At 37.4% G+C, this 56,303-nt stretch carries 49 protein-coding genes and 5 pseudogenes; 36 read left to right on the top strand and 18 right to left on the bottom strand.

Annotation, left to right across the window (positions count from 1 at the left end; all coding sequences use genetic code 11):
• The 5 genes from BZK16_RS12045 to BZK16_RS12025 all read right to left on the bottom strand — a co-directional run.
• Positions 1–805: hypothetical protein (locus BZK16_RS12045; protein ID WP_143691178.1), on the bottom strand; the 805-nt coding region annotated here is incomplete at its 3' end.
• A 126-nt stretch (positions 806–931) separates the two neighbouring features.
• Positions 932–1,354 (bottom strand): hypothetical protein, encoded by a 423-nt coding sequence (locus BZK16_RS12040; protein ID WP_077929143.1) that lies wholly within the window; start codon positions 1,352–1,354, stop codon positions 932–934.
• Positions 1,336–2,652: a phosphatase PAP2/dual specificity phosphatase family protein gene (locus BZK16_RS12035; protein WP_158076858.1), complete on the bottom strand. Its 1,317-nt coding sequence runs from the start codon at positions 2,650–2,652 to the stop codon at positions 1,336–1,338. The genes BZK16_RS12040 and BZK16_RS12035 overlap by 19 nt, the downstream gene beginning before the upstream one ends.
• Positions 2,636–4,393, bottom strand: coding sequence for a bifunctional alpha/beta hydrolase/class I SAM-dependent methyltransferase (locus BZK16_RS12030; RefSeq protein ID WP_077929141.1), 1,758 nt, complete (start codon positions 4,391–4,393; stop codon positions 2,636–2,638). Before BZK16_RS12030 ends, BZK16_RS12035 begins: the two co-directional genes overlap by 17 nt.
• Positions 4,394–4,459: 66 nt before the next feature.
• Positions 4,460–5,077 carry a CDP-alcohol phosphatidyltransferase family protein gene (locus tag BZK16_RS12025; protein WP_077929140.1) on the bottom strand — a complete coding sequence of 206 codons (618 nt, stop codon included), beginning with the start codon at positions 5,075–5,077 and terminating at the stop codon, positions 4,460–4,462.
• Between the two features lie 490 nt (positions 5,078–5,567).
• On the opposite strand from BZK16_RS12025, the gene BZK16_RS12020 reads away from it, so the two are divergent.
• From BZK16_RS12020 to BZK16_RS14320, 8 genes and pseudogenes are all read left to right on the top strand, one after another.
• Positions 5,568–6,668: an RNA ligase RtcB family protein gene (locus BZK16_RS12020; protein WP_077929139.1), complete on the top strand. Its 1,101-nt coding sequence runs from the start codon at positions 5,568–5,570 to the stop codon at positions 6,666–6,668.
• Positions 6,668–7,282: a peptide chain release factor H gene (prfH, locus tag BZK16_RS12015; RefSeq protein ID WP_077929138.1), complete on the top strand. Its 615-nt coding sequence runs from the start codon at positions 6,668–6,670 to the stop codon at positions 7,280–7,282. The genes BZK16_RS12020 and prfH overlap by 1 nt, the downstream gene beginning before the upstream one ends.
• Positions 7,283–7,507: 225 nt before the next feature.
• Positions 7,508–8,449 carry a phosphatidate cytidylyltransferase gene (locus BZK16_RS12010; RefSeq protein ID WP_077929137.1) on the top strand — a complete coding sequence of 314 codons (942 nt, stop codon included), beginning with the start codon at positions 7,508–7,510 and terminating at the stop codon, positions 8,447–8,449.
• Positions 8,449–9,084: a lysophospholipid acyltransferase family protein gene (locus tag BZK16_RS12005; RefSeq protein ID WP_077929136.1), complete on the top strand. Its 636-nt coding sequence runs from the start codon at positions 8,449–8,451 to the stop codon at positions 9,082–9,084. Before BZK16_RS12010 ends, BZK16_RS12005 begins: the two co-directional genes overlap by 1 nt.
• 455 nt (positions 9,085–9,539) lie before the next feature.
• Complete coding sequence (locus BZK16_RS12000; protein ID WP_077929148.1) at positions 9,540–10,757, top strand: hypothetical protein; 1,218 nt, start codon at positions 9,540–9,542, stop codon at positions 10,755–10,757.
• A 7-nt stretch (positions 10,758–10,764) separates the two neighbouring features.
• Entirely contained in the window at positions 10,765–12,018 is a 1,254-nt protein-coding gene (locus BZK16_RS11995; protein ID WP_077929135.1) for a Zn-dependent hydrolase, read from the top strand.
• Positions 12,011–12,760, top strand: a pseudogene (locus BZK16_RS11990) (amidohydrolase); the annotation flags it as partial. The gene BZK16_RS11995 and the pseudogene BZK16_RS11990, both read left to right, overlap by 8 nt.
• A gap of 8 nt (positions 12,761–12,768) precedes the next feature.
• Positions 12,769–13,380, top strand: a pseudogene (locus tag BZK16_RS14320) (M20/M25/M40 family metallo-hydrolase); the annotation flags it as partial.
• A 63-nt stretch (positions 13,381–13,443) separates the two neighbouring features.
• On the opposite strand, the gene BZK16_RS11985 reads toward BZK16_RS14320, so the two are convergent.
• Complete coding sequence (locus BZK16_RS11985; RefSeq protein WP_077929133.1) at positions 13,444–13,932, bottom strand: CopY/TcrY family copper transport repressor; 489 nt, start codon at positions 13,930–13,932, stop codon at positions 13,444–13,446.
• 95 nt (positions 13,933–14,027) lie between these two features.
• Here BZK16_RS11985 and BZK16_RS11980 point away from each other — a divergent pair, with 95 nt between their 5' ends.
• From BZK16_RS11980 to BZK16_RS11955, 6 genes are all read left to right on the top strand, one after another.
• Positions 14,028–14,765 carry a GntR family transcriptional regulator gene (locus BZK16_RS11980; protein WP_077929132.1) on the top strand — a complete coding sequence of 246 codons (738 nt, stop codon included), beginning with the start codon at positions 14,028–14,030 and terminating at the stop codon, positions 14,763–14,765.
• Between the two features lie 175 nt (positions 14,766–14,940).
• Positions 14,941–15,891, top strand: a complete 951-nt coding sequence (locus tag BZK16_RS14720) for a sulfite exporter TauE/SafE family protein (RefSeq protein WP_096777520.1) — start codon at positions 14,941–14,943, stop codon at positions 15,889–15,891.
• 77 nt (positions 15,892–15,968) lie between these two features.
• On the top strand, positions 15,969–17,981 hold the full coding sequence (locus BZK16_RS11970; RefSeq protein WP_077929131.1) for a TonB-dependent copper receptor: 2,013 nt from the start codon (positions 15,969–15,971) through the stop codon (positions 17,979–17,981).
• Between the two features lie 4 nt (positions 17,982–17,985).
• Positions 17,986–18,690, top strand: a complete 705-nt coding sequence (locus BZK16_RS11965; RefSeq protein ID WP_077929130.1) for an energy transducer TonB — start codon at positions 17,986–17,988, stop codon at positions 18,688–18,690.
• A gap of 194 nt (positions 18,691–18,884) precedes the next feature.
• Positions 18,885–19,304, top strand: a complete 420-nt coding sequence (locus BZK16_RS11960; protein ID WP_077929129.1) for a YeeE/YedE family protein — start codon at positions 18,885–18,887, stop codon at positions 19,302–19,304.
• Between the two features lie 10 nt (positions 19,305–19,314).
• Positions 19,315–19,731, top strand: coding sequence for a DUF6691 family protein (locus tag BZK16_RS11955; RefSeq protein ID WP_077929128.1), 417 nt, complete (start codon positions 19,315–19,317; stop codon positions 19,729–19,731).
• On the opposite strand, the gene BZK16_RS11950 is transcribed toward BZK16_RS11955, so the two are convergent.
• Positions 19,723–20,604, bottom strand: coding sequence for a LysR family transcriptional regulator (locus BZK16_RS11950; RefSeq protein ID WP_077929127.1), 882 nt, complete (start codon positions 20,602–20,604; stop codon positions 19,723–19,725). The two genes, BZK16_RS11955 and BZK16_RS11950, sit on opposite strands and share 9 nt — an antisense overlap.
• Before the next feature lie 184 nt (positions 20,605–20,788).
• Here BZK16_RS11950 and BZK16_RS11945 point away from each other — a divergent pair, with 184 nt between their 5' ends.
• Positions 20,789–21,754 (top strand): TDT family transporter, encoded by a 966-nt coding sequence (locus tag BZK16_RS11945; RefSeq protein ID WP_077929126.1) that lies wholly within the window; start codon positions 20,789–20,791, stop codon positions 21,752–21,754.
• Between the two features lie 140 nt (positions 21,755–21,894).
• Here BZK16_RS11945 and BZK16_RS11940 read toward each other — a convergent pair whose 3' ends face one another.
• The 4 genes from BZK16_RS11940 to BZK16_RS11930 all read right to left on the bottom strand — a co-directional run bounded on the left by BZK16_RS11940 (position 21,895) and on the right by BZK16_RS11930 (position 25,542).
• Complete coding sequence (locus BZK16_RS11940; RefSeq protein ID WP_077929125.1) at positions 21,895–22,749, bottom strand: DMT family transporter; 855 nt, start codon at positions 22,747–22,749, stop codon at positions 21,895–21,897.
• A 66-nt stretch (positions 22,750–22,815) separates the two neighbouring features.
• Positions 22,816–22,965, bottom strand: a complete 150-nt coding sequence (locus tag BZK16_RS14315; RefSeq protein WP_158076856.1) for a hypothetical protein — start codon at positions 22,963–22,965, stop codon at positions 22,816–22,818.
• A 117-nt stretch (positions 22,966–23,082) separates the two neighbouring features.
• Positions 23,083–24,456: an MFS transporter gene (locus BZK16_RS11935; protein ID WP_077929124.1), complete on the bottom strand. Its 1,374-nt coding sequence runs from the start codon at positions 24,454–24,456 to the stop codon at positions 23,083–23,085.
• A 177-nt stretch (positions 24,457–24,633) separates the two neighbouring features.
• A complete protein-coding gene (locus BZK16_RS11930) occupies positions 24,634–25,542 on the bottom strand; it encodes a LysR family transcriptional regulator (RefSeq protein WP_077929123.1) in 909 nt (302 codons plus the stop codon).
• 179 nt (positions 25,543–25,721) lie between these two features.
• Here BZK16_RS11930 and BZK16_RS11925 point away from each other — a divergent pair, with 179 nt between their 5' ends.
• The 8 genes from BZK16_RS11925 to BZK16_RS11890 all read left to right on the top strand — a co-directional run bounded on the left by BZK16_RS11925 (position 25,722) and on the right by BZK16_RS11890 (position 33,284).
• Positions 25,722–26,822 carry a 4-oxalomesaconate tautomerase gene (locus BZK16_RS11925; RefSeq protein ID WP_077929122.1) on the top strand — a complete coding sequence of 367 codons (1,101 nt, stop codon included), beginning with the start codon at positions 25,722–25,724 and terminating at the stop codon, positions 26,820–26,822.
• A gap of 30 nt (positions 26,823–26,852) precedes the next feature.
• A complete protein-coding gene (locus tag BZK16_RS11920; RefSeq protein WP_077929121.1) occupies positions 26,853–27,884 on the top strand; it encodes an amidohydrolase family protein in 1,032 nt (343 codons plus the stop codon).
• Positions 27,885–27,894: 10 nt separating this feature from the next.
• Complete coding sequence (gene ligK, locus BZK16_RS11915) at positions 27,895–28,590, top strand: 4-carboxy-4-hydroxy-2-oxoadipate aldolase/oxaloacetate decarboxylase (RefSeq protein WP_077929120.1); 696 nt, start codon at positions 27,895–27,897, stop codon at positions 28,588–28,590.
• Between the two features lie 22 nt (positions 28,591–28,612).
• Positions 28,613–29,524: an amidohydrolase family protein gene (locus BZK16_RS11910; protein WP_077929119.1), complete on the top strand. Its 912-nt coding sequence runs from the start codon at positions 28,613–28,615 to the stop codon at positions 29,522–29,524.
• A 19-nt stretch (positions 29,525–29,543) separates the two neighbouring features.
• Positions 29,544–29,933 (top strand): protocatechuate 4,5-dioxygenase subunit alpha, encoded by a 390-nt coding sequence (ligA, locus tag BZK16_RS11905; protein ID WP_077929118.1) that lies wholly within the window; start codon positions 29,544–29,546, stop codon positions 29,931–29,933.
• Positions 29,926–30,777: a class III extradiol dioxygenase subunit beta gene (locus tag BZK16_RS11900; RefSeq protein WP_077929117.1), complete on the top strand. Its 852-nt coding sequence runs from the start codon at positions 29,926–29,928 to the stop codon at positions 30,775–30,777. Before ligA ends, BZK16_RS11900 begins: the two co-directional genes overlap by 8 nt.
• Before the next feature lie 19 nt (positions 30,778–30,796).
• Positions 30,797–31,738 (top strand): Gfo/Idh/MocA family oxidoreductase, encoded by a 942-nt coding sequence (locus BZK16_RS11895; protein WP_096777521.1) that lies wholly within the window; start codon positions 30,797–30,799, stop codon positions 31,736–31,738.
• Positions 31,739–31,826: 88 nt separating this feature from the next.
• Entirely contained in the window at positions 31,827–33,284 is a 1,458-nt protein-coding gene (locus BZK16_RS11890; RefSeq protein WP_077929115.1) for an aldehyde dehydrogenase family protein, read from the top strand.
• A 71-nt stretch (positions 33,285–33,355) separates the two neighbouring features.
• Here the strand turns inward: BZK16_RS11890 and BZK16_RS11885 are convergent, their stop codons facing one another.
• From BZK16_RS11885 to BZK16_RS11865, 5 genes are all read right to left on the bottom strand, one after another.
• On the bottom strand, positions 33,356–34,627 hold the full coding sequence (locus BZK16_RS11885) for a RidA family protein (RefSeq protein ID WP_077929114.1): 1,272 nt from the start codon (positions 34,625–34,627) through the stop codon (positions 33,356–33,358).
• 283 nt (positions 34,628–34,910) lie between these two features.
• Positions 34,911–36,476 carry an FAD-binding oxidoreductase gene (locus BZK16_RS11880; protein WP_077929146.1) on the bottom strand — a complete coding sequence of 522 codons (1,566 nt, stop codon included), beginning with the start codon at positions 36,474–36,476 and terminating at the stop codon, positions 34,911–34,913.
• Positions 36,477–36,487: 11 nt separating this feature from the next.
• Entirely contained in the window at positions 36,488–36,970 is a 483-nt protein-coding gene (locus BZK16_RS11875; RefSeq protein WP_077929113.1) for a hypothetical protein, read from the bottom strand.
• A gap of 4 nt (positions 36,971–36,974) precedes the next feature.
• Positions 36,975–37,304, bottom strand: a complete 330-nt coding sequence (locus BZK16_RS11870) for a c-type cytochrome (RefSeq protein WP_077929112.1) — start codon at positions 37,302–37,304, stop codon at positions 36,975–36,977.
• Between the two features lie 318 nt (positions 37,305–37,622).
• Positions 37,623–38,363, bottom strand: coding sequence for a UTRA domain-containing protein (locus BZK16_RS11865; RefSeq protein WP_077929111.1), 741 nt, complete (start codon positions 38,361–38,363; stop codon positions 37,623–37,625).
• Between the two features lie 310 nt (positions 38,364–38,673).
• On the opposite strand from BZK16_RS11865, the gene BZK16_RS11860 reads away from it, so the two are divergent.
• The 7 genes from BZK16_RS11860 (at position 38,674) to BZK16_RS11830 (ending at position 46,656) form a co-directional block, all read left to right on the top strand.
• Complete coding sequence (locus BZK16_RS11860; protein ID WP_077929110.1) at positions 38,674–39,801, top strand: CaiB/BaiF CoA transferase family protein; 1,128 nt, start codon at positions 38,674–38,676, stop codon at positions 39,799–39,801.
• 14 nt (positions 39,802–39,815) lie between these two features.
• The gene (locus tag BZK16_RS11855) at positions 39,816–40,961 is read left to right on the top strand and encodes an acyl-CoA dehydrogenase family protein (RefSeq protein ID WP_332881416.1); all 1,146 of its coding nucleotides are present in this window, start codon (positions 39,816–39,818) and stop codon (positions 40,959–40,961) included.
• A 49-nt stretch (positions 40,962–41,010) separates the two neighbouring features.
• On the top strand, positions 41,011–42,429 hold the full coding sequence (locus BZK16_RS11850; RefSeq protein ID WP_077929109.1) for a purine-cytosine permease family protein: 1,419 nt from the start codon (positions 41,011–41,013) through the stop codon (positions 42,427–42,429).
• 25 nt (positions 42,430–42,454) lie between these two features.
• A complete protein-coding gene (locus BZK16_RS11845) occupies positions 42,455–43,204 on the top strand; it encodes an electron transfer flavoprotein subunit beta/FixA family protein (protein WP_077929108.1) in 750 nt (249 codons plus the stop codon).
• Between the two features lie 13 nt (positions 43,205–43,217).
• Positions 43,218–44,147: an electron transfer flavoprotein subunit alpha/FixB family protein gene (locus tag BZK16_RS11840; protein WP_077929107.1), complete on the top strand. Its 930-nt coding sequence runs from the start codon at positions 43,218–43,220 to the stop codon at positions 44,145–44,147.
• Positions 44,148–44,223: 76 nt separating this feature from the next.
• On the top strand, positions 44,224–45,882 hold the full coding sequence (locus BZK16_RS11835) for an electron transfer flavoprotein-ubiquinone oxidoreductase (protein WP_077929106.1): 1,659 nt from the start codon (positions 44,224–44,226) through the stop codon (positions 45,880–45,882).
• A 156-nt stretch (positions 45,883–46,038) separates the two neighbouring features.
• Positions 46,039–46,656 carry a LysE/ArgO family amino acid transporter gene (locus BZK16_RS11830; protein ID WP_077929144.1) on the top strand — a complete coding sequence of 206 codons (618 nt, stop codon included), beginning with the start codon at positions 46,039–46,041 and terminating at the stop codon, positions 46,654–46,656.
• Between the two features lie 4 nt (positions 46,657–46,660).
• Here the strand turns inward: BZK16_RS11830 and BZK16_RS11825 are convergent, their stop codons facing one another.
• Positions 46,661–47,044 (bottom strand): VOC family protein, encoded by a 384-nt coding sequence (locus BZK16_RS11825; RefSeq protein ID WP_077929105.1) that lies wholly within the window; start codon positions 47,042–47,044, stop codon positions 46,661–46,663.
• 65 nt (positions 47,045–47,109) lie between these two features.
• Entirely contained in the window at positions 47,110–47,550 is a 441-nt protein-coding gene (locus BZK16_RS11820; RefSeq protein WP_077929104.1) for a hypothetical protein, read from the bottom strand.
• 222 nt (positions 47,551–47,772) lie between these two features.
• Here BZK16_RS11820 and BZK16_RS11815 point away from each other — a divergent pair, with 222 nt between their 5' ends.
• From BZK16_RS11815 to BZK16_RS11795, 6 genes and pseudogenes are all read left to right on the top strand, one after another.
• Positions 47,773–48,048, top strand: a complete 276-nt coding sequence (locus tag BZK16_RS11815) for a hypothetical protein (RefSeq protein WP_143691177.1) — start codon at positions 47,773–47,775, stop codon at positions 48,046–48,048.
• A 542-nt stretch (positions 48,049–48,590) separates the two neighbouring features.
• Positions 48,591–48,983: pseudogene (locus BZK16_RS14915) on the top strand (cysteine peptidase family C39 domain-containing protein); the annotation flags it as partial.
• 204 nt (positions 48,984–49,187) lie between these two features.
• Positions 49,188–50,948: pseudogene (locus BZK16_RS11810) on the top strand (type I secretion system permease/ATPase); the annotation flags it as partial.
• A 12-nt stretch (positions 50,949–50,960) separates the two neighbouring features.
• Positions 50,961–52,394: an HlyD family type I secretion periplasmic adaptor subunit gene (locus tag BZK16_RS11805; RefSeq protein ID WP_077929101.1), complete on the top strand. Its 1,434-nt coding sequence runs from the start codon at positions 50,961–50,963 to the stop codon at positions 52,392–52,394.
• A gap of 13 nt (positions 52,395–52,407) precedes the next feature.
• Positions 52,408–53,046, top strand: coding sequence for a hypothetical protein (locus tag BZK16_RS11800; protein WP_077929100.1), 639 nt, complete (start codon positions 52,408–52,410; stop codon positions 53,044–53,046).
• A gap of 17 nt (positions 53,047–53,063) precedes the next feature.
• Positions 53,064–56,303 (top strand): annotated as a pseudogene (locus BZK16_RS11795) (hypothetical protein); the annotation flags it as partial.

Raw genomic sequence — 56,303 nt, 5'->3', positions numbered from 1 at the left:
CATCTTTATCTACAGCTAGAGAATGAGTTTGTTCTAGAGTCTCTTTAATTTGAGAGGATAAGCTGTCTAACTGTGCTTGGCTAACAGTAGTAATGCTTTTTAAATTATGGATAGATTCTCTGGGATCTTTTTGAATGTCGGGTAATCGTTCATCTAAGAATTTTAAAAAACTATCTGTTTTCACATCAGAAATATTTAGGGTATGGATAATTTCTTCTTTTGAAAGAGGTCTTTCTTCAAGTGTGGGGTGGCTATTTGGCAACTGACCAGTAATTCTGTTCCATATTCCTGAAATTCCTTTACTAGCTTGATCTCGTTGAACTTCTTGTATCATTATTTCTTTATTACGATAATCTAATGCTTGTTCAATCATTTGTTCTAAAAAGCCACAATCTTTAACCGTTTGATGATGATTTTTTTCTACATCTTTCAACGATTCTAAAGCTTCACGTATTGCTAATGGCTTTTCAAACCCAGCTTTGTCCAACTCTATGCTTAGCGTATAACCATAACCACGAGCCTGTACTAAATTATGTTCAATATTATAATCAAGCTTACTAATATTTATAGGATTTCCTGACTTAATGTAAGCGGTTTCGCTAATTTTTTGTTTTAAGAATGTTAATTCATCATTGGATAAACTATTAATAAGAATATTATTTTGAGTTAATTCATTAAACTTTTCATAGCCTGCTTCTAAACTAACATTTCCTTTTTGTAGTTCTAATTCTCTTTCTTGAGTGAGTTTTAAAGATCTTTCATCACGATCTAAAGAAGGAGCATTGCGATCTAATTCTAGTTCCATTAACTTATTCCGTATTGTTCTTAAGGGAGTAATAATTATTCGGCTAATAATATCATTATTTCTATATATATTAGGTATATAAATTGCTTATAGGTTTATGTACAGAATGCCTATAAAAATAAAATTTTAGAAACACAGCACCATAATCAATAACAATGGATATAAAGTCACTTGTAAAACCAAATAAGTGATTTGTAATTTCACTAAGCAAATAATCCCTGCGATTCTGCTATCTAAGCTTCTTGTTGTATCAGGTTCAAGGTTTTTAATGAGTTTGTGTTTCAGTAAGATTTGGTCAAAGGCTTCCAAGTTTTCAATGCTTGGGGATTCATTTTGTAATAATTGGAAAAACTCATAATCCATCGCAATGTGAAGTGCATAATAGGTTTGTGCGATCAGCAATACAAACGCAAGTAAAATGACAATAATTGCAAATCTAAAAGGTGCAAAATAAGCAATACTCAACGCTGTGATGATGAATATTGCCCAAGATGATCGATTGATTAATTTGCCTTGTTTTAATAGCGCAATTAATACGGATATTTCCACGTTAATCTCCTTATAATTTTGATCTGTTCTTTATTTAATACGATATCTTTGCGTGCTTTTTTCAGCTGTTTAATCGCTTGGTTGACTGAATAATTGCGATAAACCACTAAATAAGCCACCAAACTTGCAGCGCTTCTTGAATAGCCCAAAGCACAGAAAACTAAAGTATCGCCATTACGAATGGCTTTATTGATGGTATTGGCAGCATGCTCACATTCATCCAAAGATAATGGCGTCATATCCAATAAATAATTGGGATAATAATTCATGGCTTTGTGCCCATTGAATGGAATCTCTGCACAGCAATCCACTAAGCTTTTAAACTGGCGAGCATTTTTGGCATTGGGAATCGAGCCTAAAAATAGATTCGGCAAAACTTTGTCATAAGGGTTATTTTTGCGCGTCCAAAGTTTGGCATTAATCTTTGCAATAAGGATATAAGGCAAAAATAGAATCCATTGGCTCAATGCATAATTGCCATTTTTCTGTTTAGGAAAGCCTTTTTTACCAAAGAATCCGTAATTACAAGCCACAATCAAGAGCGAAGAAGCAGGATACAATAACCACAACCAAGCATGTTTATTCACAATTGCGATCATGGCGAGAATAACCGATAAAGTGAAATATACACCAAACCATTTCCAGTTTTTAGAGAGTTTTGGCACATACAAAGGTGATTGAATGTGATTTGGGAAAATCCAAATGGCTAAAGCCCCCGCTAACATGCCCGCAGGAATATCAATAAAATGATGTTGCCATGTTGTTAATACAGAAGCACCAATCAATATCGACCAAATACTGATGAGCCAATGCCATTTTTTAGAGAATCGCTCTGTATAAAAAGTCCATAACACAACTAAAAGGGCAATGTGCAAAGAGGGCGCTTGATTATAAGGATGATCAAATTTCATTAAAGAATCAAACCACCAACCAAAGAAGCCTTGAACTTCAGGGCGACTGATAACATTGATTTGTTGCAATGGAAAGAGCAAAAAACCCAAAACACAGATGATTTGTGTGGCGAATAAACGTTTGCCCAATGTTTTAAGTTGTTTGCTATTAACCGTTAATAAAATGGCTAAGCCATAGAAGAGATTTTCTGTCCAATAAGGAATAATTGTCCATGGAATCAATGGGATTTTGTTTTCCCATTGAAACATAATGTGTGGAATGATCTCAGTTTTTGCGCGCCAAATAGTAAAATAGTTGGCGGTATTGTAAGTGAGATAAAAGAATACGGCTAAAGATAATAGCCATATTCCTTTTTGTTTCCAGAGCTTTTTATTCAGTTTTTCCATTACGCACCGCGATTGATACAGTGAAAATTCCCCATTCATCAATGAGCATATTTTGTTTCGTAAAGCCTGCTTCTTTTACTAATTGGTCCATTTCTAATTGAGTACGACGGCGCATTACCCATTGTTGGCCTTCGCGATGACTCGTTAAAGCGCGCGCGATGTATTCTAATTGTGGATGCCATGGTTGATTAGTGTAAATCAAATAGTTACCTTCTTCCATACTATTGGCTAAACCTTTCAATGAACTTTGTAATAGATGATTTTCCCCAAAGAGTTCATATAAGCCAGAAACAATTGCGATCGTTGGTTTGGTTGCTAAGTTGGATAACTCTTCTTCACTGAATGCATTGCCACGCTCAAATGTTGCAATTTTGGTTAACCCTTTTTGTGCAATTAAATCAGTGCCTTTTTCAACATTCAATTCACTGTAATCACGCAGTAAAATAGATTTTGGTTTTTTAGGTAACTGATTCACAGTTTCTAAAATATAGCGTCCGTGACCAGCTGCAACATCCACAATGTGTACATTTTTTTTATCAGCTTGTTGTGTTTCAATGGCTGTTTTTAAGATTTTTTCTAAGTTAACTTTGCGTTGACGAATCCCGCGCCAGCCAATCGCATCCAAATATTTAAAATCTAAGAAGCGACCAAAAGCAGTTAAGCCTGTGGGTTGATTGCGATAAACATAATCCAATGTACTGCCCGAATCAAAACCAGTTTCAATGCCTAACTTCACACCGTCAGATGTGCGAGAAGCAAAACATAAGCCTTTCTTTGTGAATGCCCAATACATCTTTTTAAATAGGCACTTTTCAGGTTTAGCGAGTTTTATAGATTCTTCAGCAGTGTAGCCAGTTTTATCTGCATCAATTAAATTCGGCGTTTCAATTGGCTGGCTGAATGCTTTTTCTATGAAAGTACGTGCTTTATGAATCGGAATGCCACGATATTTTTCACCCAATGTATCGTGATAAAAGCCTTTCAATACATGCATTTCTTTTGTTTTAGAGCTTAAGTTTTTAAAGAAAGTTGTTTGTGGTTTTCTTTTAACCACCCAATCTGAGCCTGAAATTAAGAGCTGTGTTGGTACATGAATGGATGCCGCATCCGCAACGATTCGTTTCGATGTATCAAATAGATCCAATAAAATTTTAGTAGAAATTGGACGCTCAACCAATGGATCAGCATTGAAGGATTCTTGGCGCTCTTCATCATGCGTTAAGTAGTGAGATTTAACATAGCTATTCACAAAGAAATTACCACGAATGTTATACATTAAACGTAAACCTGGAATCGCAAAAGGCACATAGAGCTTCACTTTAAATGCGGGTGAAGCTAAAACTAAAGCGCGGATTTTAGGCACATAATCATGAATCCAAGTGGAAGCAATCACAGCGCCCACACTTTGAGCAATTACTGCGATATTTTCAGCTTGAATATTGTATTCGGATTGAATGTGTTGGAAGAAACTTTCTGCATCATGCACCATCCAACCAAAATTGGGTGCATCACCACGTGCACCAGGTGATTGACCACAACCACGTGCATCCCAAGCAAAGAAATCATAATCAGGTAAATCTAATTCATCCACCAAATGGGCGATTCTGCCTGAATGTTCGTGTCCACGATGGAATAGCATGATCGCTTTTTTCTCTGTACTTGGCGCTGTTGCTGCCCAATGGCGATAGAAAATGGATTCACCATCATGGCTGATAAAATGTGCTGTTGTTTCTGTTCTCATGATTATTTCCTTATTATTCTTGATCTCTGATTTATCTAGATTTATCTGTGAATGGATTGCCTAAAATTATTCTTGTGATGATTGAGTTTCACGAATGCCTTGTCGGATTCGATTGAAAATTGTGTAGATCAATAATGCAATGACGATATAGAGCACAATGTTGATCCAATAGATATCGATTAAATTGAGTGCAATGACAACGCTTAGTGTGCCAAAGACAAATGCACGATCACTTTTGCCCATTGGACCATCGTAACGGCGGCTTGCACCGATTAATGGCGCCATTACGCCAGCATATTCTGATAAAAATGCTAAAAAGATAATGAGTAAAACAGCATAACCATTGATGCCAGCAATGAAGATGAATACAGCGAGCAAGGCGCTGTCCGCAATCACATCGCACAGCTCATTTAAATAAGCACCGAGTTTAGATTGTTGATTAAATTCACGAGCCAACATGCCATCAATAGCATTTAAAGCCATGCGAACGAACATCCAGATCGGCATTAGCCATAACACTAATGTATTTGGGAGAAAAAATGCCATGATTGCAGCAATGATTAATGAGCCAACGCAAGCTGCAACTGTCACTTGATTCGCAGTGATTTTTGCATCATAGAGCTTTTTAACCATTGGTCGAAGCAATGATTGGAAAGCAGGTTTCAGTTTATAAATGGAAATCATATTGTTACCTCTGGTTATTCTTTTTTAAGTAATCTTTTTAATATTGATAGGTAATAAAGATGACTTAAAAATGATCAAAAGTGAATTTTAATTAATATTAAACGATGTTTTATTAAAAGTAAACAGTGTTTAATATTAAAATTGCAAATGATGAGAAATTTATGAATAGAAATTATCTAATATTTTGATTTTATTTGTAAATACTTTTTATTCAGTTCATTAAGTCACAAGGATTTTATCCATAATATTGAATGAAATGCGTGCATAGTATTGTGATCTCTGTTTGATTCATATCATTTTTAGATTGTGCTTTATTTTTAACCTGTTAGAATTGCGATCTTTATTTCATCCATTAACGAGCAAGGAGGACATTATGACAACATTACAATCAAATCTCTTTGCAGGCGTTTATCTCTAAGTTTTAATTTTAAAACTCGCTTCGCCTGCCAATCAAAATATATTTTAAAGTTACACAATAAAAGGATTGGAAATGGGCAATACCATTCAAATTTTATCGCCTTGGACAGAAGGTAACGCGATCGATCAACTTAAAAAAACTGCTGAATTAAAAGGCATGCATTCTGTGGCAGGTATGCCAGATTTGCATGCTGGGCGCGGTTATCCTGTAGGTGCTTCATTTTTCTCAGTCAATCATTTATATCCTGCATTAATCGGCAATGATATTGGTTGTGGTATGAGCATGTGGCAAACGGATTTATCAGCTCATAAGTTTAAACTGGATAAAGCAGAAAAAGTATTAAAGAAATATTCAGACTTTGCAGATGATGCTTGGTTAACTGACAATGTACCTGCCGAATTACAAAATCATGTTTATAAAAGCTCTTTAGGTTCAATTGGTGGGGGCAATCATTTTGCTGAATTTCAGAAAGTGAATAAAGTCATCAATCAGGATTTATGGGATCAGTTAAATTTAAATTATAAAAATCTATTTTTATTAGTGCACAGCGGTTCTCGTGGTTTAGGACAAGCTATTTTGCGTGATCATATTGATCACTATAATCATGATGGCATTAGTGATGAAGAGGATATTAAAGCATATTTACAAAAACATGATGATGCTGTGAAATTTGCCAGTGTGAACCGAGCATTGATTGCAGAGCGAATGTTGGATGCACTCAAAATGGCAGGCAATCGCATTTTAGATTTGCCACACAATTATGTGGAGTCAGCAATCATTGATAATGTGCAAGGTTGGTTACATCGTAAAGGTGCAACAGCTAGCCATCAAGGTTTAGCAATTGTTCCAGGATCACGCGGTACACACAGTTATTTAGTAATGCCAAAAGCACAAGAAAACTCACTATTTTCCATTGCGCATGGTGCAGGTAGAAAATGGATGCGCAGCGAATGTGCAGGGCGATTATCGCAGAAATACAGTGTGGATCAATTAACGAGAACGGAATTGGGTAGCCGAGTAATTTGCCAAAATCGTGATCTATTATATGAAGAAGCACCTGAAGCTTACAAGGATATTGATGGTGTAATTCAAGCATTGAAAGATGCGGATTTAATTGATGTGATTGCGGAATTATCACCTGTATTGACTTACAAAACATCAGGAGAGAGATAATGCAAATTGTACAATTATCCTCCGCTCAAGGTCCTGTTGAATGCTCGATCGCTATTGAAAAAGCACTGAACATATTCATAAAAGCATTGTCAGCACACAATATTGATTTTGAATTAATAGAATCAGTGAAGGATCGACAAGGTTTAAAATCAGCAATATTGCATGTGGATATTAATGATGATCATGCTTTAATTCAAGAATGGCAGGGAACACATCAATGGATTTGGAAAAGTTCAGTGCGCCCTAATCATCAGCGTAAAAACTGGTTTTTTGGTATTGAATTTTTTTCATCGCTTAAGGAATTGCCTGAAAGTGAAATTATGTATAAAGCTATTTCAGCGCAAGGGCCAGGTGGGCAACATGTCAATAAAACGGCATCTGCAATTCAAGCGACACATTTGGCAACGGGTATTTCTGTTAAAGTACAAACGGAACGTAGCCAACATGCGAATAAACGCTTAGCCAATTTATTGATCCAGCAAAAGTTGCATCAGATGATGAATGAAACATTGGATCAGGCTGAGAAAGAGCGGCGTTTAGTGCATCACCAATTGGAGCGTGGCAACCCTAAGAAAATATTTTTGGGCGATCGATTTATAGTCAAATCTGTCTAGAAATAACTATAAGATTAATATCTCGCCCGCAGGGCGAGATATTAGAAAAATAATTTTAAATCGATTTTTATATAAATTAAAGAATTGATTAGCATTATATTTATCGCATGAAATTAGAGAAGCCTTCTTGATGAAAGAAGGCTTTTTTATGATTTAATTTGTTTTTAAACAGTGTTTAGTTTAAGGTGCGTGGTATTATTTAGGGAATATAATAAGGAAGAAATTATGGCGAACTTTCCGCAACATAGTTTAATCATGGTGGGCATATTATTTGCCATTTTAGTTGTTTCTAGCATCATTGTTTGGCGCAAGAAAAAATTTGATTTAAGCAAAGATCACACAGAGTTAGTTCAACGTACACAATCATGGTGGTGGATGATTGGGCTGATTTTAGGTGCTTTTTTCTTAGGTCAAAAAGCGACAACGATCTTCTTTGCATTCATCAGTTTTTTGGCTTTAAAAGAATTTTATTCCATTACGCCGATTAGGGCAGTGGATCGCCGTTTAATCTTTTGGGCATATTTGTCGATTCCATTCCAATACTATTTTGCTTACATTCAATGGTATGGCATGTTCATCATTTTGATTCCTGTTTATATGTTCTTATTATTGCCATTTAGAGCAGTTTTGATTGGCGAAACCAATGGATTCATTAAAGCCAACTCAACGATTCAATGGAGCTTAATGTTATGTGTATTTGGTTTTAGCCATATCGCATATTTAGCAAATTTGGATCGTGTGCATCCTGAAGCGGGCTTTACAGGATTGTTGTTATATCTAATTTTCATCACACAATTCAATGATGTGAGCCAATATGTTTCAGGTAAATTATTTGGTAAACGCAAAATCATCCCTAAAGTCAGCCCAAATAAAACTTGGGGCGGGTTCTTGGGCGGTTTAGTGATCACAACCATTTTGGCTGCATTATTAGCACCATATTTGACGATTTTAACGTGGCAGAAAGGCTTGTTTGCAGGGATTTTAATTGCAACTTCAGGTTTTATTGGAGATGTTGTTTTATCTTCTGTAAAGCGCGATTTAGGCATTAAAGACAGTGGTTCTTTGATTCCTGGGCACGGGGGATTATTGGATCGTGTGGATAGCTTAATGTATTCAATCCCGCTCTTTTTCCACTACTTTTATTACATTACGAAAGAATTTGCTTGATGAAGAAACTGATAAAAATCCTATTTTTTGCCTTGATCGTCAAACCATTAGTGTTAATTGGTTTGGGCTTAAATATTGTGAATCGTAAAGCTTTACCAGTGAATGGCCCTGCGATATTGGCTGCAAATCATACAAGTCATTTGGATACATTAGTGTTGATGAGTTTATATCCATTGAAGCAATTGCATCGAGTTCGCCCTGTGGCAGCGGCTGATTATTTTCATAAAAATCGTTGGATCAAATGGTTTGCCACATATTGCATCGATATCATTCCGATTGCACGCAATGAAATTAAAGCACCTGATGAACTATTTTCAGGCTGCTATTCTGCGCTAGATAATGGTGATATTGTCATTTTATTTCCAGAAGGCACGCGCTCAAGCACTGAAGATCGCATTTTTAAGCTAAAACGTGGGATTCATTATTTAGCTGTTCATTATGAAAATGTGCCTGTTTATCCTGTTATTTTGCGTGGATTAGGCAAAGCCTTACCAAAAGGTGAAGCTTTATTTGTGCCATTCAATTGCGATGTAGTTGTGGGCGAAACTTTAACATTGGATGAAAATGCAAAAAATTATCTAGACAATTTAGAGTCACATTATCAAAATTTATTAAAATCCTGCATTACCAAATAATAACCACATTTTTAGTAACAATTCTATGAAATCTAAAGTNCCATTCAATTGCGATGTAGTTGTGGGCGAAACTTTAACATTGGATGAAAATGCAAAAAATTATCTAGACAATTTAGAGTCACATTATCAAAATTTATTAAAATCCTGCATTACCAAATAATAACCACATTTTTAGTAACAATTCTATGAAATCTAAAGTAATTTAATTCGATTATGAATTGATGTAATGCATTATTTTGAGGTGAATTTTTGATATAATGTAAAGTCATGCCTTGTCAAAGCGATGAATATCATCTATACAATTTAGTGATGCTTAAAAAAATATACTAATAACTGAATAACAGTAAAGCAGATCATAGGCAAAAAATTGTGTAGGAATATAGGAAATGGAACAGGCGAGCTCCGGGGGATTTTGGCTCCAATTAAAGACGTTGTTATTCACATCATCACCAGAAATGCCACAAATGTTGGCAATTGTATTGATATTGGGGATTTTATATCTGGGTGATTATATTTCACTCAAAACTAAAGCATTCATTCCATCTGTCTTCGTCTGTGCTGTACTGTTTCTACTCGGTTATTGGAGCTTCTTCCCGACAGATTTAGTGGCACGCGCAGGGATCCCGACTGTGACAGCTGTGCTATTAATTTTCTTATTGATTGTGAACATGGGCACATTGTTGTCTTGGAAAGAGATGATCATTCAATGGAAAACAGTTGTGGTTGCGCTGGTGAGCTTGGTTGGCGTGATCATCATTAGCTATTCTATTGGCTCAATTTTCTTTGATAAAAACTTAATCACAGCAGCGATTCCACCATTAATTGGCGGTGTTGTTTCTTCCATCATTATGCATGATGCAGCTTTGGCTTTGGGCTTAGAAGATGTTGCGGTATTTGCATTATTGATTTACGTAATGCAGGGCTTTGCAGGCTATTCATTAACATCTGTAGCTTTGAAAAAAGAAGGCAGAAGAGTATTAGATTTGCATCGTAAGGGGCAATGGAAAGATGATGTAAATTCTATGGCAGGCATTGAAAAACTGGCGAAAGAAAATGCATTAGAGCGCCCAAGAATGTTCGGCCACATGGATGCTAAATTTGATACAGATTATTTCAAATTATTCAGAATCGCTGTAGTTGGTTTGATCGCTTATGGCACATCATTGATGTTTAAAACACAATTTGGCATTGTTGTGGATCAGTTTGTTTTGTGTCTATTATTTGGTGTGATCGCAGTTGCTGTTGGTTTCTTAGAGCGCCAACCATTACAGAAAGCCAATTCAATGGGTTTTGCAATGATGGGTATCATGGTTTTTGTATTCAATGGTTTAAGTAAAGCAAGCCCAGATATGTTAGCACGTTTATTCTTGCCATTGGTTGTATTAATTGCTTTAGCTGTTGTGGGAATGTTCAGTGCATCGTTTGTAATTGCATTTATTTTGCGCATCAATCCATTCATGGCATTTTCTGTTGCATTGACTGCTTTATATGGCTTCCCAGCAGATTATATCATCACAAAAGAAGTGGTGGATAACTTAACGGATGATGAAGCAGAACGAAAAGTTTTATTAGATCACATGTTGCCACCGATGTTGATTGGTGGATTTGTTTCCGTAACGATTGTATCCGTGATTTTGGCCGGTTACATGAAAGGCTGGTTAGTGGCAGCATAAGGAGTTTATGATGGTTCAAGCAGTACGTATTCAAAAAGATTTAGAAGCATTGAATGAGTTCACAGCAACGCCTGGGCAAGGCACAACACGTTTATCTTATAGCGCTGAGGCCGCTAAAGCGCGCCCATTCATTAAAGAGATTATGGTAAAAGCAGGCTTAACAGTGCGTGAAGATGCTTTGGGTAATATCTTTGGTCGATTATCTACACCAGAGATTGATCACAAGCCAATCGTTTTAGTGGGCTCACATTATGATTCAGTGCCAAATGGTGGGATGTTTGATGGTCCAGCGGGCATTATGGCAGGATTGGAAGTGGCTCGATTATTCCAAGATCAAGGTTTAGTGCCGCAATATCCTTTAGAAATTGTGGCGATGGTGGAAGAAGAAGGCACAAGCTTTAATTCAGGCTTATTGGCTTCTCGTGCATTATGTGGATTTTTAACATATGAAGATCTTCAAAAGCTACAGGATCAAAATGGCTTAAGTGCAGCAGAGCACATTACAAATGCAGGCTATCATCCTGAAGAAGTGGAAAAATTAGCTTATCCACCCAAAGCTTTGAAAGCATTTTTAGAATTACACATTGAGCAAGGCCCGATTTTAGAGAATTTGAAAAAAGATGTCGGTATTGTGGATGTGATTGTGGGAATTTCTCAGTTGCAAGTAGTCATTCAAGGGAAAGCAGGGCATGCAGGCACAACGCCAATGGGCATGCGAAGTGATGCTCTATTGTCTGCAAGTCGCGTTATTGCCACAGCTGAAAAAATTGCTATCGAAGCAGGTGAATATTGTGTGGCAACCGTTGGGCGATTGAATGTCTATCCAAATGGTTCTAATGTTATCCCTGATAAAGTCACATTTACTGTGGATATTCGCTCTAAATTCAAAGATAAATTGGATGCAATGATTGCCGCAGTGAAGGCTTCTGTGCATGCAGAAGCCAATAGTGGCATTACAGTGAGTGAACATTTAACGTTGTATGTAGAACCCACAGAGTTATCCACAGTAATTGTGAATAATTTTAGAGAACAAAGTAATCGTTTAGGGATTTTAGAAGAACCAATGGTGAGCGGTGCAGGGCACGATGCCATGATTTTTGCAAAAGTGACGGATGTTGGGCTGATCTTTGTGCCAAGCAAGGATGGGATTAGCCATCATCCTGCAGAATGGACAGATTATGATGAAATCGCTAAAGGCGTAGAAGTATTGTTTGAAACAGTGAAAGTGTTGACAGAAGCAAAAGGAAAATCCAATGATTAACGAACAAATCCAAAAAATTATTAAAGCATCAGAAGCAGATTTAATCGCAATGCGCCGTGAGTTACATGAAAATCCTGAATTACCTTGGGAAGAGTTTGAAACCACAAAACGCATTGCACGCGAGTTAGATAAAATGGGGATTGAATATCGCCTCACAGAGCCAACAGGTATTATCGCTGAAATCAAAGGTGGTAAAGCAGGTAAGACAGTTGCATTGCGCGCAGATATTGATGCATTGCCAGTATTAGAATTGAGTGATATTCCTTATAAATCTAAAGTCGAAGGCAAAATGCATGCATGTGGGCACGATACGCACACAGCAATGTTATTAACGGCAGCTAAAGCTCTGAATGAAATTAAATCTGAATTGAAAGGCACTGTGCGTTTGATCTTCCAACCTGCTGAAGAATTGGCAGAAGGTGCAATTGCAATGGTTCAGCAAGGCGCGATGGATAATGTGGATAATGTATTTGGTATGCACATTTGGTCTGTCATGCCATCAGGTAAAATTTCCTGTGAAGCTGGCCCACGAATGGCTGCAGCGGATATTGTGAAAATCCATTTTAAGGGCAAAGGTGGACATGGTTCATTGCCTAATCAATGTGTAGATGCTGCTGTTGTTGCATCATCATTTGTGATGAATGTGCAAGCAGCTGTTGCGCGTGAAACTCATCCATTGGATGCAGCTGTTGTGAGCATCGGTAAAATGGATGTGGGCACACGTTTTAACGTGATTGCAGAAAANTGAAAATCCATTTTAAGGGCAAAGGTGGACATGGTTCATTGCCTAATCAATGTGTAGATGCTGCTGTTGTTGCATCATCATTTGTGATGAATGTGCAAGCAGCTGTTGCGCGTGAAACTCATCCATTGGATGCAGCTGTTGTGAGCATCGGTAAAATGGATGTGGGCACACGTTTTAACGTGATTGCAGAAAATGCAATTTTGGAAGGTACAGTTCGCACATTCACATTGGAAAATCGTGATCGCATTCGCGCAGCTGTGACACGCTTTGCAGAACATACAGCTGCAATGTATGGCGCAACTGTTGAAATTGAATATCGTCATGTGACGCCACCAGTATCCAATGAAGCAGAAAGCTCAGCATTAGCGACATCTATTGTGAAATCAGCATTTGGTGAAGATGCAATTGTATTTGACCGCCCAACAACAGGCGCAGAAGATTTCAGTTATTACATGGAAAAAGCACCAGGTTGCTTTGCATTTGTGGGTTCAGCGAATCCTGAAACAGATAGCGAATGGGCACATCATCATGGTCGATTCAATGTGGATGAAGCAGTGTTAAAACAAGGTGCTGAATTATATGCACAATATGCTTATCATTATTTGAATCAGAATTAATCTTTTTATTTTCTGTGAATGATTAAAAAGAAACCGCCAACTAGGGCGGTTTTTTTAATCTGATTATGAGCCACCACAACAATTCGTTGGTGTTGCTGCAAATTTTCGTTGTTCTTTTTTACAGTTGCAGTTTTTACATGTGCATGTGCCTGGTGGGCAATCACAAATCACTTCTTCCACTGCAAAGTCTTTTTTAGCTAGCAAAGCTTGTTGGATCATTTCGATGTCTTCAAAGGAAAGCACACGATTTTCAATCATCTCGACAATGCGTTTGCCCACTTTACGAGAGCATAAATGACCTGATGCTTCCACTTGCTTGCGTGTTCTATCTTCTTCAGCAATTGTGGGGAAATAAACGTTAAAACGCCCACGTTTACGAATGCCAACCGCACCTTTACGAACTAAACGAGAGAGCATCACTTGAATGGTATTTGGTTGCCAATCGGTTGAATCACCTAAAATTGTGATCACTTCTTGACTCGTTGCTTGATTTTGCGACCATAATACTTGCATGATGGTATATTCTGCTTGTGAAATTTTATTGGATGCCATGTTTGCCCTTTGAAATGAATTGAGTTTATGAATCCATTGGTTGATTATAGACTAAATTCCGTTTGAAAGGACTTTCTATTGATTGAGTATTGCTTATGATTTTAAAATCTTTTACCAAAATTCTGCTGTCAGATGATCATGCTTCACCCATGTATCAGAAGATTAAAGAGCATATTTTAGAAAATATTGCGACAGGCCATTGGGAACCTAATCTAAAGTTGCCTTCAGAAAATGAAATCTCAGCGACATTGAATATCAGTAGGATGACAGTCAATCGTGCATTTAAAGAGCTGACAGAAGAAGGCTATTTATTTAGAGAAAAAGGTGCGGGCACTTTTGTTGCTTCTCCTGTTCAGTTAACGCCATTCTTTGAATTATTCCCAATTTCGCAAGAGATCGCAATAGAAGGGCGACAGTTTTCATCAGAAATTATTGAGATGAAAGTGATAGAAGATAAAGCTGAAATAGCACGATATTTTGATGATATAAGTCAAAAAAGAGTTTTTTATAGTGAAATTCTTTATTTGAATGGCAACAACCCAATTCAGTATGAAAAGCGCTATGTTTTGGAAGCTTTTGCACCAAAGTACCGTCAAGAGAATTTTTATAGGGATTGCTCAACAACATATCTGCAAAAATTATCAGCAACTTTGTCACAAAAACATACATTGGAAGCGATTATTCCAGATAAAAATCTATGCGATATTTTAGATATTGAAGAGAATATTGCATGTTTCAAAGTGATAGAAAAGCTACAAATTCAGAATAAAATAATTAGCTATGCAGAGCAGTATTACCCTGCATCTCGCTATAAATTCCATAGCAAAATTTAAGGCGATATTTTTCAATTAATTAATGAGCTGACATTGATTGGTTATAAAGTCAAGCAAGTCAGCTTTATTAAAAAATCTCTTATAAAGCCCCTTTATTATTATTTTTATTAGCGTTAGACTATATACATAATTTCAAACTTGTATATACAGGTTGTAAGTCAATAAAGGGAGTCGTATGATTGATATAGCATTGCTCACAGCGGTATTTGTTGTGGGGTTTAATGGTTCATTGCATTGTGTGGGAATGTGCGGGCCAGTTGTTGGTATTTTAGGTATGAATACTCAAGCCAATACCACTCGTAAAAAATTATTGTCTGCACTGTGTTACAACTTTGGTCGCATCACAACTTATATGTTTTTAGGTGTGATCGCAATGATCTTAAGTGTTGCAATGAAAGACTTAAAACCAGTACAAGTTGTGGTGCGTTATTTAGCAGGGCTTGTGATGTTTTTTGTAGCACTGCAATTGATCGGCTTCCCACAGTTTTTAGCTTTCATCGAGAAACCGATGAGCAAGCTATCTCGCCCAATTTCTAAATTGACTCGCAAATTCTTTCCAATCAAAACATTATTTGGCTCATATTTGGCAGGTTTAGCATGGGGATTATTGCCATGTGGCATGGTTTATATGGCTTTTGCGATGAGTTTAGGTGTTGAAAATCCATTAGGTGCACCTTTAGTGATGTTATTTTTTGGTTTAGGTACATTGCCAATGATGATCACATTGAGTATTTCAGGCAACTTCTTTGGTAGTTTCTTTACGTCTCCAATCGCACGTAAAGTTGCAGGTGGCATCATTTTATTGATGACAATGTTCTATATGGGAACAATGCTCATGAATGATTTAGGCAAAGGTGGCATGAATCATTCCAATATGAATCATGGTGCAATGGATCATTCAATGATGGATATGTCTACGATGGATCACAGCAAAATGGATCATTCACAAATGAATATGCCAACGATGAATAACGATCAAATGGATCATTCACAAATGGATATGTCTACGATGGATCACAGCAACATGGATCATGGTGCAATGGATCATTCAAAAATGGATATGCCTGCAACAGATAATAAAGCAGTCGATGATTCACAAGTAGATCATAGCAAAATGCAGCATTAATCAGATTAATAATCTAGGAATATTGGGTGATATTCCTAGGTTAAAACACAACTGATCAAAATCCCCAAGGAGAAATCATGAAACAAAAAGCGCTATTTTTAGCGGTTTTAGGCATCCTTATGCCTGAAATTTATGCACAAGATGCTAATAATGCTGAAGCAACAGAAGAAACGATTGCAGCATTGGATGATATTCAGGTCATTGCAAAGATCTCCAATCAGCCGAATGCCCAAACGATTAATACCAAAGAAGCAATCCAACCGATGCCAGCACAAGATGGCGCAGAATTATTAAAATTGATTCCTAACTTAAGCGTTGCTAGAAAAGGCGGTGGCGGCGGCGAGCCAGTATTCCGTGGTTTAGGAGGTTCTCGTTTAAAAATATTGAGTAATGATGCAACGATTCTGGGTGGTTGTGGTGGAAGAATGGATCCTCCAACTGCTTATATTTATCCTGAATCTTATGATGAAGTCATTTTTATTAAAGGTCCACAATCTGTGCAATATGGACCAGGCAATATTGCAGGTGTTGCAAGATTTGTGAGAAATGATATTAAATTAGATGAATTCACCACAAAGTTTAGTGGTTCAGTGATGGGCGGATCTTATGATCGTTTAGAATCCTATGCAGATGCAATCATTGGTAATCAATGGGGATATATTCATGCCAATGGCACGTACAATAAATCCAATGATTATAAAGATGGCGCGGGCGATAAAGTTCATTCCGAATATAAAAGATCCAGTCAAACATTAGAATTGGGATTAACACCAACCAAAGATACCTTGATTGAATTGGGTTATGATCGTAGTCGTGGACATACATTCTATGCAGATAGAATGATGGATGGCACAAAGTTTGATCGTGATAGCTGGCGCTTAAAAGTTAAACAAGAAAATATCACAGAATGGCTGACGAAATTACAGTTTGAATATAGCCACAATAAGATTGACCATGTGATGGATAACTATACTTATCGTACTGTTATGCCAAATAAAATGGGCAAAAAAATGTATGCAGTGAGCAATCCTGCACGTGTCACACAATCTGCTAAATTATTTGCTGAATTATCTTTGGGTGATACAGAAACAGTTTTAGGGATGGATTGGTTTGCAGATCGTCATAAGTTAAGAATGACAGGTATGCAACCTAATATAGAAGATGCAAAGAATTACACAAATATGCCATATCACATGAACCAAAAGTTTAAAAATATTGGTGTATTTGCAGAAACAACTTGGTACATGAATGATGATCAAAAATTAGTTGTCGGTTATCGCCATGATCGTAGTGATGCAAAATATAATCCCAATCAGTTTAAAGGCAAAAGTATTGCAAGTGATACATTATCTAAGCGTTATAACTTAGATTCTGCATTCATTCGCTATGAACATACTGTGAATGATTGGTTGTTCCATGTAGGTTACGGAATGGCACAACGTGCGCCAGATTTCTGGGAAAGAAGTAAAGATAATGGTGAAAATGTTAGTAAAGAAACAAATCATGAGATTGATTTTGGTTTCTTATTTAATAGAGATAATCTAGCGGTTTCTACAACATTTTTCGCTAGCCAAATGAAAGATTATATCTTAATTGATCAAGGCAAATCACGTAATATTGATGCAGATCGTTACGGTGCTGAAGCGCAAATTCAGTGGAACTTTGCGCAGAATTGGAACTTAAGTAGCAGTTTGGCTTATACATACGGTAAAAATAAAACAGATCGTAGGCCATTGGCACAAATTGCACCATTAGAATGGAATACAAGTTTGAATTGGAGCAATGAAGAGTTCAGCGCAGGTGCTGTTTGGCGAGTTGTGAATTCACAACATCGTTATGCTGAAGGGCAAGGTAATATCTTTGGCGCAGATTCTGGACCAGGCGCAGGCTTTGGTATCTTATCTTTAAATGCATCGTGGAAAATCAAAAATGAGTTCACATTATTAGCAGGTGTGGATAACGTTTTTGATAAGAATTATTCAGAGTTTATCAGCCGTTCTGCTTATGATATTTATCCTTATGAAACAAGCAAATTTAGAGTGAATGAACCTGGCCGACGCATGTGGCTTCGTTTGAATGTGAATTTCTAAGGTTATGTTTAAAATCTCTAATATTGTGCTGTTTGTGATTGTTGCTTTTGGCCATGGCGGCATCCTATATATTGTTTTGAGTTCCCCCGAAAAACAGTATGAACAAAAGTTAGCAATTGCAGGCACAATATTAGAGATGACTGTTTTAAATGTGATGGAAGCAGCGCCACCTGAAGAAAAAGTGGTGGAACAAACAAAAGAAGTGGCGAAAATATTAACAACAGAAAAAAGTGATGTAGAGATTGAAAGCCCAATTGAATCACTGAAAGAAAACCGTGTAGAAACACCCAAAGAAAAAGCAGTGCAAAAGCCCATTCAGCCAAAAATAGCACCTAAAAAAAATATTTCTAACCAAAATAGAAATCAAAACACAGCACAAATTCAGCCCAAAAAAGCAGGGCAAGCTATACAGTCACAAGCCTTTGTTGCACCAACTCATGAAGGCAAAGCACTCGGTAATCGTAAGCCTAAATACCCTGAATTATCACTTCGCCGTAAAGAAGAAGGTAGAGTGACATTGAAGGCAAAAGTATTGGCTTCAGGTAGAGCAGAATCTGTGGTGGTTCATAAAAGTAGTGGTTATCCTAGATTGGATAATGCAGCCCAAAAAGCAGCACAAAATTATACGTATAAACCTGCTGAAAAGAATGGGCAAAAAATTAGTTATGATTACTTTTTTACAGTGACGTTTAGCATTCAAAATATGTGAATCCCTAAACCTTATAATGAGTTCTTTTGGTTGATTTAAAATTAAGTTACTAAAAGTAACTATTTCTCAAAAATTCCTCTATACTAATCATATTCAAATATTTTTCTAAGGCAATTGCCTATAAGACGATTACCTGTATTTAAATTTTATTATGAAAAATATTGATATTAATTGTCATATTAAGCGAGGAAATCATGGCATCATTTTTTTCATTAACCGCATTATTGGGTGGTTTGTTAATTGGCTTGGCAGCCATGATCTATTTTCTGTTTTTAGGCAGAGTGATGGGCGTGAGCGGAATTTTAAGTACAACATCAAGTAAACATGGTTTTACATTATGGCGAGCACTATTCATTGTGGGTATTCTGATTTCACCGTGGATTTATAGTGTGTTTGCAGAAGTGCCAGTCGCGGAATTAACCAATAATAAAGCATTGTTGATTATTGGTGGCTTATTAGTGGGATTAGGCGCAGGGTTAAGCTCAGGTTGCACAAGTGGGCATTCCATTTGTGGCATTGCGCGATTATCGCCAAGTTCTATCGTGGTAACAATGATATTTATGGTTGCAGGCGGTGTTTCTGTCTTCATTGTTAAACATTTATTGGGATTATAAGGAGCGCTGCATGTACGCATTTATATCATTCATTGCTGGTATTTTATTTGGCTTAGGATTAATTCTATCAGGCATGGCAAATCCTGCTATTGTTCAAGGATTTTTAGACCCTTTTGGTAATTGGAACCCTGCATTAATTTGGGTAATGGTTGGGGCTTTAGTCATGAGTTTTATTGCTGTCACAATTTTGAAAAAGCGTGGCACAACATTATTGGGTGAACGACATCATTTACCCACAAATACACCGATGAACAAGCGTTTAATCATTGGTGGATTAATCTTTGGTGCAGGTTGGGGATTAGTGGGAATTTGCCCTGCACCTGCACTTGTTTTAGTGGGGCAAGGTTTGCCTGATGGTATTTTGTTTGCCATCGCAATGATCATAGGTTTATTGCTACCAAGATTTTTGTTTAAAAAATCATATTAATTTATGTGATTGAATGAACTGTATGAATTGCTGAATCGGAGGAGAAAGATATTTTTCCTTCGAATATACAATATTGAAGTTTCTGAAGTATTGATCTTCAATATTCAGTGGCACTAAATGATCCTTGTAAAAAGGATTATCCAAGCAAGCTTTAGAAACAAAAGTGATGCCCAATTGATTGAATACGCTGAGTAAAATCGCATCAAATGAATTTAATATAAGCTGCTCAAATGGTTGATGGAAATGTATTGCCAGTTGATGATCAAAAAACTTACGGCTCGCTGAATTGGCTTCTCGTAATATCCATCGCTCTTTGTTGAGTTGTTCATAAGTGACAGATTTTAATTGTGCTAAAGGATGCTGGATGGAAGCCACAACGATCATTTCATCTTTTAGCCAAAATTCATGCCGTAAGGATGAATCTATGGCTGAACTTTCTAAAAGGGCGATATCTAACTCAAAGCGATTCAGTAACTCTTGAATAGAATGAATATTTTCAATGATGATTTCAGGCAGCCAATGATACTGCGTTTCAAATTGCTTTAATACATTGGGTAAGAAAAAGGAGCCAATGGATTTGGTGCAACCAATCGTAATTTTGGGTGTAGATTGATGATGGCTAAATTCATCTTCTATGAATTTCATACGACTTAGAATTTCATCAGCCAATGGAATTAACGTTGTCACAGCAGGATTGAGATAAAGCCGTGAATTTCTACGATCAAAAATGGATTCGCCCAATTGAGTTTCTAACTCTGCTAAGCTTTGTGATAGTGCACCTTTTGTCATATTAATGGCATCAGCTGCAGCTGTCATATTGCCGTGATTAACGATGGATAAAAAGACTTTAAGTTGTTTGATCGTAATATTCATGTTTAATTTCTCTAAACGTTTTGTTTAAAATAACTCGATATACTAAACATAACAGTATCATTAAAATCAAGTTCGAGAGAGAAAAATTGAACGATAGCAAAATCGGCTTAAGTAACCATTTAAGAGATAGTTTTAAGCCGATTTCACTATCAGTAGCATTGTAGGATTAAAAGAGGATAGAAATATGAGACGATTTCATCAACAAATCAGGGGATTGCCAACGCCATTGGGCGGATTAGCTTTAGGGATCGCAAGTTTAGGTTGGTGCATGGAAAATGCATTACCATTGCAAGGTTATGGGCAAATGATTGGTTCGATGATCGCTATTGTGATGATTGCTGTATTATTAGGCCGTTTTGTTCTACATCCTGATACGTTGTGGAATGATTTAAAACATCCAGTTTTGGGGAGTATTTTGCCAACTTTTGCAATGACAAGCATGGTGATTTCTAAAATGGTTGGTGATTATCTGCCAAGTTTGGGCGTATTCATTTGGTTAACAGCAATTGTGATTCACTGTCTATTTTTAATGACATTCATTTATCACCGTGTGCGTGATTTTGCACCACATCATGTTGTGCCAAGTTGGTTCATTCCGCCGATTGGCTTGATTGTGGCTGATGTTACATGCCCAAGCCCAGAATATTATGGCATTGCGATCACATTATTAGTCATTGGCTTGAGTTGCTATGCCATTATGTTGCCATTGGTGATTTACCGCTTAATCTTTGTGAAAGAGATTCCAGATGCAGCAAAGCCAACGATTGCGATTTTGGCAGCACCCGCAAGTTTATCTTTGGCAGGTTATTTAAATGTGGTGAAAGAACCATCTTTGTTGATCATTGCGATTCTATTGGGTGTTGCGATATTGATGACATTCATTGTGTACTGTGCATTGTTTAAGTTACTCAGATTACCATTCACACCAGGATTTGCAGCATTCACATTCCCATTGGTGATTGGTGCAACAGCTTTATATAAGTTGGCAGATTTGGCTAAAGCACATGCGTTAACTGAAGCGATGAGCCATCAATTGAGAATTTTAGCCAATGTGGAATTAGCCATCGCAACATTTGTAATTTTATATGTGTGTGTTTGTTACTACAGTTTCTATTGTGTTAAAAGTAAGGAAGAATTACTCACTAACTGATGTGATAATTATTAAAAGAAAAAGCCACTGTATATGATCAGGCTAAAACTTATGATCTAGCTAATCTCTCGCCCTGTGGGCGAGAGATTAAATAAGATTTGAATTAAATTGTGGTCATAGTAATACAGTGGCTATTTTTATTATGATTTTCTAAAAACTAAAATAATACCCGCAATGATGGAGAACATGCCCAAAATTGCCATGGTAGACATTGCATTACCTAAGATGATGTAATCTAAAATTGCAGTCACAACAGGCACAAGATAAAACAGGCTTGTGATATTTACGACATTACCAGTGCGGATTAATTTGTAGAGTAATAGCTGAGCAATTACTGAAATAACCAATCCCAACCATAGAGCCGGTACCCAAAAGCCAAAATTAAATGTATTGCGAATTTCTTCTGTGGGCAAAAATGCTAAACACATGATTAAAGTAATCGCATATTGCAATGGCAAGATTTGTTGCGGTGCTTGTTTGATGCGCTTTTGCATCAATGTACCGATTGTTATGCACAATAATGCGCCACCTGCATACCATAATCCCAATGTGCTTAAACCATCTGTGCTTAATCCTTTGGAGACAATGAGTGTTAACCCAATGAATGCTAATAACAAACCAATTAAGCGAATTGGGGAATATCTTCGTTCAGATAATAGCAATGTCAAAATTGGTTGTGCACCTAACAATGTTGCTAATAATCCAGGTGTCATTCCATAACGCATTGCTTGGAAATAACAGATAGAATAAGCACCAATCAACAGTGCACCAGTGCATAAAACATATTTCCTTGTGCCCAAATCTGGGAGCCAAACTTTGGTTTTGAAGGCAAGTAATGTTAAAGCGAATAGGGCAATGGCATAGCGCCAAATGAGCAAAATAAAAACGGATGTATTATCTAATCCCCAACGTGTGAAGATCGCGGCGCTTCCCCATAATAGGACGAATAAAGCCATAGCAGCGCCAGATGACGCAAATAAATTTTTAATGTTCATACAAAATCCTCTTGCTTGTAGATCAAGCAAGTTCAAGTTTTAAAAAAGATGGAATTTTTTAAACGGTTACACAACCGCTGAGTTAACGACTACGGATTTGACCGCAGCGTTGACAACAACAGCGCGAACAACACTTGAAACAGGAGATGGCGGAGTTTGTGCACATGGCATAAAAGCGTGTTGCAAATGCTTTGCATTGTATGAAACGATTGCCATGCTGCCTCCTGATAGAAATGATGAAAATTCAAAATGAAAAATAACTATATCATAGAAAAATAAAAAAGCATGGGAAAATTTCTCATGCTTTTCATAGATTATGGATAATTGAATGCGTTAAGCGCTATAAACTTCTTCACTCACTTCATTCTTTTTTTTAGCAAAGTACTTAAAGTAAATCACCAATAATGTACATGTGAAGATGGCAGCAGGAATCGCTAAAACTAGGAAGATTTGTTGTAAATCCATATTTTTCTTAATGAGCTCTGCTACTAAATATGAACCTGCAATTCCGCCAAATCGACCAATGCCAAGCATCCAAGAAACGCCTGTGCTTCTGCCAGCGGTTGGATAAAAGCTTGCAGCAAATGATGGCAATGAAGATTGTGCTGTGTTCATCACAATACCTGCAACAATCGTAATGAATACTAATGCAGCTGTGCCCATATCAATGGAATAGCCAATTGCGCCCACAGTGATGAATGTTAAACCAAAGAATGTTGCGATTAATAAGCTTGGGTTATAACGATCCATCAGCCAGCCATTAGCAATTGCGCCTAAACCACCCAAAGCAAATAAACCTGTCACAATAGCAGCAAGTGATCCGCTGATATGTGCTGTTGTGAATAGTGTTGGCATCCAGTTAGAAACACCATAGAAAATAACTAAGCCCATGAAATATGTTAGCCAAAGCATCACAGAACCAATGGCATAATGCTTGGATAAAATTACGCGAATACCTTCAGATTTATTGGTTGTCACAGCTGTATTATTTTCTGATAAATAGAAGCTTGTATAATCTTTGGCAGTTGCTGAGATACGAGACAATGTTGCTTTGATTTTTTCTTGTGATAAGCCTTTATTGATGGAATAGCGAGCAGATTCAGGCACAAATAACATCAAGAAAATTGCTAAGATTACAGGCACAATTCCACCTAAAAAGAGAACAGATTGCCAGCCAAATTGAGGAATGATCCAAGCAGCTAAAAAACCACCAGAAGCAGCACCCACAGGGAAGCCACAGAACATTGTATTCACTAAAAAGAACTTTCTTTTACTTGGGCAATATTCTGTTAAAAGTGTTACAGCATTAGGCATTGCAGCACCTAAGCCAACGCCAGTAATGAATCGCATGATTTCTAAATGTAATAAGTTTTGGCTGTAAGCAGAAATAAATGTACCAACGCCGAATACTAATACAGAGATCACTAACATGATTTTGCGACCCAATTTATCAGCCAGTGGCCCAAAGCCGATTGCACCAATTGCGATACCAAATAAGCCCGCGCTCATTGCAGTGGCTAAATCAGGCTTTTGAATACCCCATTCTTGAATTAAGCTAGGTGCAATGTAGCCAATAGAGACAGTGTCATAGCCATCTAGCAATGCAACTAGAAAGCAAACAGCAAAAATCATCCATTGAAACTTGGAAAATTTGTTGATATCTATAAATTCTTGAAAATCCTTATCGGATTTTAAATGCAGCCCCATATTTTACCTCCATACAATATTACAAAATAATCATCTAATTCATTGATAAATTTCACTCTTATGTGCTTTTGTAAAATTGAGTGATGAATTCATTATGCGATGAATCATTTGTAGTGAAAATATTGAAAGCCATCTATTAGATATGACAAAAATACATAACTAGCCAGATAGGATTGATTAATCTTTAAAGTATTCATTAATCAAATCATGGATAATTTGTAGCATAGTTGTTTGTGTCTTAGTGATCATTCGTTTATTTGAAGTGGCTAGATATAAGCGACTTTCCAATGATGGCACACAGATGGCTTGGATCTTATTTCGATCATCTTCACTCAAAGTATTGAGAATTTTACGTGACAATAATCCACAGCCCAATCCCTCAACAATCAATTCAATGATGGTATTGATGCTATTCATTTCTAAAATAACATTAGGTTTTAAGCCTGATTTGGTCATTTCCACTTCAATGAGCTTTCTGAATGTATTGGGATAAGATGGCAAGATTAAGGGTAAGCCTGCGATGTCTTGCAAACGAAGCTCTTTTTTATCACCAAATTGATATTCTTTTGGGGCAATGAGATAAAGGTTCTCTTTAGCGAGCACTTGCAGCTCTAATTCTTGCGAGCGATTAGTGTTATACAGTAATCCCATATCTAATCGCCCTGTAATGATGCGATCTTCAATGGCAGAAGTCATCGCCTCTGTGATGATCAAACGAGCTTCTGGCATGGCTGTATGGAATTTTTTGGTCAAAGCCACAGAGAGCATTCTAGCTAATGTCGGTGGAATACCAATCGAGATATGACCAGAAAGATTACCTTGCACCAACTCTTCATAAACATGGCCAACAAGCGTTAATATCTCGCGGCTATATTGTAAAAGTATATGACCTGAATCTGTCAACGAAACGCCGCGCCCATTACGAATCAGCAAGCTTTTGCCCAACGTTGTTTCCAGTTTTCTGATTTGTCGGCTCAGAATAGGTTGGGCGACATCTAAGTGATTGGCAGCTTGTGTGAAGCTTCCAAACTCAGCAACATGAATAAAATAACGCAGCTGTTTTAAATCGATGGGCAAGTTGTTCATGGCGATCCTTAATCAATACATAAGTGATACATACAAGGTACAAAGCAAAGAAATTGAGTTATGCATTTTTGTACTAACTCATAGAACTTATATCACATTTATTCCCCCAAGCAATTTTAATAAGATGAAGATCATTAATCTTCACCCATTTCAATATCTATCAAAATCAAGAGGTCGATATGTCGGAGAAAATAGCCGTTCCAGTGAGTTTAGTTCGTGGCGGAACATCTAAAGGTGTATTCATAGATGCTAAAGCATTGCCTGAAGATATTCAGTTACGAGATAAATATCTATTGGCAATCATGGGATCGCCAGATCCAAGGCAAATTGATGGTTTGGGTGGTGCACACTCTTTGACAAGTAAAGCAGGAATTATTTCAAAATCTACCGATGGTAAAAGTGAATTAACTTTTTTATTTGCACAATTACAGCCGAAAAGTGATGTGGTGGATACAGAGCCAAATTGTGGGAATATGTTGGCTGCTGTTGTGCCGTTTGCGATTGAAAATGGCTTAATTACAGCAAAAGGTGAAACAACAACAGTTCGTGTATTGACACAAAACACAGGAATGTTGAGTGATATCACAGTAGAAACACCCAATGGTCAAGTTCGTTATGATGGCACAGCAAGCATTGATGGTGTACCAGGCACAGCTTCGCCGATTTATATCAAATTTTTAGACATTGCAGGATCCATGTGTGGTTCGTTATTGCCAACAGGTTCTGCTAAAGATCAATTCACATTATCCAATGGCAAACAAATAGAAGTCACATGCATTGATAATGGTATGCCAATGGTTTTGATGAATGCCAAAGATTTTGGTGTCACAGGTTATGAAGCTGTGAGTGAATATAACGAAAACACTGCATTGAAAGCTGAAATTAATCAATTGAGATTAAATGCTGCCATGAAGATGGGCTTGGGCGATGTGAGCCAAAAAAATTATCCCAAAATGTGTTTATTAGCACCAGCCATCAATGGTGGGGCGATTCATACACGCTGTTATATTCCGCATGTTTGTCATGATGCAATTGGTGTATTAGCCGCTGTAACAGTTGCAACAGCTTGTGTCTATCCTGAAAGTATTGCTTATCCATTAACAACGCAACCGAATAAAAATGACAAAGATTTAGTGTTATCCATTGAACATCCAACTGGGGAATTTAGTGTGTCATTGGATATTGAAAATGATGCTGTGAAAGGTGCATCACTATTGAGAACAGCAAGAATATTGATGAAAGGTGAAGCTTATGTTTCACCAAATAAAATCAGCAGCTAAAAATTACAAGAAATTATAGAGGAGAAACAAATGAGTTTAATCATTGATTGTCATGGCCACTATACGACAGCGCCAGCAGCATTGGCAGAGTGGAGAGAGCAACAAATTGCATCTATTAAAGATCCATCGTTGAAGCCAAAAGTGGAAGATTTGGTAATCACGGATGATGATATTCGTGAAACGATTGAAAGCAATCAATTACGTTTGATGAAAGAGCGCGGCATTGATATGACGATCTTTTCACCACGTGCAAGCTTTATGGCGCATCACATTGGTGACTTTGAAGTTTCTTCTACATGGGCAGCGATCTGTAATGAGCTTTGCTACCGTGTTTCCCAATTGTATCCTGATCATTTTGTGCAATCAGCAATGTTGCCACAATCACCAGGTGTGCCAATTGAAACATGTATTCCTGAATTGGAAAAGTGTGTGAATGAATATGACATCGTTGCGGTGAACTTAAATCCAGATCCTTCAGGTGGACATTGGACATCACCGCCTCTAACAGATAAATATTGGTACCCAATTTATGAAAAATTAGTGGAACACCAATTGCCCGCAATGGTGCATGTGAGCACAAGTTGTAATGCATGTTTCCATACAACAGGTGCACATTATATCAATGGTGATACAACTGCATTCATGCAATTGATCGAAGGTGATCTATTCAAAGATTTTCCAGAATTGAAATTGATCATTCCTCATGGTGGCGGTGCTGCACCTTATCATTGGGGGCGATATAGAGGTTTAGCACAAGCATTGAAGAAACCTGAATTAACAGATCATTTAATGAATAACGTATTCTTTGATACATGTGTTTATCACCAAGATGGCATCGATTTGTTATTAAAAGTTGTGGAAAACAAAAACATTCTATTTGCATCAGAAATGATTGGTGCAGTGCGTGGTGTGGATCCATTAACAGGTCATAATTTTGATGATACTAAGCGTTATATTGAAGCATCATCACTGAATGCAACAGATAGAGATGCTGTTTATGAAGGCAACATTCGTAAAGTATTCCCTCGTTTAGATAGAAGATTGAAAGCAAAGCAAGCATAAGGAGTTGGTCATGAGTCAAAGATTAAATAATTTAGGTGTTGTGCATACTGATATCACTCGTGCGGATGCTGCTGTGGTTGCTGAGTTATCTAAATATGGTGTGGCAACAATCCATGAAGCAATGGGCAGAGTAGGCTTAATGCAACATTATATGCGCCCAGTTTATAGCGGCGCAAAAATGTGTGGCACAGCTGTCACAGTATTATTACAACCAGGTGATAACTGGATGATGCATGTAGCAGCAGAACAAATTAAACCTGGTGATGTTGTCGTTGCAGCATGTACCACAGAATCTGTAGATGGTTTCTTTGGTGATCTGTTAGCAACATCATTCAAAGCACAAGGTGCAAAAGGCTTGATCATCGATGGCGGTGTGCGAGACGTGGCTGATTTAGAGGAAATGCAATTTCCAGTATTCAGTAAAGCGATTTGTGCAAAAGGTACAGTGAAGGCAACTTTGGGGTCTGTGAATATTCCAGTTGTGTGTGCAGGTGCTCAGGTTAATCCTGGAGATGTTGTGATTGCTGATGTGGATGGTATTGTGGTTGTGCCCAAGGAAGTTGCAGCACAAGTGGCAGAGCTAGCAAAGCAACGTGAAGAAAATGAAGGCAATAAGCGTCAGCAGTTTGCAGATGGCGTATTGGGATTGGACTTATACAAAATGCGCGAAGGCTTAGAAAAAGCTGGCCTTAAATATCTACCTTAATTAAAATTCTTCAGGAGTTGCTATGTTTGAAATGACACCAGGCTGGTTAGAATTCTATCCAAACCCATCTAAACCAAAATTTGTGATGCCAAAAGGTGCAGTGGATGCCCATTGCCATGTGTTTGGGCCGCACAATGAGTTTCCTTATGCACCAGAGCGTAAATATACGCCGTGTGATGCATCAAAAAATCAATTATTTGCCTTACGTGATTTATTGGGTTTCGAGCGCAATGTGATTGTGCAAGCCACATGTCACGGTGCGGATAATAGCGCTTTGGTGGATGCATTAGAATCAGCGAATGGTTTAGCGCGCGGTGTTGCAACAGTTAAATCAACAGTTACAGATGCAGAGTTGCAAAAAATGCATGATGCTGGCGTTCGTGGTGTTCGTTTGAATTTTGTAAAGCGTTTAGTGGACGAAGCATCACCAGAAGAGTTATCAGCGATTGTGGAAAAAATTAAATCTTTTGGTTGGCACATTGTGATCTACTTTGAGGCAGAAGATTTGCCACGTTTATGGGATTTCTTCACGAACATTGATACAACAGTAGTTGTGGATCATATGGGCAGGCCAGATGTGACAAAATCAGCAGACGGTGAAGAGTTTGCACTCTTTGTTAAGCTCATGGCTGAGAATTCTAATTTCTGGTGCAAAGTTTCATGCCCAGAGCGTTTAAGTAAAACAGGTCCTAAGGCATTGAATGGTGAACAGCAAGCTTATCTAGATGTTGTACCATTTGCGAAAAAGATTGTGGAACAATTCCCAGATAGAGTATTGTTTGGAACAGATTGGCCACATCCAAACTTGAAAGATCACATGCCTGACGATGGTTTATTAGTGGACTATATTCCACAAATTGCACCGACAGCGGAATTGCAAGAGAAATTGTTGGTGAAGAATCCAATGCGTTTGTATTGGCCAGAAGCGTTATAGTCTAAGTAAGGAGGATACAATGGACAAACCGTACAAAGATATACCTGGAACCATCATTTTTGATGCCGAGCAATCTCGTAAAGGTTATCACATTAATCAATTCTGCATGTCTCTGATGAAAGCTGAAAATCGTGAGCGATTCAAAGCAGATGAACGTGCCTATCTCGATGAATGGCCAATGACAGAAGATCAAAAAGTTGCACTGATAGCACGTGATTTGAATCGCTGTTTGGAATTGGGTGGCAATATCTATTTCCTTGCTAAATTGGGCGGTGTGGATGGAAAATCCTTCCAACAATTAGCAGGTAGCATGACTGGCATGAGCGAGCAAGAATATAGAGAAATGATGGTGAAAGGTGGAAGATCACCTGAAGGTAATCGTTACATAGGAGAGAAGAAAGATGGCTAAAATTACAGCGAGTGTTTACACATCACACATTCCTGCAGTTGGGAATGCGATTGATAATAAGTTGACGCAAGATGCTTATTGGAAGCCTGTATTTGATGGTTATGAATTCTCGAAAGATTGGATCAAAGAGAATATGCCAGATGTTGTGTTCCTTGTGTATAACGATCATGCCAATGCATTCAGTTTAAGTTTGATCCCAACATTTGCATTAGGTACAGCGGATCAATTTGAAATTGCGGATGAAGGTTGGGGAAAACGCCCTGTACCTACTGTTGAAGGCCATCCTGAATTGGCTTATCACATTGGCACATCATTGATTCATAATGGCTTTGATTTAACAATTGCCAATGAATTACCAGTGGATCATGGTTTGACTGTGCCAATGTCATTAATGTTTGGTGATGATATTGAAAAATGGCCATGTAAAATCATTCCGCTTCATGTGAATGTAGTGCAATATCCAACGCCATCAGGCGAGCGCTGTTTTGCGTTAGGTAAAGCGATTCGTGAAGCTGTAGAATCCTTTGATGAAGATTTGAATGTACAAATCTGGGGCACAGGTGGCATGAGCCACCAATTACAAGGCCCACGTGCAGGTTTGATCAATAAAGAATGGGATAATCAATTCTTAGATGATTTGATCGACAAACCAGAAGCATTATCAAAAGTGCCACATGTGGAATATGTACGTGAAGCAGGTTCTGAAGGCATTGAATTGATCATGTGGTTAATCGCACGTGGTGCAATGAACTTGGATGAAACGCCAAAAGTAACCCATCGTTTTTATCATGTGCCAGCATCTAATACTGCTGTAGGCCACATGATCCTAGAAGAAAACTCATAGGAGGTTTTGAGTGAGTAAAATCAGAGTTGCATTAGTCGGCACAGGTGCATTTGGTATTAAGCATTTGGATGCTTTGAAAAATATCAGTGATGCAGAAGTGACTTGCGTTGTTAGCCGTGAACTAGAAAATGTGAAAGATGTGGCAGAAAAATACAATGTGCCACATTACACAACAGATTTTGATGAAATGTTAGCAATGGATGATGTGGATGCAGTGATTTTATGTACGCCAACACAAATGCATGCAGAGCAAACATTACAATGCTTAAAAGCAGGCAAGCACGTGCAAGTGGAAATTCCATTAGCTGACGCTTGGAAAGATGCAGAAGAAGTTTTAGAAGTGCAGAAAGCTTCAGGTTTGGTTGCAATGGTTGGGCATACGCGCCGTTATAATCCGAGTCATCAATGGGTAAAAAAGAGAATTGATGCAGGTGAATTAAATATTCAACAAATGGATGTGCAAACCTATTTCTTTAGACGCAAAAATATCAATGCATTGGGTCAACCACGTACTTGGACAGACCATTTATTGTGGCATCATGCTGCGCATACTGTGGATTTGTTCCAATATCAAACAGGCTCCAAAGTTGTGAAAGCTAATGCAATTCAAGGGCCGATTCATCCTGAATTAGGCATCGCGATGGATATGTCCATTCAGTTAAAAGCTGAAAATGGGGCGATTTGCACATTATCATTGTCCTTCAATAATGATGGCCCACTTGGCACATTCTTCCGTTATATTTGCGATAATGGCACATACATCGCAAGATATGATGATCTGGTGAATGGCAAAGAAGAAGCCATTGATGTGACAAATGTGGATGTTTCTATGAATGGCATTGAATTACAGGATCGCGAATTCATTGCGGCAATCAAAGAAGGTAGAGAAGCACGCTCAAGTGTTGCTAACGTTATTGACTGTTACAAAGTACTCGCAGATTTAGAGAAACAATTAGCTTAAAATAAAGTGATATAAAAAGGCCAATGGTGATTCATCATTGGCCTTCATTGAATATAAACACCAAAAGCTTAACCGGAGGAATATCAGGATGAAATATATAGGGTTTGAATCGCAGTTTATTAATGGTGATTGGGTGAAAGGCTCAGCACAAGGTGAAATTAAAGTCGTTAACCCATTTAACCAAGAAACAATATTATCTGTTTCAACAGCATCGAAACAAGATGTTGATATCGCTTATGCTGGCGCTGAAAAAGCTCAACAAAACTGGGGTAAATTATTACCACAAGAGCGAGCAGCAGTTTTGAAAAAATTGATTCAAGTGATTGATGCTCGTTATGGTGAATTACATGAATGGTTAGTTTCTGAATCTGGTAGTACTGCACTGAAAGCACACATTGAATTGGGTAGTGCGAAAAACATTATTGAAGAGTCTATTTCTCTCATTGGCAGAGCAACAGGTTCGATTATGCCATCGTCAATTGCTGGGCAAGAGAGCCGTGCTTATCGCTTGCCGCTTGGCGTTGTCACAGTGATTAGCCCTTGGAACTTTCCCTTCCATTTAAGTATGCGTTCTGTTGCACCTGCAATTGCATTAGGTAATAGCGTCTTATTGAAACCATCTAGTGATACGCCGATTACAGGCGGATTATTGCTTGGCAAATTATTTGAAGAAGCAGGCTTACCAAAAGGTGTATTAAGCGTTGTTGTGGGTAAAGGTTCTGAAATTGGTGATTATGTTGTAACTCATGCTGCTACGTCATTTGTATCATTTACAGGTTCAACGCCAGTTGGGCACCGCATTGGTCAATTAGCAATGGGTAATCCTATCAAGCGTGTTGCATTGGAATTGGGTGGTAATGCACCAATTGTTGTATTGAAAGATGCAGATGTGGATGAAGCAGTGAAAGCAACAGTATTTGGTCGTTTCTTACATCAAGGTCAAATCTGTATGAGCACGAATCGCGCCATTGTGGATGCATCGATTTATGATGAGTATGTGGCAAAACTATTGGCACATGTGAAAACATTGAAAGTAGGCAACCCTGCGGAAATGGAAACAGCGATTGGCCCATTGATCAATGAAAAGCAAGTGAACGAAGTGAAAGAGAAAATCGCTTTGGCTGAAAAACAAGGTGCAACGATTGCTTATGCTGGCGGTATTAATGGTAATTTGGTTGGCCCACATGTATTCATCAATGTTGATCCTAATTCTGCGATTGCGAAAGAAGAAAGTTTTGCGCCATTATTGCCAGTGATTAAAGCAAAAGATGAAGATGATGCCGCATATTTGGCTAACTTGAGTGAATTTGGCTTATCCAGCGCAGTATTTACGAAAGATTTCGAGCGTGGCGTAGAATTCGCACAGCGTATTCGCGTGGGGATGACGCACATTAATGATATCTCTGTGGATGATCAAACGAATGCGCCATTCGGCGGTGAGAAAAACTCAGGTTTAGGCCGCTTTAATGGTGAATGGGTATTGAATGAATTCACGCGCATGCAGTGGATTACTGTGCAGAAAACGCCAAGACCATATCCATTTTAGTTGTCGCTAACTTGAATATATAAAAAACCACCTTGCGGTGGTTTTTTATTAATAGAAATAATTTTTAATACTTATGCTTTCTTTGGTGGTGTACCTTCGGCATTACCTAAAATAGCATCGATTTGAATCAATGCATCGTTAAGAATGGAAGATATTCCAATCACTCTACGAGCTGGTGTACCTTCAGGGAAGAAGGTTTTATACACTTCATCTACAGCTGCCATATCTTCAATATTTTTCACGAAAATATTAACTTTTACGGTATCTGCTAATGTATGGTTTGCACTTTCAACAATAGCTTTGATGTTGTTCAAGCATTGCTCAGTTTGTGCTTTGATATCACCTGAAACGATTTGATTTGTTTTAGGATCAAGCGGTAATTGAGCAGAGATATTGTTGTAGTGAGAAAAAGCTACGATCTGTGTTGATAATGGGCAGATAGGTGCATTTTGTGTATTACTTGCTTCAATAACAATACCATGACGATCTTCCACTAATTGTGGCGGTGTGCCATCACCATGAGAAACAACAGCTTCAATTTGTACAAGAGCGCCCATTGGTAAAGCTTCAACAGCTGCAACTGTTCGTGTTGGCACATAAGCAACGGCACGTGCAATGCTTGAATCAGGGAAGAACGTACTATAAACAGCGTTAACTTCATCAATTGCTGCTAAATCTGTTAAGAATACATTGATTTTCACAATGTCATCAAATGGTACATCAATACTCTCTAAAATTGCTTTTACATTTTTCAAGCACTGTGCAGTTTGTTCTTTCACTCCACCAGAAACTAATTTGCCAGATTTTGGGTCAATTGGTAGCTGTGCTGATAGATTATTGTAGTGTGAAAAGGCAACAGTTTGTGTGGATAAATTACAAATAGGTGCATTAGAAGTGTTATTTGTGAGCTTGATTAAATCACCAGCTTGAGGTGCATTAGGAATAGAGCCTACGCCATTGGATACTAAAGCTTCCACTTGAATTGAGGCATTCAAAGGCAAAGATTTTACTGCAACAATAGTTTGTGTTGGCAAATATGTCGTAAAGAATGAGCGATAAACTTCTCCAATAGCTTCTAAATCTTTAATGTTAGTTACAAATACAGTAATTCTTACGATGTCTGTCATTCTGTGATCAATGCTTTTTAAAATAGCTTTGATATTGTTAAAGCATTGCGTTGCTTGGGCTTTAATGCAACCTTCAACTAATTTTCCTGTTGCAGGATCAATTGGCAATTGTGCTGATAGGTTGTTGTAGTGTGAGAATGCAACTGTTTGCGAATGAAGACTGCTTTTTGGTGCATTATCTGTATTTCTTGCTAATACTGCGTTGTATCCACTCATCATGCTTTCCTTTTAAAAACGCCTTTGAATGCTCGATACTAAGCTCAGTAAATGTTAGGTGTCAAACTAAGTTAAGTCATTAATAAACTTTAATTTAATAGTGAATATTTACTTAAATGTTTCTAATAATCAAACGGTGTTTATTTTAAAAATATTTAGTTGAAAGAAACAATATTATTAAATTAAATGCAGTATTTTATATATCTTGATTTTTAAGGTTGAAAAATTAAAAGGCTAGATTAGCTAGCCTTTTAATCACTTAATATTTTGATCAATCATTCAATTAGAAATTGTTGGTTAAATCGATGCCACATTTGCCTGGGGCAAGAATATTGTTAGGATCGAGTGCGCGCTTAATCGCATGTTCCACTTGACGTTTAACAGGACCATAAATCTGTGCAACGCGTTCTTGGAAATGTGTATTCACACGATAAACGGCATAACCTTCTTTCTCAAACTCATCCAAAAGCTCATTAAAGCAAGCATCCGCACGCTTTGTTTCCTCGGGATCAGCACGGTTATAAAGTACATCGATCACGTGGTGCATGTCGCGCCAACCTACAATGAATTCGCCCACATAATCTAAACCATGCTTATTCAAAATGCGTTTAGCCATAGATTTCTGTTTGTCACATTCTGAACCGCGTGCTTGTGTTACAGGTGCAAACCACATTGAGCCACCGCCGCCGCGCCAGTTGTATAAGCCAAATTCTTGTAAATTTGGTACGCCAGACATTAATTCTGCACGATATTTGAAAGGTTGAGTATTGCCAGCTTCTTCTTGTGTGATTAATTTACCTTTACCTAATTTTTCAACAGCAGCTTTTACAATATTCCAGTTCACATCCACTTGTTCTTGTGTGCCATACAATGCAGCATAAACATTCCAAGCACCTAAATTTTTGTCTTTTTGGATTTGCTTTAAGATCTCATCAGATGTTGAACCAGGTTCCATTGTGTATTGGCTACGGCGAGTGTCACAGGTTGCAGCTTCCCAGAGGATATTAGCGATTACAACAGAGTTTGGAATGATCTGTGCAATGCGCAATGGACGGATCATTTCAACGATTTCGGAGATATCGCTTTCTTCAGAGAATTGAATTTCAAAAGGTTTGTAAACAGGAGGTTTTGGCATCAACCAAAATCCCATTTTAGTACAAATACCATAGTTAGATTGCGTGAACATTCCATCCAATGTTGGACCATAACCCCATTTGAATACTTGCCAAGCTTTATCACCTTGAACGCCGCCCATGCCTGTACGTAATACTTCACCATTTGCTAATACGACTTCCATACCACATTGCATCATGAAATGTTCGCCATAAGGTGTATAGCCAACGCCACGATCCATTGTATTACCTAAAGGTCCTGCGATGGCAGAAGGTGCGGAGAAAGAAAGCATCAAAGGAATATTGTTTTCTTGTAAGTAATCATACAATTGCTGATAAGTTACGCCTGGTTCAACCAAAGCCGTACATAAATCAGGATCAACATGAATAATTTTATTCATTTTTTTCAAATCTAAAATGATTTGACCGCGTTCAACAGGTGCAGCAGAACCATAACCAAAATTACGACCTGTAGAAATTGTCCAGATGGGGATTTTGTATTCATTACAAATTTTAAGAATCGCCTGAATTTGTTCCACTGTCGTTGCAGTCACAACTGCTGATGGCGTATGTTCTGCATTATCAACAGACATCATAATTTTTGTATAAGGCAAAATGTGTTCTGTGCTCACTAGAACATTATCATTCCCCATGAGCTGTGTAAGTTGCTCTACAGCTTTTAAAAAATTCTCTTGTGTTACGCCTTTTGGCAACACCATATTTTTATCTTCTTTCATTGTTTTCCCCATTAGCTTTCAATTAAAAATGAAACGTAATGTTTTTTGAATGCGATATTTTCTGCCATTGCAGGATTCATGATATTGCTTACTAATCCGGAGCCTAATTGAACTGCGGATTCATTGGAATGAATCACATGATCTTTGTGCCATAAAATGCGAGCATTGGTTGTGCGTGCAAAATCCATGATTAAAACTGCACTTGCATCATCCACTAAGCCAAAAATTCTTTGCCCTTTAGTTTTTAATAGGCTTTGATATTTTTCTAAAAAAGGCAGTGAAGTTGCGCTATGCAATGATGATTGAATCACAATGGATTGAACTGTATTAGCACCTTGATAAAAAGCATGCCCAACGTCATCATTTGCCACGATTAAATGAATGGGATTATTAGCAATATTAGATGAAGCCCACAATGGTGAAACCAAGTTCAATGCACTGGCAGAACCCAAAGCAACAATGCCTTTTAATACATTACGACGAGCTGTATTCATGGCATTAATCCTTTTTCTGTGCTGTTGTGACAGGATTCGCGGGTAAATTCTCAATATATTGGGCAGTTTCTAATAATGTTGCATCATCCACATGGGACATTGGAAATGCGGGCATTGCTTGGAAACCGCTTCTCGCCATAGTGATGATGAATGTTGCAGGTAGCTTTCGACCTTTAAAATCAGGGCCAATGCCAGCTTCATGACAACGGCCACAAATTTCTTTATAGGTTTGTTTTCCCTTTGGAAATGATTTCTCTTCGCTATAGGCGGCACTTAGCATTAGGCTACTTGTCAAAATACCAACAAAAGTAGCACGAGATAAAATGGTAAACATTGGATATTTCCTTTGTATAATCAACCATGAATATGCATTTTTTCATTTCATGGGTATTAATTTTTCAGTCTTTATTAGTCTTCATGAATCAATGATTTTGGCGGATTCATGATGACAATAATTTCCGATCTCTCCTCTTTCTCCTGCATTCAGAGACCATTGTGTAGTCTGAATGTAGATTTTATTATGCTAGAAAACTATCAATAAGCTATTACGAAAATGCACTAGCTGATATTTAAATTCATTGCATATTTTAGTTATAGTAATTTTTGAGAAATTAATGTTGGGTTATACAAAACAATAATCGATATTGAGTAACTAAAGTGTATCCATAGGGATATTAAAAATTTCTGTATCGCGCAATGTGAGATGTGACTGTAATTTATAGCGTGAAGCAGGGTAAGTGAATTCTGCATAGCTGATTAATCCGATAGTGCTCCATGTTCTGCGCTTAGTTGATAAACACGCTGAGTTTTCATCGATTTGCAAGAACTGTGCTAATTCCTTCGTTGCAATTAAAGCTTCAATGGTTTGATCCATTTCTACAAGATCATAGTGGCTTAATAAGTATTTACCAGGTGAAATATTGAGAAAATCTTGTTCAAAAAAACGAGGTACTAAAGTGCGTGATACATAACGTTTTTCCATAGCTAGTGGAATATTGTTTTCATGGTGTAGAAGATGACAAAAATAAACAGTTTCACCTTCAGGAATTTCCAGTTTTTTAGCAATGCTTTTAGAAGCTGATTGCAATTTTTGCGCAATCATCTCAATTCGATATTCACTGCCTCTACTTAATATTTCTGTAGATATATCGACGATACGAATTGGCGGAGATGCCACACGTTTACTGGATACAAAAGTACCGCTACCTTGTACGCGTTTCAGAACACCTTGTTGGCTAAGTTCAACGATAGCTCTATTCACTGTCATGCGGCTGACACCAAATTGTTTGGCAAGAATATGCTCTGAAGGAATTTGTTTACCTTCTTCAAAAATATCATTTTCTATGCTTTCAAGGATGTAGTTTTGTACTTTTTTATAAACTGGTATAGACATCTCTTAATTGTAGTTCCAAGTTAGCAGGGTACGATTATAACGTAAATATTAATATAAATATATTGTTTTGCTTAGGTTTTATGGTTATTTCAATATGGCTACATAAATAGTGATTTTTATTAAAGTATATATAATTTCAATTATTGTCTAGACAACTTTTGTTTTGTGTGAATATAATGATTTAAGCCCATACAAAAAACTCACTAGGGCAAATCGGAGGAAAAATAGATAGATGAATGTAGGATCTATGTAGCTATAGATTTAAGGTTTCTATTTGTTTGAATTAATTTCACTATTGGAGGTTGTCATAATGAATGACATGAAGAAGCCTTTAGATGGCATACGTGTTTTAGATTTAAGTCGTGTACTTGCAGGACCTTATTGTACCAGTATGCTTGCGGATCTTGGTGCAGAAGTAATTAAAATTGAAATGCCTGAGCATGGCGATGATAGCAGACATCTAGGTGCTTTTGATGCTAATGGCGATAGCATTTATTATGCATTGATTAATCGTGGTAAACGCAGTATCGAATTAGATTTTAAAGAACCAGCTGATATGGAAAGATTCATTAGTCTGGTTAAAACCGCTGATGTGATCGTAGAAAACTTTCGCCCAGGTGTTACTAAGCGTTTAGGTATAGATTTTGAAAGCTTGAAATATCACAATCAAAAAATTGTCTATACAAGTATTTCTGGATTTGGACAGGATGGACCTTTTGCTAAATATCCTGCTTATGACATTGTTGCCCAAGCTATGTCTGGCTTGATGAGTATTACAGGTTTTAAAGAAACAGGGCCAACACGTGTTGGTGAATCTATGGGCGATATTATTGCTGGGATTTACGCATCTTGGGCAATTTCATCAGGTTTATTTGCAAGAGAAAGAACAGGTGAGGCTCAATATATTGATGTTGCAATGTTTGATGCTTTGCTGTCATTGCAAGTGACTGGTTTAGCAAGCCTATTTTCAGGTGCAAACCCAACATTAGTAGGCAATCGTCATCCTATTTCTACACCGTTTGATACCTATCAAGCTAAAGATGGATTGGTTGTGATCGCAATCGCTAGTGATCGCTTATTCCAGAAATTTTGTGAAAGCATTGGGCAAGTAGAATTGGCAAGTGATGCTCGATTTTTAACAGATGAAACACGCACAGAGAATGAAACAGCTCTTAAATCAATCATTGAAACTTGGGCAAAGCAATTCAGTGTGGATGAAGTGTGTGAAAAGCTGGGCAGTGATGGCATTCCTGTATCTGCCGTGTGGAATTTAAAACAAGCTGCCTATAGCGAACAATCTAAATTTAGACAAATTTTAGTGGATGTGGAAGGGCAAGACTATCCAATTGTGCCACAACCTGTATTTTTCAATGGCCAAAAGCCACATGTGACTAAGCCTGCACCTGTATTGGGTGAAGCAAATGATGAAATTAAATAGTGGAGATGAACAATATGTATCAATTTAATGAAATGGAATTGGCAATCATTGAAGAAGCAGAAAAAGTTGCCGTAGATTTCTTAAAACCTAAAGCTGCTGAATATGATGAAAATAGATCATTCTGTAAAGAAAGTTTGGAAGAGCTTGGGCAATTAGGATTTATGGGCGTGCATTTGCCAGAAGAATATGGCGGTTTAGGTTTGAGTGGCCCAGCAGTTAGTCGTGTTGTTGAAGCAGTTGCTTCTGCATGTGCATCGACATGTTCAGCATTAACAGCGCATTTCTTAGCAACAGATTCAATTTTGATTGGTGGTACGGAAGAGCAGAAACAAGCATTGTTACCAAAGTCAGCAGCAGGTGAATTGTTGGGTGCTTTTGCATTAACTGAACCAGCAGCAGGATCAAACCCTGTAGATATGAGAACAAGGGCAGTTAAAGAAGGTGATGGCTGGCGTTTAACAGGTACGAAACATTACATCACTAATGCAAAAGAAGCAGATTTTATTGTGCTGTATGCAAAAACTGATGTCAATGCAGGTGCACGTGGCATTAGTGCTTTTGTTATTGAGAAAGGTACACAAGGCGTAGAGTTTTCAAGCCCAGAAAAAACTATGGGGTTACGTGGCAGTACGATTTATGAAGTTTCTGTGGATTGTTGGTTACCAGATTCAGCATTGTTGGGCAAAGAAGGTAAAGGCTTCCATACAGCGATGGGTGTTTTAGATCGTGGTCGTATTGAAATTGCATCTATGTCACTAGGCATCGCACGCGCTGCTTATCAGGCAACATTAGGTTGGAGCACAGAGCGTAATGTTGGCGATAAAAAATTAGCTGAATATCAAGGGATTGAATGGATTTTAGCTGAGATGTATACACAACTTGAAGCTGCTCGTTTATTAACTTTGAAAGCAGCAAAAGCACGTGATGATCAAGATCGTTTCAGTTTGGAATCAGCAGTTGCAAAATTTTATGCTGCAGAAGCCGCAGGTTTTATTACAGACAAAGCATTACAGCTTCATGGTGGTTATGGATTTATTCAAGATTTGCCAATCGAGCGCTATGTTCGTGATGCACGCATATTGAGAATTTTTGAAGGAACATCGGAGGTTCAAAAAATCATTATAGCGAGAACAGTCTTGCATAATTTCTCTCAACAATAAGCTTGAAAGGCAAGAGAGATAAAAATCAATCACCTTGGAGGAGGTTTTTATGAGTATTCAGGAGCAAGAAGGCGGTAAAAAGTTATTAGAAGTTAGATCAATTGATTACATTCCAGAAAGCGAAAGACATGGCAGTTTATGGAGCCAGTTTACATTATGGTTTGGTGCGAATTTGCAAATTACGGCAATTGTTGTCGGTGCAATCCCTGTTGTGTTAGGTGCTGATGTATTTTGGTCCATTATAGGTCTGTTCATTGGGCAAGTATTTGGTGGTGCTGTGATGGCATTACATGGTGCTCAAGGCCCGCAACTGGGCTTGCCTCAAATGATATCAAGCCGAGTACAGTTTGGCGTTTATGGCGCTGTGATACCCATTGTATTGGTTTGCATGATGTACATTGGATTCTCTGCCAGTGGTTCTGTATTAGCAGGGCAAGCCATTGGTAAGTTAGCTGGTGTGAATGATGATATGGGGATTTTGATATTTGGTGCATTGATCATTGCCTTTACAATCGTTGGTTATAAGTTAATTCACTTAATTGGAAAAATCGCCACAATTCTGGGAATTTTAACATTCTGTTATATGTTTTATCGTTTGATGACACAGTATGACATTGGTGCTTTGTTATCCATTCGTGAATTCAGTTGGAAATACTTTTTATTCTCTGTCTCTTTAGCAGCATCATGGCAGATTGCTTTTGGTCCTTATGTTGCTGATTACTCAAGATATTTACCTAGAAACACTTCTAAGGTGAAAGTATTCTTTGCAGTTGGTAGTGGCACAGTGATTGGTACACAAATTTCTATGATTTTTGGCGTATTGGCAGCAGCACAAATTGGTGGTTCAAATTTCCGCCATCACGAGATCGAATATATCGTTGGTTTGAGTGCTGTAGGTTTGGTTGCAAGCTTACTTTATTTAAGCATCGCTTTTGGTAAGGTCGTGATCACAACGCTGAATGCTTATGGCAGTTTCATGTCTATGGCAACGATTGTGAGTGGCTTTAGAGGCAATGCACAAATATCTCAAAAGATGCGATTGTTCTATATTTTCATCATGGTTGGTATGTCCGTTTTATTAGCGATTTTAGGTCGTGGTGAGTTTTTGAATAACTTCACTTCTTTCTTAGGCTTCTTATTAACATTCTTTACGCCTTGGAGCGCAATCAACTTGGTGGATTATTACTGGGTAACTAAAGAACGTTATGACGTGCCTGCATTGTCAGATCCTAATGGTCGCTATGGCAAATGGAACATGATCGGTATTACTACTTATTTTATCGGTGTATTAGTTCAAATTCCGTTTATGGATACAGGATTTTACTCAGGTTTCTTATTGAATTCAGTGATGCATGGTGTGGATATTTCTTGGATTATTGGCTTAATTATTCCTGCCATTTTGTATTACGTGTTGACTAAAAAGTATGTTAATAACGTACCTGAACATTTGATCCTACCAAAAGAATAGTCATAAGTTTTAATTCGGAGGTTATATGAAAGTTTTAGTGGCTGTTAAGCAAGTGATTGATCACAATGTAAGAATTAGGCTGAAAGGTGATAAATCTGCTGTTGAGACAGATAACGTAAAATTATCCATCAATCCATTTGATGAAATTGCAGTAGAAGAAGCTGTGCGATTAAAAGAGAAAGGCACGGCATCAGAAGTTATTGCTGTATCAATTGGCACTAAAAATGTAGAAGAAGTATTACGATCTGCTTTAGCAATGGGTGCAGATAAAGCTATTTTAGTGAATACAGATATGAAACTTGATTCATTAGGTGTTGCGAAAATTTTGGCTAAGATTGGCGAAAGAGAGCAGCCATCTTTATATCTTTTAGGTAAGCAATCGATTGATCGTGATGCTAACCAAACGCCACAAATGTTAGCGGCGTTATTGAATGCATCTCAAGGTACTTATATTAATGAAATAGCATTTGATAATAACAGAGCTGTGATTACACGTGAGATTGATGGTGGGATGGAAACATTGTCATTGTCTTTACCTGCAGTTGTAAGTTCTGACTTACGTTTGAATGAGCCACGTTTCATTAAATTGCCAAGCATCATGCAAGCCCGCCGAAAGCCACTAGAAGTCATTGAATTAGATAGTTTAGGTTGCACTATTCGATTGAAAACTAAAGTAGAAGCGCTCAGAGAACCAGAAGGGCGCAAAGCAGGTGTGATGGTGACAAGCGTAGAAGAGTTGGTGAATAAGTTAAAACATGAAGCAAAAGTTATTTAATGAGGAGTGAATTATGAAAGTATTAGTTATTGCAGAACATAATAATGATGCGATTCTTCATTCCACATTGCATGCTGTGACAGCAGCGCAAGCTTTGGGTGAAGTAACATTGTTAGTGGCTGGTTTTCAGCAAGAGAAAGCCGTGGAAGTTGCAAGTAAAATTGCAGGCGTTAATCATGTTATTTCTGTGAATGCAGAACATTATCAACATCAATTACCAGAAGAGTTGGCGCCATTGGTTGCAAGTTTGAAAGGTCAATACGGTGCTTTTACTGCAACCGCTTCAGTTTTTGGTAAAAATTTAATGCCAAGAATTGCTGCTTTGATGGATGTTAGCCAGATTTCAGATATTACAAAAATTGTGAATGCGAATACTTTTGAGCATCCAATTTATGCAGGCAACGTGATTGAGACCATTTCAACAACAGAAGAAACATTGGTGTTAACTTTTAGATCAACAGCATTTGAAGCAAGTGCAGTTGAGGGTGGTAATGCAAATGTGGTGAATATGGATGCCATTGCAGTAACTAATTTGACACAGTTTGTTTCTGCTAATTTAACTAAAAGTGATCGCCCTGAGTTAGGGCAAGCTAAAGTTATTGTCTCTGGTGGCCGTGCATTACAAAGCAAAGACCAATTTGAAACTTTGCTAACGCCATTGGCAGATAAATTAAATGCAGCCATTGGTGCATCACGTGCAGCGGTGGATTCTGGATTTGTCGCTAATGATTACCAAGTTGGACAAACAGGCAAAATTGTAGCACCTGAACTTTATTTAGCCTTAGGTATTTCGGGGGCGATTCAGCACATTGCAGGAATGCAAGGCAGTAAAGTAATTGTTGCTATCAACAAAGATCCAGATGCAGCAATTTTTAAAATTGCAGATTATGGTTTGGTGGGGGATTTGTTTGAAATCATTCCACAGTTAACAGAGCAATTGTAGAAAAAGCCATGGCTGATCTGTCATTTTGGGCAGATCAGCATGACAAAAATGGCAAGATGAATGAGGAGAAAATTAAATGGCACGTGAAAGTATGATGTTTGACGTAGTGATTGTGGGTGCAGGTCCTGCAGGATTGAGTGCTGCCATTCGATTAAAGCAAGAAGCAAGTAAAAATAACCAAGAAATTTCTGTATGTGTTGTAGAAAAAGGCTCTGAAGTTGGTGCACATACTCTGTCAGGTGCAGTATTGGATACAAAGTCATTGAGTGAACTCTTCCCAGATTGGCAAGCGAAAGGCGCACCTGTTTCTCAACGAGTTACAGAAGAAAAGTTTTTATATTTGACTGAGCAAAATGCAAAATCGTTACCTGTACCGCCTTCAATCGACAATAAAGATAATTACATCATTAGTTTGGGTGTATTTATGCGTTGGTTAGCGAAAGAAGCTGAAGCCTTGGGGGTAGAAATCTATCCAGGTTTTGCAGCTAGCGAAATTCTATATGATGAAAGTGGCGCGGTTAGGGGCATAGCAACTGGTGATATGGGGTTGGATATCAATGGTGAACAAACCAGTAGCTATATGGAAGGTATGGAGCTATATGCGCAACAAATAATTTTTGCAGAAGGTTGTCGAGGTTCTTTAAGCCAACAAATTATTGCTCATTTTCATTTAGATCAAGATAGCCAGCCACAAACTTATGGCATTGGTATTAAAGAAGTTTGGGAGGTTGACTCACCTTTATATAATGAAGGTGAAGTTGTGCATACTGTAGGTTGGCCATTAGAAAAAGATACATATGGTGGAACATTTATTTATCACTTGCCTGATAATAAAGTTGCATTAGGAATGGTGGTTGGCTTGGATTATGAAAATCCTTATCTATCACCTTTTGAAGAGCTACAACGTTTTAAGTTGCATCCTAAGATTAAACCTTTGTTTGAAAATGGTAGAAGAATTGCCTATGGCGCTCGTGCATTGATTGAAGGTGGCATTCAAAGTTTGCCAAAATTAACTTTCAATGGCGGTGTATTAGTAGGAGATGCCGCGGGTTTCTTAAATGTGCCACGCATTAAAGGTATTCATATGGCAATGAAGTCTGGCATGTTAGCAGCAGACTCAATTTATTCTGTATTGGCAGAGAAAGGCACTTTGGGTACTATGGATGCCGTTCCTGCGGAAGAAATCACACAATATTCAAGCAATTTTAAAAAGAGTTGGGCGTATCAGGAGTTATGGCGTTCACGTAATATTCGCCCAGCTTTTAAGTTTGGTTTCATTCCTGCAATTTTATATGCAGGGTTGGAAGATTATATTTTAAAAGGTCGTGGCAATTGGACCTTTAAACATAAACACAAAGACAATGAATCATTGAAATTAGCAAAAGATGCGATGCCAATTCATTATCCTAAGCCGGATGGAAAAATTACTTTTGATCGTTCTTCTAGTGTGTATTTATCAGGAACGAATCATCGTGAAAACCAACCTGTGCATTTAAAACTCAAAGATATTACGATTACGATTGATGTTAATCATGCGCAATATGCATCCCCTGAAACAAGATATTGCCCAGCTGGGGTTTATGAAATATTACTGGATGAATCGCAAAAGCCTCGCTTACAGATCAATGCACAAAACTGTGTTCACTGTAAAACATGTGACATTAAAGATCCTCAGCAGAATATTGTATGGTGCGTGCCAGAAGGTGGTGATGGCCCAAATTATGCTGAGATGTAATTAAAGAATCCTTCGTAGTAGTTGTAAAAGTTGATCCTCTTGCCCACGTTTGTATAAGTGGGCTTTTTTTATGAAATGCATCTAGCTTCTTATTCTATAAAAATAGTATGCTAAATGTTTTGCCATCAATATGGCAGTGATATGGATGGTGAAAATATGCTGTTATCTTCGTTAATCTCTGGCTTTATGACAGGCGCAGGTTTAATCATTGCAATTGGTGCACAAAATGCATTTGTGTTAAAACAAGGCATATTGAGAAATCATATTGGCATCGTTGTATTAACATCAGCGATTGCAGATATTGTGCTAATTATTTGTGGTATTGCAGGTATTGGTGCATTGGTGAAAGAATTACCAATATTGATGAATATATTTAGATTTGGTGGCGCTGCCTTTTTAGGTTATTACGGATTTTTAGCAGCACAGCGAGCATGGCAAGGTTCAGGTGGTTTGTCCATTACAGAATCTAGCATAATGGGGAAATCACAAGTGTTTTTAACGTGTTTGGCATTCACTTTATTAAATCCCCATGTTTATTTGGATACGATGGTTTTAATCGGCAGTATTTCCACAAGATATGAAGGCTCAGCACAAGCTATGTTTGGCTTAGGTGCTTGTATCGCAAGTATTGTATGGTTTACATCATTAGGCTATGGCGCAAGATTATTACGCCCAATATTCACAAAACCGAATGCTTGGCGAATATTGGATGCAATCATCGCAATTTTTATGTTTGTATTGTGTTTGTTGCTGATCTTTAAACCATTGAATTAATGTTTTATTCATACAAAGGCTCAGAAATTTCTATTAAATTCAAATCAGGATCACGGAGATAAATCGATAATATTGGTCCTAATGCGCCTGTACGTTGAATTGGCCCTTCAATGATCGGATAGTGTAGCTGTTGCAAGTGCTGAATGACTGCATCTAATTTGATACTCGCAATAAAGCAAAGATCTAAACTGCCAGGTACTGGCAGATGGGCTTTGGGTTCAAATTCATGACCATAAACATGCACATTGATCTTTTGCTCACCATAGGCAAATGCCTTGCGATTATTGCCAAAGGTTTGTAATTCCATGCCTAAAATGCGTGTGTAGAAATCAACACAAGCTACTTCATCGCGTGTTGTTAAAACTAAGTGATCTAATCGTTTTATCATTGTTATATCCTCCTATTTAGAGTCACATAACAGCATTATTTGCTCGGATATTCAATCATATTCATTCATGAAATTACGAAATGATCCAATCGCCAATGGTGGCTAATTTCTCTGATGATCAAAAGAAACAGCGTAAATTTTTGATCTGTCGGGATGTTTGTTGATTGTATCGGTGCGCCATTAATCACATTAATGATTTCATTGAATTTATTTTCTAACAGTTCCGTAGACATCGTATGAGATTGTGGGTAATCAGGCAATAAAGATTGTAACCTTGGATCGAGACATATTGCAGTGAATGGCTGAGATGGCAGTTGATGAATGATCGGCATAATGACATCTTCAATATGCTCGATTGCAATTTCCGCTTCATAAGGTGTGATGGGTGAATGTTGCGGGGTATATCCATTCAAGTTTTCATCACCAATGGGTATAGCAATTTTCCCTGATGATAAAGTCAGGATTGTTTCATGTGATTGAATGGTAATTTCTATCGATTGGCTCATTTTTCACCTTTTATATTAAGAGGCAATACTTGTATATTGTAAGCTCAATTGAACTGTACTTAACTGCCTTATTTCTATTCAAACAAGCATAGTATTTTTAAAAACTAAATTTAAGCGGGCATATAAAAATATATTGAAGTCGACAATTAATAGACTCGTTGATATTATTTGATAATGTTATAAAAATTATTATTAAGAGCTAAATAATATAGAGGCTTGGATGTGGAAATAAAAAGTGTAATGCACGATGCAACTCCTTCTTGGAATGGTTTTAATTATCAAGGTAAAGTTGGTGTTTATGTTTGTTTATCAATGATTTTAGAGCAATTAAAATCTCATGACAAAGATTCCGATGAATTTCAAAAATATTTAAGTGAGCATGCTATTCAATATGAATGGATAGAAGATTTTTCTATACTCAAAGATGATATATATATTTCACATCACCAAGTGAAACACAAAGCTGGCAAGGATTTTTCAACTCATTTAGATGCATAGATTACTATTCGTAATAAAAATAAAAAAATATTATCACATTCTGATTTGAAGAAATACCTTAGTTTTGACATCTTAAAAGGTATATCAGATACACAAGAAAAAGCTAAACAAAAAGAGCAATTATTAAAAGATCATATTAATAAATTAATTGAGCTTGGAAGAGTAAATACTGATGGTAGTTTACATGTTGATTGGGAATAGAACATTGATTTATCAGATGATGAATATGAAGAAAGGCATAAGGTAACTGAATTTCAAGAAAAAATGAAAAAATTGTGCATTCCAGTTTAAATGATCACTCATTCCAACAAATCATGGATACCTGTGCATCAATACGTGACCACCTTATTGACTCAATAACATTGAACTAATCTAGAGTTGTTTTAACTCATTATCTATTGTCCCATTGCTATGTATCTATAAATTAAATATCTATAGATTAGTACTTATGTATATTGTTATAATTGCGGAAATATTAAACAGATACAGTAGTATTAAATTAATAATATTGTGAAATATAAATAATTGGAAATAGCATTAATATGTCAGTATCAGAAGTAGAGGATTCACAGTCAGATCAATCGATTGATTTGGCATTACGAGGATTAGTTTTATTGGCGGGTTTTCATGGCATTGCTGTTAATGCTGAAGATATAAGCCATCAGTATGATGTTGAAGGTAAAGGGCTCACACAATCGCAATGGTTGTTGGCTGCTAAACATCTCGAACTCAAAGCAAAATGCATTAAACAACTAAACAGTCGCTTACACTTAGCAGCACTCCCAGCGTTAGCATGGCGAGAAGATGGTGAACACTTCATCATTGCTCGGGTGGATGATGAACAGGTCTTGATTCATGATTTAAGAACAGGCAAACCTCAGATGTTATCCCGTGAGGAGTTTGATACTCGTTATGAAGGTCGCATCATTGTTGTGGCTTCTCGTGCATCTATTTTAGGTGAACTCCGTAAGTTTGACTTCACATGGTTCATTCCTGCTGTCATTAAATACCGTAAAATCTTAGGTGAAGTTCTATTAATCTCTGTATTTGTGCAGCTATTTGCTTTGGTGACACCTTTATTTTTCCAAGTGGTGATGGATAAAGTATTAGTGCATCGTGGTTTAACCACGTTGGATGTCATTNTTGTTGTGGCTTCTCGTGCATCTATTTTAGGTGAACTCCGTAAGTTTGACTTCACATGGTTCATTCCTGCTGTCATTAAATACCGTAAAATCTTAGGTGAAGTTCTATTAATCTCTGTATTTGTGCAGCTATTTGCTTTGGTGACACCTTTATTTTTCCAAGTGGTGATGGATAAAGTATTAGTGCATCGTGGTTTAACCACGTTGGATGTCATTGTCATTGGCTTAGTCGTCATTACATTGTTTGATGTGGTGTTGAATGGTTTACGAACTTATATTTTTGCCCATACCACAAGCCGTATTGATGTGGAATTAGGCGCTCGCTTATTTAGGCACATGTTGGCTTTACCCATCTCTTATTTTGAATCACGTCGTGTGGGTGAGACTGTTGCCCGTATCCGTGAGCTAGAGCAGATTCGTAACTTCTTAACAGGGCAAGCCTTAACTTCTTTATTGGATTTACTGTTCTCATTCATATTCATTGCCGTGATGCTCTATTATAGTGTGTGGTTAACGATGGTGGTGCTAGCGTCATTACCTTGTTATGCCATTTGGTCTGCTTTTATTAGTCCAGTACTCCGCGCTCGTTTACATGATAAATTCCAAAAGAGTGCTCATAACCAATCTTTTTTGGTGGAATCAGTGAGTGGCGTGGGTACGATTAAAGCGATGGCCGTTGAACCACAAGCAACAACACAATGGGATAAACAGTTAGCTGCTTATGTTCATTCAAGCTTTCGTGTCACACGTTTAGCCACCATTGGCCAACAAGGTGTACAACTGATTCAAAAGATTGTCTCTGTGATGACATTGTGGTTAGGGGCTCAGCTTGTGATTAAAGGTGAAATGACAGTGGGTCAATTGATTGCCTTTAATATGCTTGCAGGGCAAGTGGCTGCGCCCATTGTAAGATTAGCTCAGCTATGGCAGGACTTTCAACAAGTGGGTATTTCTGTAGCTCGCTTAGGGGATATTTTAAATACGCCAACAGAAAACCCTAAAAGCCAGTTAGCATTGCCACCCATTAAAGGTGACATCACTTTTGAAAATATCGTGTTCCGCTATCGTCCTGATGGTCCTGAAATTTTAAAGAATACTAATCTTACCATTCGGGCTGGTGAGATTATTGGCATAGTGGGTAGATCAGGTTCTGGTAAAAGTACGCTAACTAAGTTAGTGCAACGGCTCTATGTTCCTGAACGAGGGCGAGTGCTCATTGATGGTAATGATCTATCTTTGGCTGATCCTGCATGGCTGCGCCGTCAAATTGGTGTTGTGTTACAAGAAAATTTATTATTCAATCGATCCGTAAAAGATAATATTGCACTCTCTGATCCTGGTATGACATTAGAACGGGTGATGGATGCCGCTAAATTAGCAGGTGCCCATGATTTTATTATGGAACTCCCTGAAGGCTATGACACCATGGTGGGGGAACATGGTTCTACACTGTCAGGTGGCCAAAGACAACGCATTGCCATTGCCCGTGCATTGATTGGCAATCCTAGAATTTTAATCTTTGATGAAGCTACCAGTGCTTTAGATTATGAATCTGAACATGCCATCATGAAGAATATGAAAGATATCTGTCGTGGTCGCACAGTATTGATCATTGCCCACCGACTATCCACAGTGCGTATGGCAACTAGAATCATTGCGATGGATAAAGGTGTCATTGTGGAAGAAGGTAAACACGATGACTTATTGCAAAAAGAGAATGGTTACTATGCCTATCTCCACCAGTTACAGAATGGTTAAGGAGATCAAACCATGGGATTATGGAAAGAAGGCTTAGGTGCCATGTTCAAACGTTACAAAGAGATTTGGAAAGCCGTTTGGAATATTAGAGAACAATTAGACCCACCAAAACGTGAAGAAGATGAACGAGCATTTTTACCTGCACAATTAGAGTTGGTAGAAACCCCTTTATCCAATGCACCTAAATGGGCTGCACGCTTAATCATGCTCTTTTTTGTCATCACTCTTCTATGGGCCATCTTAGGTCATATGGAAGTTGTGGCAACTGCGCAAGGTAAAACAGTATTAAGCGGACGCAGTAAAGCCATCAAAAGCTTAGAGGATGGTGGCATTGTTAAAATCTATGTGAAAAATGGTGATGAAGTTAAAAAAGATGACCCTTTAGTCACATTAGATTTCTTAGGTGCAGATCAAGATTATGAAAAAGCAGAGCAATCTTTAGAGGCGGCAACGCTTTTAAAATATCGTTCCGAAGCATTGATCAAAGCATTAACGAATAAAGAAATGCCATTCCTCACAGAAGAACCGACAGAGCGCATCACCATAGATGAACTCAAACAAGCTGAACAACTGGTGCAAAACCAGTATCAGCTATGGCAATCCCAAGATGATCGTTATGGCTCCGCCATTCGTCAGAAGGATGCAGAGTATCGTACGACCCATGCCCAAGTGGAAAAGCTGACACAAAACATTGAACTCATTGAAGAAGAGCTACAAGACTATGAAAAGCTCAGCAATAATAAGAGTAAAGGTGTCTCTAAACATCAATATAACCAAAAACGCCAAGATTACATCAATGCGAAACATGAATTAGCCTCACAAGAGAGCCGACTCATTGAGATCAATGAAGGCAAAATCCAGTTAGAGAAAGAGCGTCAATACACAGAGTACCAACTCAAACAAGAGACATTGAATGGCTTACGAGAAGCCCAAGAACTGATTCCACAGTATACAGCAGACAGCCAGCGAGCAAAACATCGCATGGATCAAGCACACATTAAAGCGCCAGCCAATGGCACAGTGCAACAGCTCAATATTCATACAGAAGGCGGTGTGGTTTCCCATGGTGAAGAGTTAATGGTGATTGTGCCTGAAGGTGACTTTATGGAGGTGGAAGCTTTAGTCCCCAATAAAGATATCGGCTTTATTGAACATAACCAAGAGGTTGTGATCAAAGTGGAAAGCTTCCCATACACGAGATATGGCTACATTACAGGAAGAGTCAAAAGCATCAGCTTTGATGCAATTGAACATCAAGATTACGGGTTGGTATACCAAGCAATCATTAAACTGGATAAAGACTATTTAATGATCAATGAAAAGAAAATACCACTGACAGCGGGCATGAATGTGACGGCAGAGATTAAGATCAGAGAACGTCGAGTGATAGATTATTTCTTGAGTCCTCTTCAAACGAAGGTGGATGAGAGTATGAGAGAATTATAATGGAGATAATATTATGTTAGGACTAGCTGTTTTGTTTGTAATGGCAATTTATTTTATGATTTTATTTTTGGTGATTCGCTTTTGTTATAAAAAAGCGATAAATAAAGGTAAAACTAAGAAAATAGCTTTTTTATTTGGATTACTAGGCTTTTCACTAGTATTTTTACCTGTCTTCTGGGATTACATTCCGAACCGTATTTATTTTAACTATCTTTGTAAAAATGATACTCAATTACAGGTTTATAAAACCTTTGAGGAATGGAATACAGAAAATCCTGATGTTCTAGAAACTTTAACACCTTTTTCTTATGAAGAAAGAGATGAAAAGATAAAAACAGATCCTAATTATCGTAATAGGAGTTTTGATGGAATTACATACGAAGTTCGATTCGCTAATCAAAGAATTTTGTTCTATTGGTCTAAACCGCTTTCTCAAAAACTTGCTTTGCAGATTAAGCGTTCCTCTTATTTATTATTTGACATCAAAAGTAACCAAGTCATAGCAAAAATAGATAAAATTTCAAGTGGACCAGGAAATGTATTAGAGCTTGGAGGAAAAGGTTATAAAATTTGGTTAAACGACGAGTGTCAACACAATAATTATAAGTTAATAAGCAGATTTGCAAGGCAGTTTAATGTTTTTAGGGACTAATTCAGAGGGATTATAAAATGAAAAATTTAGACATGTATGATTATGCGCTGTTAGCAGAAGCATCTTATGCTAATTTAGCAGGAGCTACTACGAATGATGATTATCAAGAGGCATTTGAAAATGAAGGTAAGGGACTTTCGAAAGCACAAGCAGAAGCATTGTTAAAAGACTGGGAAGTTGTTACACACTACACAGATCGTACAACATCTGGAGAAAGTAGCTTTGGAGCAACATTGTTTTATAGCAAAGAAAAAGGTTATGTTTTGGGGCTCAAAGGCACTGCAGAGTTATATGATGATTTAATTGGGGCTGATGGTGGAGACATTGTTGCTGATGGTTTGGCAATGGATCAAATCATTGATATGTATAATTTCTGGAAACAGATTAATACAGCTAAAGGAGAAACTTACCAAGTTGCTGTTTTAGAGAAAGATGAACTATTGACTCAAAGATTAAAATCAAACCCTCTATTAAGAGCGCAATTAAAACAAGGTGGTTATATCGTTGATCAGCCGAATGGGGATGTAAAAAAAGTTGTTTTTAAAAATTCTAGTCAAGAATATCCTGATGATCGTGCTTTTGGTTTAGGAATATCTGTTGGTCAAGTAACTGTGACAGGACATAGTTTAGGAGGTCATTTATCTGCTGCCTTTTCAAGAATTTTTCCAGAAATCACTAATGAATCAGTGATGATTAATGGTGCTGGATTTGGTGTTGGGTTAGCTGGTTTATATGGTGGTATTAATATTGCAAATCTTTTTGGAACCTTAAACCCCAAAGACCAAGGATTTAATAAAGATATTATTACCAATTTAACAGGTGATAAAGGTATAGATTTTGTTGCTCAAGATTGGTGGTGGTCTTTGTCACAACCAGGTAAGCAACCTGAGCTTTTTATAGAGAGTGGTACATCTCATACTTTTGGTCATGGCTCGCCTCAAATGACCAATACATTGGCAGTCATGAATCTCTTTTTTTTGATTGATAAAGAATTAGCAGAAAAGCCAATAGAAGAATCATTAATATTTCTTAATCAGCTGTTTAAGGCCATGGCATTTAATGATGATATTACTTTAGAAAATATAGTGGTTGCATTGACAAAAATATTTTTGAAAGATGAAATTACTATTAAAGAAACCGATAGAGATGGGCTATATAGTGCAATTAATAAATTTTTCGATTCTAATAATAATTTTAAATTTTCAGGTGACTATTCAATCAAATTTTTAGTTGATCAGAGTTCCAATTCAATTGTTGGGTTAGCCCAAAATAATTTGGCATATACATATGCATTAGTACATGGCAATATTTTTGCTATTGAAGGACTAGATTATTCTAGTTTTAATCAAAATGGTGAATTAGAGCATTATAATCCTGATACTCAAAAAGGATCGCTTACTGATCGTTATCTAAAAGATAGAGCAACTTATATTCAAGCACTTATTGAATATAATAATGGTAAAAATATCAGTGATGTAAAATTCACTTATGAAGATTTATCAGCTAATGAAAAATTACCTATATTAACACTTGCTCCTAATCGCATAGTTTTTGCCAGTAACGAAGGTGGAGAAATTAAAAGGCAGGCATTAGGTCATCAAAATTGGAGTATTTATGGTGGAAATGGTGTAGATAAAATAGAGTTTTCTAGCGATTCTAAAGAAAGTAGTCATTATTTTGAAGGTGGTAAAGGCGGAGATACTTATAAACTAGGTGGAAATTCAAATATAGAAATTTTTGATATAGAAGGTAGTGATAAATATATAGCCAATAATATTACTGGTGAATTGTATATTGAAGATGTTGCAGGTAATGATAATTATAAGATTACGGGGAGTGATTCAACTTCAGGATCAGTAACTATCAAAGATTTTGATGGAACTGATACGTATGATTTTACCAATTATGCAGGTAACTTTTCTATCCATGATTTAAAAGGTAAAGATTCATATGTCTTCGGTGGTACATCAACAGCTGGTAATTCTATGAGTGTGGTTGATGAAGAAGGCTATGACACTTACGAGTTTGTTTTAACAAAAGATGGTTTTTCCAAAGGCATTTATAATATTACAGATAAAGATGGTAAAGGAAAAATTATTTATAATGGTAAAAAAATCGATACTTCTGATGCTAAACACTGGATGCCTTTAGAAAAAGGTGAAACAGACATTAATGGTAATTGGACATATAACAGTCAGTGGAATTTCAATGCTGTTCAATCTGGCATTGATAAAAATGGTGATATTCTTTATACCCTAACAATTACTTCATATTCTGATGCTGTCGATAAAAATGTGGGAACAAACATTCGCCCAACTGTTGTTATTCATGACTTTAAAAATGGTGACCTAGGCATTAATTTGGTTACAAATGCTATCGTTTTAACAGATCAAAATACGAACCCATTTTATAAAGAAGGTGGGGCTACTTCTACTGTATTACATGATTTTATTGGCAAAGAGCTCTTTGTTTATATGAGAGTAGTCCCTAAAATTGGTGAAATGATTTATTTAGATTTTAGCCAAGCTAAAAATCTAGGAGTTTCTAATGTAGAAATTAATGGCAAAGATTATAAAATTGATAGTTATGGTCGAGTTTCTTATATTGTTGAAGAAGGGGCTTTTTCACAAGATACTGATTTTGGCTTAAGTATTTATATAGATGGAACACCAGATGAAAAAGGTAAAGGATCTATTTCTGTTAGCTATGCCGGTGGAAATATTCGCAATCCAGGCTCATCAAACACTAATATAGGTGGAACGAATGGTTCAGGTAATACGGAAGATCCAAATAATTCTAGTAATTCAGGTGGAGCGAATGGTTCAGGTAATACGGAAGATCCAAATAATTCTAGTAATTCAGGTGGAGCGAATGGTTCAGGTAATGCGGAAGATCCAAATAATCCTAGTAATTCAGGTGGATCAAATAGCTCAGGGAACCCAAATGATTTAGACCCTAATGATAGTGGATCACAACCTTACGATCCAAGAAATGGCATCACAGGATCTACGGATTATTCTATTGATAATGGTATTCCTAGTGGTAATACTAGACCTACGGGTGAGTTTGGTAATGCTATAGACGATGCTGTTAAGACGGGTAGTCCATTAATTTTTGATCTAGATGGTAATGGCATTACGACAACAACATTAGAAGATGGTGTTTACTTCGATCATGATGGTAATGGTTTTGCGGGAAAAACAGCTTGGGTTGGCAAAGGCGATGGTTTATTGGTATTTGATCAAAATATGAGTGGT

Origin of the sequence: Wohlfahrtiimonas populi (genome assembly GCF_002006795.1) — a bacterium.
In the GTDB taxonomy this organism is placed as follows: Bacteria; Pseudomonadota; Gammaproteobacteria; order Cardiobacteriales; family Wohlfahrtiimonadaceae; genus Wohlfahrtiimonas; species Wohlfahrtiimonas populi.
The sequence above is the reverse complement of the archived record's forward strand: the minus strand, read 5'-3'. Positions and strand labels throughout refer to the sequence as shown.

Bases quoted from the DNA above. Each gene is read 5' to 3' on its own strand.
- BZK16_RS12035 (WP_158076858.1), bottom strand. From the start codon at position 2,652: ATGGAAAAACTGAATAAAAAGCTCTGGAAACAAAAAGGAATATGGCTA.
- BZK16_RS12030 (WP_077929141.1), bottom strand. From the start codon at position 4,393: ATGAGAACAGAAACAACAGCACATTTTATCAGCCATGATGGTGAATCC.
- BZK16_RS12025 (WP_077929140.1), bottom strand. From the start codon at position 5,077: ATGATTTCCATTTATAAACTGAAACCTGCTTTCCAATCATTGCTTCGA.
- BZK16_RS12020 (WP_077929139.1), top strand. From the start codon at position 5,568: ATGGGCAATACCATTCAAATTTTATCGCCTTGGACAGAAGGTAACGCG.
- prfH (WP_077929138.1), top strand. From the start codon at position 6,668: ATGCAAATTGTACAATTATCCTCCGCTCAAGGTCCTGTTGAATGCTCG.
- BZK16_RS12010 (WP_077929137.1), top strand. From the start codon at position 7,508: ATGGCGAACTTTCCGCAACATAGTTTAATCATGGTGGGCATATTATTT.
- BZK16_RS12005 (WP_077929136.1), top strand. From the start codon at position 8,449: ATGAAGAAACTGATAAAAATCCTATTTTTTGCCTTGATCGTCAAACCA.
- BZK16_RS12000 (WP_077929148.1), top strand. From the start codon at position 9,540: ATGCCACAAATGTTGGCAATTGTATTGATATTGGGGATTTTATATCTG.
- BZK16_RS11995 (WP_077929135.1), top strand. From the start codon at position 10,765: ATGATGGTTCAAGCAGTACGTATTCAAAAAGATTTAGAAGCATTGAAT.
- BZK16_RS11985 (WP_077929133.1), bottom strand. From the start codon at position 13,932: ATGGCATCCAATAAAATTTCACAAGCAGAATATACCATCATGCAAGTA.
- BZK16_RS11980 (WP_077929132.1), top strand. From the start codon at position 14,028: ATGATTTTAAAATCTTTTACCAAAATTCTGCTGTCAGATGATCATGCT.
- BZK16_RS14720 (WP_096777520.1), top strand. From the start codon at position 14,941: ATGATTGATATAGCATTGCTCACAGCGGTATTTGTTGTGGGGTTTAAT.
- BZK16_RS11970 (WP_077929131.1), top strand. From the start codon at position 15,969: ATGAAACAAAAAGCGCTATTTTTAGCGGTTTTAGGCATCCTTATGCCT.
- BZK16_RS11965 (WP_077929130.1), top strand. From the start codon at position 17,986: ATGTTTAAAATCTCTAATATTGTGCTGTTTGTGATTGTTGCTTTTGGC.
- BZK16_RS11960 (WP_077929129.1), top strand. From the start codon at position 18,885: ATGGCATCATTTTTTTCATTAACCGCATTATTGGGTGGTTTGTTAATT.
- BZK16_RS11955 (WP_077929128.1), top strand. From the start codon at position 19,315: ATGTACGCATTTATATCATTCATTGCTGGTATTTTATTTGGCTTAGGA.
- BZK16_RS11950 (WP_077929127.1), bottom strand. From the start codon at position 20,604: ATGAATATTACGATCAAACAACTTAAAGTCTTTTTATCCATCGTTAAT.
- BZK16_RS11945 (WP_077929126.1), top strand. From the start codon at position 20,789: ATGAGACGATTTCATCAACAAATCAGGGGATTGCCAACGCCATTGGGC.
- BZK16_RS11940 (WP_077929125.1), bottom strand. From the start codon at position 22,749: ATGAACATTAAAAATTTATTTGCGTCATCTGGCGCTGCTATGGCTTTA.
- BZK16_RS14315 (WP_158076856.1), bottom strand. From the start codon at position 22,965: ATGGCAATCGTTTCATACAATGCAAAGCATTTGCAACACGCTTTTATG.
- BZK16_RS11935 (WP_077929124.1), bottom strand. From the start codon at position 24,456: ATGGGGCTGCATTTAAAATCCGATAAGGATTTTCAAGAATTTATAGAT.
- BZK16_RS11930 (WP_077929123.1), bottom strand. From the start codon at position 25,542: ATGAACAACTTGCCCATCGATTTAAAACAGCTGCGTTATTTTATTCAT.
- BZK16_RS11925 (WP_077929122.1), top strand. From the start codon at position 25,722: ATGTCGGAGAAAATAGCCGTTCCAGTGAGTTTAGTTCGTGGCGGAACA.
- BZK16_RS11920 (WP_077929121.1), top strand. From the start codon at position 26,853: ATGAGTTTAATCATTGATTGTCATGGCCACTATACGACAGCGCCAGCA.
- ligK (WP_077929120.1), top strand. From the start codon at position 27,895: ATGAGTCAAAGATTAAATAATTTAGGTGTTGTGCATACTGATATCACT.
- BZK16_RS11910 (WP_077929119.1), top strand. From the start codon at position 28,613: ATGTTTGAAATGACACCAGGCTGGTTAGAATTCTATCCAAACCCATCT.
- ligA (WP_077929118.1), top strand. From the start codon at position 29,544: ATGGACAAACCGTACAAAGATATACCTGGAACCATCATTTTTGATGCC.
- BZK16_RS11900 (WP_077929117.1), top strand. From the start codon at position 29,926: ATGGCTAAAATTACAGCGAGTGTTTACACATCACACATTCCTGCAGTT.
- BZK16_RS11890 (WP_077929115.1), top strand. From the start codon at position 31,827: ATGAAATATATAGGGTTTGAATCGCAGTTTATTAATGGTGATTGGGTG.
- BZK16_RS11885 (WP_077929114.1), bottom strand. From the start codon at position 34,627: ATGAGTGGATACAACGCAGTATTAGCAAGAAATACAGATAATGCACCA.
- BZK16_RS11880 (WP_077929146.1), bottom strand. From the start codon at position 36,476: ATGAAAGAAGATAAAAATATGGTGTTGCCAAAAGGCGTAACACAAGAG.
- BZK16_RS11875 (WP_077929113.1), bottom strand. From the start codon at position 36,970: ATGAATACAGCTCGTCGTAATGTATTAAAAGGCATTGTTGCTTTGGGT.
- BZK16_RS11870 (WP_077929112.1), bottom strand. From the start codon at position 37,304: ATGTTTACCATTTTATCTCGTGCTACTTTTGTTGGTATTTTGACAAGT.
- BZK16_RS11865 (WP_077929111.1), bottom strand. From the start codon at position 38,363: ATGTCTATACCAGTTTATAAAAAAGTACAAAACTACATCCTTGAAAGC.
- BZK16_RS11860 (WP_077929110.1), top strand. From the start codon at position 38,674: ATGAATGACATGAAGAAGCCTTTAGATGGCATACGTGTTTTAGATTTA.
- BZK16_RS11855 (WP_332881416.1), top strand. From the start codon at position 39,816: ATGTATCAATTTAATGAAATGGAATTGGCAATCATTGAAGAAGCAGAA.
- BZK16_RS11850 (WP_077929109.1), top strand. From the start codon at position 41,011: ATGAGTATTCAGGAGCAAGAAGGCGGTAAAAAGTTATTAGAAGTTAGA.
- BZK16_RS11845 (WP_077929108.1), top strand. From the start codon at position 42,455: ATGAAAGTTTTAGTGGCTGTTAAGCAAGTGATTGATCACAATGTAAGA.
- BZK16_RS11840 (WP_077929107.1), top strand. From the start codon at position 43,218: ATGAAAGTATTAGTTATTGCAGAACATAATAATGATGCGATTCTTCAT.
- BZK16_RS11835 (WP_077929106.1), top strand. From the start codon at position 44,224: ATGGCACGTGAAAGTATGATGTTTGACGTAGTGATTGTGGGTGCAGGT.
- BZK16_RS11830 (WP_077929144.1), top strand. From the start codon at position 46,039: ATGCTGTTATCTTCGTTAATCTCTGGCTTTATGACAGGCGCAGGTTTA.
- BZK16_RS11825 (WP_077929105.1), bottom strand. From the start codon at position 47,044: ATGATAAAACGATTAGATCACTTAGTTTTAACAACACGCGATGAAGTA.
- BZK16_RS11820 (WP_077929104.1), bottom strand. From the start codon at position 47,550: ATGAGCCAATCGATAGAAATTACCATTCAATCACATGAAACAATCCTG.
- BZK16_RS11805 (WP_077929101.1), top strand. From the start codon at position 50,961: ATGGGATTATGGAAAGAAGGCTTAGGTGCCATGTTCAAACGTTACAAA.
- BZK16_RS11800 (WP_077929100.1), top strand. From the start codon at position 52,408: ATGTTAGGACTAGCTGTTTTGTTTGTAATGGCAATTTATTTTATGATT.